General features: G+C 60.5%; 54 protein-coding genes and 7 pseudogenes (2 of these 61 running past the window's edge). 38 read left to right on the top strand and 23 right to left on the bottom strand.

The window, feature by feature from the left end:
- Both HX899_RS31760 and HX899_RS31765 read left to right on the top strand, forming a co-directional pair.
- Positions 1-681, top strand: partial view of a phosphotransferase gene (locus HX899_RS31760; protein ID WP_138390775.1) — the 3' portion only. 288 nt of this gene lie to the left of the window's left edge; 681 of the gene's 969 nt are visible here — the last part of the coding sequence; its start codon lies beyond the left edge, outside the window; its stop codon occupies positions 679-681.
- An 11-nt stretch (positions 682-692) separates the two neighbouring features.
- Positions 693-1,631: a choline/ethanolamine kinase family protein gene (locus HX899_RS31765; protein WP_181294285.1), complete on the top strand. Its 939-nt coding sequence runs from the start codon at positions 693-695 to the stop codon at positions 1,629-1,631.
- Positions 1,632-1,762: 131 nt separating this feature from the next.
- Here HX899_RS31765 and HX899_RS35350 read toward each other — a convergent pair.
- From HX899_RS35350 to HX899_RS31775, 3 genes and pseudogenes are all read right to left on the bottom strand, one after another.
- Positions 1,763-1,853: pseudogene (locus tag HX899_RS35350) on the bottom strand (hypothetical protein); the annotation flags it as partial.
- Positions 1,854-2,325: 472 nt separating this feature from the next.
- Positions 2,326-2,549, bottom strand: a pseudogene (locus HX899_RS31770) (chloride channel protein); the annotation flags it as partial.
- A 120-nt stretch (positions 2,550-2,669) separates the two neighbouring features.
- A complete protein-coding gene (locus HX899_RS31775) occupies positions 2,670-3,578 on the bottom strand; it encodes a LysR family transcriptional regulator (protein ID WP_180196011.1) in 909 nt (302 codons plus the stop codon).
- Positions 3,579-3,863: 285 nt separating this feature from the next.
- Here HX899_RS31775 and HX899_RS31780 point away from each other — a divergent pair, with 285 nt between their 5' ends.
- From HX899_RS31780 to HX899_RS31800, 5 genes are read left to right on the top strand one after another with little or no spacing between them, the layout of a single operon-like run.
- Positions 3,864-4,640: a 5-oxoprolinase subunit PxpA gene (locus HX899_RS31780; RefSeq protein WP_181294286.1), complete on the top strand. Its 777-nt coding sequence runs from the start codon at positions 3,864-3,866 to the stop codon at positions 4,638-4,640.
- A 20-nt stretch (positions 4,641-4,660) separates the two neighbouring features.
- Positions 4,661-4,903: an acetyl-CoA carboxylase gene (locus HX899_RS31785; RefSeq protein ID WP_180196009.1), complete on the top strand. Its 243-nt coding sequence runs from the start codon at positions 4,661-4,663 to the stop codon at positions 4,901-4,903.
- Entirely contained in the window at positions 4,900-6,285 is a 1,386-nt protein-coding gene (locus HX899_RS31790) for an acetyl-CoA carboxylase biotin carboxylase subunit (protein ID WP_180196008.1), read from the top strand. The genes HX899_RS31785 and HX899_RS31790 overlap by 4 nt, the downstream gene beginning before the upstream one ends.
- Positions 6,285-7,160 carry an allophanate hydrolase subunit 1 gene (locus HX899_RS31795; RefSeq protein ID WP_138390782.1) on the top strand — a complete coding sequence of 292 codons (876 nt, stop codon included), beginning with the start codon at positions 6,285-6,287 and terminating at the stop codon, positions 7,158-7,160. The genes HX899_RS31790 and HX899_RS31795 overlap by 1 nt, the downstream gene beginning before the upstream one ends.
- A complete protein-coding gene (locus HX899_RS31800) occupies positions 7,150-8,121 on the top strand; it encodes a biotin-dependent carboxyltransferase family protein (RefSeq protein WP_181294288.1) in 972 nt (323 codons plus the stop codon). The genes HX899_RS31795 and HX899_RS31800 overlap by 11 nt, the downstream gene beginning before the upstream one ends.
- A gap of 71 nt (positions 8,122-8,192) precedes the next feature.
- On the opposite strand, the gene HX899_RS31805 is transcribed toward HX899_RS31800, so the two are convergent.
- Entirely contained in the window at positions 8,193-9,203 is a 1,011-nt protein-coding gene (locus HX899_RS31805; protein ID WP_171598354.1) for a GntR family transcriptional regulator, read from the bottom strand.
- Between the two features lie 594 nt (positions 9,204-9,797).
- On the opposite strand from HX899_RS31805, the gene HX899_RS31810 reads away from it, so the two are divergent.
- The 19 genes and pseudogenes from HX899_RS31810 to HX899_RS31900 all read left to right on the top strand — a co-directional run.
- Complete coding sequence (locus HX899_RS31810; protein ID WP_181294289.1) at positions 9,798-10,871, top strand: ABC transporter ATP-binding protein; 1,074 nt, start codon at positions 9,798-9,800, stop codon at positions 10,869-10,871.
- Positions 10,872-10,930: 59 nt separating this feature from the next.
- Positions 10,931-11,830 (top strand): ABC transporter permease, encoded by a 900-nt coding sequence (locus tag HX899_RS31815; RefSeq protein WP_181294291.1) that lies wholly within the window; start codon positions 10,931-10,933, stop codon positions 11,828-11,830.
- 2 nt (positions 11,831-11,832) lie between these two features.
- On the top strand, positions 11,833-12,678 hold the full coding sequence (locus HX899_RS31820; RefSeq protein ID WP_181294293.1) for an ABC transporter permease: 846 nt from the start codon (positions 11,833-11,835) through the stop codon (positions 12,676-12,678).
- Positions 12,678-13,421 (top strand): SDR family NAD(P)-dependent oxidoreductase, encoded by a 744-nt coding sequence (locus HX899_RS31825; protein WP_181294295.1) that lies wholly within the window; start codon positions 12,678-12,680, stop codon positions 13,419-13,421. Before HX899_RS31820 ends, HX899_RS31825 begins: the two co-directional genes overlap by 1 nt.
- 13 nt (positions 13,422-13,434) lie before the next feature.
- Positions 13,435-14,202 carry an SDR family NAD(P)-dependent oxidoreductase gene (locus tag HX899_RS31830; protein WP_138390789.1) on the top strand — a complete coding sequence of 256 codons (768 nt, stop codon included), beginning with the start codon at positions 13,435-13,437 and terminating at the stop codon, positions 14,200-14,202.
- A 112-nt stretch (positions 14,203-14,314) separates the two neighbouring features.
- Positions 14,315-15,547 (top strand): PotD/PotF family extracellular solute-binding protein, encoded by a 1,233-nt coding sequence (locus HX899_RS31835; RefSeq protein ID WP_181294297.1) that lies wholly within the window; start codon positions 14,315-14,317, stop codon positions 15,545-15,547.
- A gap of 75 nt (positions 15,548-15,622) precedes the next feature.
- Positions 15,623-16,732 (top strand): ABC transporter ATP-binding protein, encoded by a 1,110-nt coding sequence (locus tag HX899_RS31840; protein WP_138390791.1) that lies wholly within the window; start codon positions 15,623-15,625, stop codon positions 16,730-16,732.
- Positions 16,733-16,773: 41 nt separating this feature from the next.
- Entirely contained in the window at positions 16,774-17,655 is an 882-nt protein-coding gene (locus tag HX899_RS31845; protein ID WP_181294299.1) for a polysaccharide deacetylase, read from the top strand.
- 56 nt (positions 17,656-17,711) lie between these two features.
- A complete protein-coding gene (locus HX899_RS31850) occupies positions 17,712-18,047 on the top strand; it encodes a hypothetical protein (protein WP_138390792.1) in 336 nt (111 codons plus the stop codon).
- Positions 18,037-19,107, top strand: coding sequence for a GTP-binding protein (locus HX899_RS31855; RefSeq protein ID WP_181294300.1), 1,071 nt, complete (start codon positions 18,037-18,039; stop codon positions 19,105-19,107). The genes HX899_RS31850 and HX899_RS31855 overlap by 11 nt, the downstream gene beginning before the upstream one ends.
- Complete coding sequence (locus tag HX899_RS31860; RefSeq protein WP_138390794.1) at positions 19,107-20,327, top strand: PotD/PotF family extracellular solute-binding protein; 1,221 nt, start codon at positions 19,107-19,109, stop codon at positions 20,325-20,327. The genes HX899_RS31855 and HX899_RS31860 overlap by 1 nt, the downstream gene beginning before the upstream one ends.
- An 11-nt stretch (positions 20,328-20,338) precedes the next feature.
- Positions 20,339-21,700, top strand: a complete 1,362-nt coding sequence (locus HX899_RS31865; RefSeq protein WP_181294302.1) for an amidase — start codon at positions 20,339-20,341, stop codon at positions 21,698-21,700.
- Positions 21,701-22,095: 395 nt separating this feature from the next.
- Positions 22,096-22,310 (top strand): annotated as a pseudogene (locus HX899_RS31870) (LysR substrate-binding domain-containing protein); the annotation flags it as partial.
- A gap of 58 nt (positions 22,311-22,368) precedes the next feature.
- Positions 22,369-22,527: pseudogene (locus HX899_RS31875) on the top strand (response regulator transcription factor); the annotation flags it as partial.
- A gap of 364 nt (positions 22,528-22,891) precedes the next feature.
- Positions 22,892-23,164: a BON domain-containing protein gene (locus HX899_RS31880; RefSeq protein ID WP_025393594.1), complete on the top strand. Its 273-nt coding sequence runs from the start codon at positions 22,892-22,894 to the stop codon at positions 23,162-23,164.
- A gap of 127 nt (positions 23,165-23,291) precedes the next feature.
- Positions 23,292-23,687 (top strand): DUF1236 domain-containing protein, encoded by a 396-nt coding sequence (locus tag HX899_RS31885; protein WP_181294304.1) that lies wholly within the window; start codon positions 23,292-23,294, stop codon positions 23,685-23,687.
- 100 nt (positions 23,688-23,787) lie between these two features.
- A complete protein-coding gene (locus tag HX899_RS31890) occupies positions 23,788-24,672 on the top strand; it encodes a DUF1236 domain-containing protein (protein WP_181294305.1) in 885 nt (294 codons plus the stop codon).
- A 239-nt stretch (positions 24,673-24,911) separates the two neighbouring features.
- Positions 24,912-27,206, top strand: coding sequence for a PBP1A family penicillin-binding protein (locus HX899_RS31895; protein ID WP_181294307.1), 2,295 nt, complete (start codon positions 24,912-24,914; stop codon positions 27,204-27,206).
- Positions 27,207-27,263: 57 nt separating this feature from the next.
- Positions 27,264-27,426, top strand: a pseudogene (locus tag HX899_RS31900) (IS66 family transposase zinc-finger binding domain-containing protein); the annotation flags it as partial.
- A 173-nt stretch (positions 27,427-27,599) separates the two neighbouring features.
- Here the strand turns inward: HX899_RS31900 and HX899_RS35355 are convergent.
- Genes HX899_RS35355 through HX899_RS31910 form a run of 3 tightly spaced genes read right to left on the bottom strand, consistent with a single transcriptional unit; the run spans position 27,600 to position 28,848 of the window.
- Positions 27,600-27,755, bottom strand: a complete 156-nt coding sequence (locus HX899_RS35355) for a hypothetical protein (RefSeq protein WP_246413238.1) — start codon at positions 27,753-27,755, stop codon at positions 27,600-27,602.
- The gene (locus tag HX899_RS31905; RefSeq protein WP_246697218.1) at positions 27,724-28,179 is read right to left on the bottom strand and encodes an ABC transporter permease subunit; all 456 of its coding nucleotides are present in this window, start codon (positions 28,177-28,179) and stop codon (positions 27,724-27,726) included. Before HX899_RS31905 ends, HX899_RS35355 begins: the two co-directional genes overlap by 32 nt.
- Before the next feature lie 60 nt (positions 28,180-28,239).
- Positions 28,240-28,848, bottom strand: coding sequence for a J domain-containing protein (locus HX899_RS31910; RefSeq protein ID WP_181294309.1), 609 nt, complete (start codon positions 28,846-28,848; stop codon positions 28,240-28,242).
- Between the two features lie 324 nt (positions 28,849-29,172).
- Between HX899_RS31910 and HX899_RS31915 the strand changes: the two genes are divergently transcribed.
- Together HX899_RS31915 and HX899_RS35360 are read left to right on the top strand one after the other, a co-directional pair.
- Positions 29,173-29,469 carry a hypothetical protein gene (locus HX899_RS31915; protein WP_138390816.1) on the top strand — a complete coding sequence of 99 codons (297 nt, stop codon included), beginning with the start codon at positions 29,173-29,175 and terminating at the stop codon, positions 29,467-29,469.
- A pseudogene (locus tag HX899_RS35360) lies at positions 29,459-30,047 on the top strand (type II toxin-antitoxin system VapC family toxin). The gene HX899_RS31915 and the pseudogene HX899_RS35360 overlap by 11 nt, the downstream one beginning before the upstream one ends.
- Before the next feature lie 446 nt (positions 30,048-30,493).
- On the opposite strand, the gene HX899_RS35715 reads toward HX899_RS35360, so the two are convergent.
- The 5 genes from HX899_RS35715 to HX899_RS31935 form a co-directional block, all read right to left on the bottom strand.
- Positions 30,494-30,826, bottom strand: coding sequence for a GNAT family N-acetyltransferase (locus HX899_RS35715; RefSeq protein WP_407073944.1), 333 nt, complete (start codon positions 30,824-30,826; stop codon positions 30,494-30,496).
- Positions 30,827-31,091: 265 nt separating this feature from the next.
- Entirely contained in the window at positions 31,092-31,331 is a 240-nt protein-coding gene (rpsU, locus tag HX899_RS31920) for a 30S ribosomal protein S21 (protein WP_181294310.1), read from the bottom strand.
- Between the two features lie 1,158 nt (positions 31,332-32,489).
- The gene (locus HX899_RS31925; protein ID WP_181294313.1) at positions 32,490-33,851 is read right to left on the bottom strand and encodes a metallophosphoesterase; all 1,362 of its coding nucleotides are present in this window, start codon (positions 33,849-33,851) and stop codon (positions 32,490-32,492) included.
- Complete coding sequence (locus tag HX899_RS31930) at positions 33,848-35,161, bottom strand: protein kinase domain-containing protein (protein WP_181294315.1); 1,314 nt, start codon at positions 35,159-35,161, stop codon at positions 33,848-33,850. Before HX899_RS31930 ends, HX899_RS31925 begins: the two co-directional genes overlap by 4 nt.
- A 19-nt stretch (positions 35,162-35,180) precedes the next feature.
- A complete protein-coding gene (locus HX899_RS31935; protein WP_181294317.1) occupies positions 35,181-36,077 on the bottom strand; it encodes a vWA domain-containing protein in 897 nt (298 codons plus the stop codon).
- A 449-nt stretch (positions 36,078-36,526) separates the two neighbouring features.
- Here HX899_RS31935 and HX899_RS31940 point away from each other — a divergent pair, with 449 nt between their 5' ends.
- Positions 36,527-36,799 carry a DUF982 domain-containing protein gene (locus HX899_RS31940; RefSeq protein WP_246697219.1) on the top strand — a complete coding sequence of 91 codons (273 nt, stop codon included), beginning with the start codon at positions 36,527-36,529 and terminating at the stop codon, positions 36,797-36,799.
- 193 nt (positions 36,800-36,992) lie between these two features.
- Here the strand turns inward: HX899_RS31940 and HX899_RS31945 are convergent, their stop codons facing one another.
- Positions 36,993-37,283, bottom strand: a complete 291-nt coding sequence (locus tag HX899_RS31945) for a hypothetical protein (RefSeq protein WP_181294385.1) — start codon at positions 37,281-37,283, stop codon at positions 36,993-36,995.
- Between the two features lie 222 nt (positions 37,284-37,505).
- Here HX899_RS31945 and HX899_RS31950 point away from each other — a divergent pair, with 222 nt between their 5' ends.
- The 7 genes and pseudogenes from HX899_RS31950 to HX899_RS31975 all read left to right on the top strand — a co-directional run bounded on the left by HX899_RS31950 (position 37,506) and on the right by HX899_RS31975 (position 43,730).
- Entirely contained in the window at positions 37,506-38,291 is a 786-nt protein-coding gene (locus tag HX899_RS31950; RefSeq protein WP_407073948.1) for a DUF72 domain-containing protein, read from the top strand.
- Between the two features lie 77 nt (positions 38,292-38,368).
- Positions 38,369-38,464: pseudogene (locus HX899_RS35365) on the top strand (LysR family transcriptional regulator); the annotation flags it as partial.
- Between the two features lie 536 nt (positions 38,465-39,000).
- A complete protein-coding gene (locus tag HX899_RS31955) occupies positions 39,001-39,156 on the top strand; it encodes a hypothetical protein (RefSeq protein ID WP_173863028.1) in 156 nt (51 codons plus the stop codon).
- Positions 39,157-39,447, top strand: a complete 291-nt coding sequence (locus HX899_RS31960; RefSeq protein WP_181294319.1) for a hypothetical protein — start codon at positions 39,157-39,159, stop codon at positions 39,445-39,447.
- A 164-nt stretch (positions 39,448-39,611) separates the two neighbouring features.
- Positions 39,612-40,271, top strand: a complete 660-nt coding sequence (locus HX899_RS31965; RefSeq protein ID WP_181294321.1) for an ABC transporter ATP-binding protein — start codon at positions 39,612-39,614, stop codon at positions 40,269-40,271.
- The gene (locus HX899_RS31970) at positions 40,268-42,670 is read left to right on the top strand and encodes an FtsX-like permease family protein (protein WP_181294322.1); all 2,403 of its coding nucleotides are present in this window, start codon (positions 40,268-40,270) and stop codon (positions 42,668-42,670) included. The genes HX899_RS31965 and HX899_RS31970 overlap by 4 nt, the downstream gene beginning before the upstream one ends.
- Positions 42,660-43,730, top strand: a complete 1,071-nt coding sequence (locus tag HX899_RS31975; RefSeq protein ID WP_181294325.1) for a lipocalin-like domain-containing protein — start codon at positions 42,660-42,662, stop codon at positions 43,728-43,730. The genes HX899_RS31970 and HX899_RS31975 overlap by 11 nt, the downstream gene beginning before the upstream one ends.
- On the opposite strand, the gene HX899_RS34875 is transcribed toward HX899_RS31975, so the two are convergent.
- The 10 genes from HX899_RS34875 to HX899_RS32025 form a co-directional block, all read right to left on the bottom strand.
- On the bottom strand, positions 43,727-44,032 hold the full coding sequence (locus tag HX899_RS34875; RefSeq protein WP_348647955.1) for a type II toxin-antitoxin system RelE/ParE family toxin: 306 nt from the start codon (positions 44,030-44,032) through the stop codon (positions 43,727-43,729). The two genes, HX899_RS31975 and HX899_RS34875, sit on opposite strands and share 4 nt — an antisense overlap.
- Positions 44,029-44,268: a type II toxin-antitoxin system ParD family antitoxin gene (locus tag HX899_RS31985; RefSeq protein WP_181294327.1), complete on the bottom strand. Its 240-nt coding sequence runs from the start codon at positions 44,266-44,268 to the stop codon at positions 44,029-44,031. The genes HX899_RS34875 and HX899_RS31985 overlap by 4 nt, the downstream gene beginning before the upstream one ends.
- A 297-nt stretch (positions 44,269-44,565) precedes the next feature.
- Positions 44,566-46,011 carry an aldehyde dehydrogenase gene (locus HX899_RS31990; protein WP_181294328.1) on the bottom strand — a complete coding sequence of 482 codons (1,446 nt, stop codon included), beginning with the start codon at positions 46,009-46,011 and terminating at the stop codon, positions 44,566-44,568.
- Between the two features lie 23 nt (positions 46,012-46,034).
- On the bottom strand, positions 46,035-46,820 hold the full coding sequence (locus HX899_RS31995) for a coniferyl-alcohol dehydrogenase (RefSeq protein WP_181294330.1): 786 nt from the start codon (positions 46,818-46,820) through the stop codon (positions 46,035-46,037).
- Positions 46,821-46,860: 40 nt separating this feature from the next.
- Positions 46,861-47,886, bottom strand: a complete 1,026-nt coding sequence (locus HX899_RS32000) for a branched-chain amino acid ABC transporter permease (RefSeq protein WP_181294332.1) — start codon at positions 47,884-47,886, stop codon at positions 46,861-46,863.
- The gene (locus tag HX899_RS32005) at positions 47,883-48,791 is read right to left on the bottom strand and encodes a branched-chain amino acid ABC transporter permease (RefSeq protein WP_181294333.1); all 909 of its coding nucleotides are present in this window, start codon (positions 48,789-48,791) and stop codon (positions 47,883-47,885) included. Before HX899_RS32005 ends, HX899_RS32000 begins: the two co-directional genes overlap by 4 nt.
- A complete protein-coding gene (locus HX899_RS32010) occupies positions 48,788-49,516 on the bottom strand; it encodes an ABC transporter ATP-binding protein (protein ID WP_181294335.1) in 729 nt (242 codons plus the stop codon). Before HX899_RS32010 ends, HX899_RS32005 begins: the two co-directional genes overlap by 4 nt.
- Complete coding sequence (locus tag HX899_RS32015; RefSeq protein ID WP_017996021.1) at positions 49,513-50,268, bottom strand: ABC transporter ATP-binding protein; 756 nt, start codon at positions 50,266-50,268, stop codon at positions 49,513-49,515. The genes HX899_RS32010 and HX899_RS32015 overlap by 4 nt, the downstream gene beginning before the upstream one ends.
- A 6-nt stretch (positions 50,269-50,274) precedes the next feature.
- Complete coding sequence (locus HX899_RS32020) at positions 50,275-51,594, bottom strand: ABC transporter substrate-binding protein (protein ID WP_181294336.1); 1,320 nt, start codon at positions 51,592-51,594, stop codon at positions 50,275-50,277.
- Positions 51,595-51,663: 69 nt separating this feature from the next.
- A complete protein-coding gene (locus HX899_RS32025; RefSeq protein WP_181294380.1) occupies positions 51,664-53,127 on the bottom strand; it encodes an aldehyde dehydrogenase in 1,464 nt (487 codons plus the stop codon).
- Positions 53,128-53,364: 237 nt separating this feature from the next.
- On the opposite strand from HX899_RS32025, the gene HX899_RS32030 reads away from it, so the two are divergent.
- Positions 53,365-54,264, top strand: coding sequence for an AraC family transcriptional regulator (locus HX899_RS32030; protein WP_181294338.1), 900 nt, complete (start codon positions 53,365-53,367; stop codon positions 54,262-54,264).
- A 353-nt stretch (positions 54,265-54,617) separates the two neighbouring features.
- Positions 54,618-55,501 carry the 5' portion of an ABC-three component system protein gene (locus HX899_RS32035; protein ID WP_181294340.1) on the top strand. It continues 289 nt past the right edge of the window, so 884 of the gene's 1,173 nt are visible here — the first part of the coding sequence; it begins with the start codon at positions 54,618-54,620; its stop codon lies beyond the right edge, outside the window.

Raw genomic sequence — 55,501 nt, forward strand, 5'->3', positions numbered from 1 at the left:
CCCCTTTGGCACAGCCCGGAAATGTCGGCGGTCGTTTTCGACCGCCTGTCGGAAGCCTGGCATACCGCCAGAATGGACGACCTGCGCAAGCGCGATGTTCTGGAAAGTGTCATCGCCGCCAAGAGCGCCCTGCATGGCAGCAGGCCGCTTGGCGAAACGTGGACAGTGTTCGACCGCATCCGCGTCGTCGAAAAAGCGCTTGCCGATGCAGGCATCGCAGAGGTTGCCGCAGACGGATGGTGGATGCGCGAATGCGTCGGAGATATCGAAGCGGCGATCATCGCTACCGGCTTCGATGAAAAACCAGCCCATGCCGACGGTCTTGCCTCCAACATCATGATCGCGCCGGATGGTAGAGTGCAACTGGTCGATTTCGACGAGGCCCGCAATGTCGATCCGTTCTACGACATCGGCATCCTGCTCAACGAGGCCTTCCAGTTCGACAGCGAAATGCAGCCGGCGCTCGAAATCTTCGAGGGACAATTTCGCCAGACGTCGCTCAACCGCTGCCGCCTTTACGGCATTGCTGACGATCTCTTCTGGGGCATGTGGGGCATGCTGATGGACAGGGTTTCGCCGCGCGGCGGTATCGAATTCCTGAAATATGCACAATGGCGCCTGTTGCGCTGCCGAATGGAGCTTCGCAATCCGCGTTTCGAATTCATGCTCCGCACACTCTGAGGGATCAAACCATGGAAAAACGATTGGGGGAAGCGACAAACGAGGCGGAAGGGGAAATCGAATCCCTGCTGCGCGAAATTGAGCCGTGGTCTGAACGTGAACTCCATTACCGTTCGGTGCACGGCGGTATCAGCAATTCGAACTGGCGGGTCAGGGTCGCTGGCGAACAGGGCCATTTCTTCGTCAAGGTGCCCGGCCGCGGCACCGAGATGTTCATCGACCGCAAGGCGGCGCTGGACGCCAGCCGCCGGGCGCAGGACCTCGGCATTGGCCCGAAGATTTATGAGTATCTCGCTGACAAGGGTGTCGAGATCGCCGACTATATCGAAGGTCGGCGTGCCTGCACCAACCGCGATTTCCAGGATCCGACAGTGCGCAAAGCCGTCGTCGGGCTCTACCGCACCTTCAACGATTCAGGCCGCTTGCCGCTGACCAAGACGGTCTTTGACATGATCGACGAGCATATCGAGCAGGTGCGCGAATTGGGCGGTGCCTTTCCGATCGATTTTGCCTGGCTTTACAAGCAATACCGGCTCGCGCGCGCAGCTCTCGAAGCTTCCGGCATTGATCTCGTTGCTTGCTTTAACGATCCTATGGCGGGTAATTTTATGGTCGCCGACGACAAGTCGCTGATGCTCATCGACTACGAATATGCCTCCAATAACGACCGTTGCTACGATATCGGCATTTGGTGCGGCGAGATGTTCTTCTCCGATGCCGTGGAGGCAGAGGTCATAGAGGAATATTTCGGCCGCTTCGATCCGCGAATGAAAGCCCGTCTTGCCGTGCATCGGGCGCTTGCCGATGTGAAATGGTCGACTTGGGCCATGGTCCAGAATGTCGTCTCGGCGCTCGATTTTGATTTCTACAAATATGGCGCCTGGAAACACATGCGCGCTCGCGTGGCCATGCAGGATCCGCGCTGGGTCGAGTATCTCAAGGCCGTTTGATCCGGTGGATTTTTCAGATGATCGGCGGAAAACCTGGCTCGAATTCCAGCGCATTTCTTAGTCGCGCGATAATCGCATGAGCATGCCACTCTGGCACAGTGTGGTGGCCGTCGTCCGCGCTTCGCGCCGGGTGACGTCCGAATATTTGATTTTGCCGGTCACCGTCTTGCCGCTGATGTCCTGCGTCTCGCAATAGCGCCAGACTTTCTCAGCAAGCGGCTTCTCGGCTCACAAGCGCGAGGGTGCGTGTTTCGGTAGACAAAGACCCGCGATGCGACGATGGCATCTTGGTAACGCGGCCGCAACGGCTGTGCAATTGCCTAATGTCGTACAATCGTGCCAAGGCGAACTACCAAATACCCCGGACCTCCAATTTGAACCAAAAGGTCTGCGCTCATCTCCCTGTCAGTGACGACCTTAATTTTGGTCCATTTGTCTATCTTTGTATCAAGGGGTACGGGTAAGCCCTCTCGCAGCAAGAGGGTAAGGTCAGGTGCTCTATCCGACTTATATATGCAAATCCTCATTCGCACGGCGCCCCTCACTGCACAGATGTGTGACAGTTATATTGCGCTGCATTATCAACTATTGCAATGCCGCAAACTTTACGCTCCTCATCTTCATTCCCGGCTGTCAATGTGGCAACGGCAGCACCATATGTGGTTTTATGGAGCCTCGAGTAACGCCGCGTGAAAAGGAAGGCCTGGTGGTCGCCGGTCATTTCCAGGATGATGACGAAGGCAGTCATCGGTGCCTGCACTACGCCCGCGAAATAACGCGCCATGCCAGGGATGGCCGCCAACGTGATGCTGGTACCAAGCAGCGAACCGACCGTGCTTCCGAATCCAGCACCGACAGGAAGCTGGCGGCGAGCTTCTCGACGAAGAACGGCAACCGCAGGGCCCTTCCTTCGAGCGCCACCGCCGACACCACGGGTCAGAACCAGGCCCCAGTCGCGACAGTTCGGTCGGCGCGCCGCAAATCGCGAGGCGTCACCGGTTCGACTGGCATCAAGGCGAGCAATACAAACCTATAGTCTTAGCGCGCATTCCCTGGCAGGTGGAATGCCTGCTGGAAATAGGATCGGAAGGCGAGCATCGGCGGTGAAAGTTCGATGTTCTTACGCCATGCAAGACCAACATCCATGGCCGGCACCGGATCGCGCACATTGATGGTTTCGATCCGCCGTCCTTCCAGTGACCAAGGCCGGTGCACCATGTCGGAGAGGATTGCCACGCCTTGGCCGTTGGCGACGAGGGATCGCACCGCCTCGACGGATGACGTGCGCAGGATCACCTGGGGCTGGTAGGGCGAGGCGCTCCAGTATTTCAGCGACGAATGGGCCGCCTCGTCGACGGTCAGCATGATGTAAGGTTCCTCGGCGATTTCCTCCAAACCCACTGAATCTGCCTGTAGCAGGTGATGCTGCGCCGGCACCCACAGGCGGCGGGTCGAACTCAACACCTTTTCCGTCACAAGCGATGGGTTGAGGATGTTGGAGGTGAGTAGCACCGACATATCATAGCGGTTGGTCAGAAGACCTTCCTCGATTGATTCCCGTGTCAATTCGAAGAGCTGGATATCGAGCTTGGGGAAGAGGCGCCGCAGCCGTTCGATGTGCAGGGGCAGAAAATAGCCGATGACGGTATAGGTTGCCGCCACCGTCAGGGTACCCTCGACTTCGTTGTTGACGACGTTCAGGTGCGTTGCCTCATCCACCTTTTTCAGGATGTCATAGGCATGCGACAGGAACTGGCGCCCCGCTGCCGTCAGGTCCATGCCGTGTGGGGCACGGATGAACAGGCTGGCGCCGACGGTCTGCTCCAGTTCCTTGATCGCCGTCGTCACGGCGGACTGCGAAATGGAAAGATCTACCGCAGCCTGCGAAATCTGGCCGAGTTCCGCGGTCGCGACAAAATAACGAAGCTGCCGGAGACTGAGCGCCATGACGATGCCTTCCTATTCAATAAACTAAAACGTGCCATCGGAAAATCAGAAGAGCCTACCCAAAAAGGAAGCATATATCCGCACGCTACGGCGCGCACTTGTCTCAACTGATTGAAATTACGTGTTTCGCGGGTGCACCGAATTTGAGCATTGTATTCTGATTTTCAGATAGTAAGCATATGAAAATTGAATTTTTCAAATGAATTAATTCGTCCTAGCCTGATTTTGTCAAAAAAGCGGCAGACGGAAACGTGGCCCCATTGCAGGCAGGCGAGGAACACTACGTTGATCGATGCAGTAGACATCAATTGCGACATGGGCGAAGCCTTCGGCCGGTGGCGCGTCGGCGATACCGATGACACAACGCTGATGGGGCTGATCAGCTCGGCTAATATCGCCGCCGGTTTTCACGCCGGCGATCCCAACCTCATGGACCAGACGGTTCGTCTCGCAACGGAACATGGCGTCGGTATCGGCGCGCATCCAGGCTATAACGATCTTCAGGGTTTCGGCCGCCGCAAGATTGCCGGAACGGCCAAGGAACTGGTCAACGACATGGTCTATCAGGTCGGCGCGCTGCGGGAGTTCGCCCGTCGCCACGGCGCCCGCCTGCAGCATGTGAAGCCGCACGGCGCTCTCTATATGGAAATGGCTGTCAATGCCGAACTCTCGCAGATCTTCGTGCAATACATGCGCACCGTCGAGCCCAATGCCTACATCTTCTGCATGGGCGGTTCGGCGACCTATCGTGTCGCAAAGGAAGCCGGCCAGCCGGTCGTGCGCGAGTTTTATGCGGACCGCGATTATGACGACACCGGTTCGATCGTATTTACCCGCGATGCCGGGCGTCCGGATCCCGCCGCGATCGCCCGAAAGGTCGTGCGCGCCTGCAGGGAAGGCAAGGTCCGGACGGTCACCGGCAACGATGTCGACATCGCCTTTGAATCCATCTGCTTCCATTCCGATACGCTCGGCGCGCTCGATATCGTGCGCCAGATGCGCGAGGCGCTGAATGCCAACGGCATCCGCATCGCGCCGATTTCGGAAATCGCAGGCCACTGAGACTTTAAGCGGAGAGAGACATGAGCAAGCTCGAAATCAGATCGCCCCTGCCGGGCACGTTCTACCGGACGCCGGCGCCGGACGCGGCCCCGTTCAAGGCGGACGGCGACGCGGTCGCAAGTGCCGACACCATCGGCATGATCGAGGTGATGAAGACATTCCAGGAAATCCCGGCAGGCATCGACGGCACGGCCATCCGCTTCCTCGTCGATAATGAAGAGCCGGTGATGGCAGGTCAGGTGATCGCAGAGGTGGAAGCATGACCATCCGCTCGCTCCTCGTTGCTAACCGCGGCGAGATCGCGGTGCGTATCATCAAGGCGGCAAAGGCGCTCGGCATCCGCACCGTACAGGTTCATAGCGTCGCGGACGCCGATATGTTGGCCGTGAAGCTTGCCGACGAGGCCGTCAACATCGGCCCGCCATCCGCCGCCAAATCCTACCTCAATATCAATGCCGTTGTTTCTGCCGCCACGGCGACGGGCGTCGATGCAGTGCATCCGGGCTATGGCTTCCTCTCCGAAAATGCCGATTTCGCCGACGCGGTCGAAGCTGCGGGCCTGATCTTCATCGGTCCCAAGGGTGATGCGATCCGCCTGCTTGGCGACAAGGTCGCCGCTCGCGCGGTGGCCGCCCGCGCCGGCGTGCCGACCGTTCCCGGCAGCGCCGGACGAATCGCCAGCCTCGATGAGGCCCGCGCTATCGCGGACAAGACCGGCTTCCCGATCATGATCAAGGCGGCTGCCGGTGGCGGCGGGCGCGGCATTCGCATCGCCGACAACATGGCGGACCTGGAAAGGCATTTCCCGCAGGCCTCGGCGGAGGCCGCTGCCGCCTTCGGCGATGGCGGGCTTTATCTCGAGAAGGTCATCACCAAGGCGCGTCATGTCGAAGTGCAGATCCTTGGTGACGGCGAGAATTTCGTTCATTGCTTCGAGCGCGAATGCTCGCTGCAGCGCCGCCGCCAGAAGGTCTGGGAAGAAGCGCCGTCCTTCCTGCTGCCAGCGGACGTGCGTGAAAAGCTGTGCGCCAGCGCGGTGGCGCTTGCCAGGGAGGTCGGCTATCGCGGCGCGGGCACTGTCGAATATCTCTACGACGAGATCGCCCGCGAATTCTACTTCATCGAGGTCAACACCCGTATCCAGGTGGAGCATCCGGTGACCGAGATGATCACCGGCATCGACCTCGTGCAGGAGATGATCAAGGTTTGCGGCGGCGCCAAGCTGTCGATCGCACAGAAGGATATCGTCGCGCGCGGCCACGCCATCGAATGCCGCATCAATGCCGAGGATCCGTCCCGCAATTTCATGCCGGCACCAGGGCGGATCGAGACGCTGAAAGTTCCTGAGGGCGAAGCCATCCGCTTCGACACTATGCTCTACGAAGGTTATTCCATCCCTCCGTTCTACGATTCGCTCGTCGGCAAGCTGATCGTCTGGGCCGAAAGCCGCGACGCATGCCTTGAGCGGCTGAAGAGCGCGCTCGAAGGCCTGACGATTACAGGCATTCCAACGACGGTGCCGCTGCATCTGGCGCTTGCCAGCGACGAGAGCGTCCGGCGCGGCGCGTTCCACACTCGCTTCCTCGAAACATGGCTTGAAACCGAATTCGCCGGTCTTTCCGGCAAGACCGCGGAGGTTGCCTGATGAGCATACGATATACGTTCGGGGGCGATGAGCATCTGTTCATCGAATGCAGTGAGGAGATGTCGCTCGAAGCATTCTTCACCAGCCTGTCGATGGCAACCGGGGTTCGCGAAAGTGGCATCAAGGGGGTGACCGAAATCTGCCCGGCCAACGCATCGTTCCAGATCAAGTTCAATCCCGACATCATCCACCCCGACGATATCCTGCGGGAGGTAAAGTCGATCGAAGGAGCCGCCAGCAAGGCCGAACCGGTGATCAGGACCCGCATCGTCGAAATTCCGGTGTTCTACAATGATCCCTGGACGCACGAAACGCTCATGCGCTTCCGCGAGCGCCACCAGGATCCTGCGGGTACCGATCTCGACTACGCCGCCCGCATCAACAATTTCGGTTCGGTCGATGATTTCGTCGCCGCCCATTCGGGTTCGCCCTGGTTCGTCTCCATGGTTGGTTTCGTCGCCGGGCTGCCGTTCATGTACCAGATGGTCGAGCGCCAAAGGCAGATCCAGGTTCCGAAATACCTTCGCCCGCGCACCGATACCCCGCGACTGACCGTCGGCCATGGCGGTTGCTTCGGATGCATCTACTCGGTACGCGGTGCCGGCGGCTACCAGATGTTCGGCATCACTCCGATGCCGATCTTCGATCCGACCCAGACCACCAGCTATCTCCGAGACTTCATGGTGTTCTTCCGCCCCGGCGACATCGTCAAGTTCAAGCCGATCGGCCGCGATGCCTACGACCAGGCGGTCGAGGATGTCGACAAGGGCCGGTTTGCTCCGCCGATCCGCGAGGTCAGCTTCGATCTCAGGGAGTTCCAGAAGGACATCGACGGCTACAACGCCACGCTGGAGGGCATGCTCAATGGCCATTAAGGTTCTCCACCATGGTCTCGCCACCACCGTCCAGGATCTCGGCCGGCCCGGCTATTTCCACCTCGGCATACCCGTCGGCGGTGCGATGGACCGTTATGCGATGCGGGCGGCAAACCTGCTCGTTGGCAATGACGAGAGTGCTGCCGGGCTTGAAGCCGTCTTCATCGGGCCGAAGCTTGAATTCACCGAGGATGCACTGGTTGCCGTCACCGGCGCCGAGATGCCGGCCAAGGTCGACGGCGTCGCGCAACCCGGCTGGACCGCCTTCAAGGTCAAGGCCGGGCAGACCCTGACCTTCGACTACCTTAAATCCGGCGCACGTATCTGCATCGCTGTCTCGGGCGGCATCGATGTGCCGGAAGCACTTGGCAGCCGCTCGACCTATCCGATCGGCGCGCTCGGCGGCTACAAGGGCCGGGCGATCGCAGCCGGCGACGAACTTCCGGTCAGCACTGCTAGTCTTGCGACCGAGGGTCGGACGGTCACCGAGGATTTGCGCCGTAAGCCGGGCATGCTGGCGGAGCTTCGCGTTTTGCCGGGCCTCTACTGGCACCGCGTCACGGAAGAATCGCAGCAAAACTTCTTCGCCGACGAATGGAAGGTCGCCAACGAGGCCGACCGCATGGGTTATCGCTTCAAGGGCGGACGCAAGCTCGATTTCGTTGAGCGCGAGCAACCTTTTGGCGCGGGTTCCGATCCGTCGAACATCGTCGACAGCTGCTATCCCTATGGCTCCATTCAGGTCCCGGGCGGCACCGAACCGATCATCCTGCACCGGGACGCCGTCTCGGGTGGCGGCTACTTCATGGTTGGAACGGTCATCTCCGCCGACATGGATCTTATCGGCCAGCTCCAGCCTCATACGCCCACCCGCTTCGTCAAGGTGACGATGGACGAGGCGCTTAAGGCGCGGGCGGACCGGCAAGCCCTGTTGACCAGCCTTCGCACGGCATTGGCCTAGGAAGGGGCGATCCGATGCGGGCTTTGCGACATGGCGACTGTGGCAGCGGGAAAGGCAAGTCGGCGCTGCCGCTATTCCATCACCCGCGTCAGATAATCGGCCGTGACGCTCGGGCCTGGAATGATCGCAACGATCTTCATCTGGGCGATCGTGCGGTTGACGGAGGCATCGAGGTGGCTCTCCATCATAGCGGCAGCGGCCGTCGCCGCGCCACGCATCAGCAGCTCGGCGATCAGCCGAAGCTCGGTGATGATCGCCGGATCGCCGGGAAGGCCAAGGCGGCGAAGCAGGCGCTCGGTCGCCGTCACCGGCAGAAGATTGTTGCGGATCAGATCCTTCAGCCGTTCGTTCGGAGTCGCCAGAACGCAGGTTTCGATGAAGCTGGACTGGATGGCCTCGACCGCACCGAGATAATCTTTCGGCTGTTGCTGCTCCAGCGTGGAGAGGCGGGTAAACAGATCGGTCAGGACGGCGTGGTCGATATGCCCTGCACCGACAACGATAGCCTGTGGCTCCAGCATGCGCCGCAGAACGAAGTGATCCTTGACGATCTGGGCCGTCAGCGGGCCGGCGATCCAATGCGAACTCTGGTTCTTGCGCACGAGCCCGCGCTCGCGCAGCCGGGTCAGCACGTCGCGCACGACGGTGCGGCTGACGTTGAAATGGTTTGCAAGCTCGATCTCGACGATGCGGTACTGGCCGAACACGACGCATCCGGCCACATCCGCCTCGACGGTATTGTAGATGCGCTCCCAGGACGATCGGCTCTGGAGTGCCTCGTCGGCATGGCTCGTAATGTGCAGTCCAAGCGCCTTGATATCGGTGCGGTTGGGCTCGATGCCTCGATTCGGCGCTCCGACGAGATAGCCCCGGCCGCTGAAGCGATGCAGAAGCCCCTCGGTTTCAAGAGTTTGCAGCGCACGTTGAACGGGCGCGCGGGAAATTTGCAGGATGTCCGCAATGGGACCTTCGAGCAGCACCAGACCCTCCGGCAGAACGCCGTCGATAATGTTACTGCGCAGAATATCCTCGGCGATTTCGTATCGCTTCTGTGCGGTCGATCTGGTTCGATCTTCGGTCATGAAATCCGGCGCTTTCCCTCTGGCCGATGTCCTAAATTCAGTTTTACGCATTTGCAGGGAGTAAGGACAGGGCAAAAATAAAATGATTATTGAATACAATGTCACGACAAAATTCATTTTGTCGAGAGAGTGAATGAATGGGTAGCGACCTCGGGCTGAGGTCGACCTGATAAGGCACCCGCATTCTGCTGCTTGATCAGCTGCTCCGGTTTATTGCCAGTTTTGTTGGGAATAGTTCTCTTATGAGGTGCAAAGTGTGTTTTGACTTGCGTAGATCGTCTGCGGCACGAAAAAGCTGTGCTGGCTTTCGAAGGGTGCCCCTGTGTCTTCGGGTGCGCCGAGCCGACATGTCTTGATTTTGTAAAAAGCCTATTGAATACAAAAATCATTCATGTCATAGTTTTTGCAATGCAGGCGCTCGCAAGAAGCGTAACAGGTGGAACTTTCTTAAAAACGCCAAGGAACATCTCTTGACGCGCGTGTAATGTTTGCGCGAACGGCTTTTGCTTGCCTGCCGGGACCGATCAGCGGTTCGGGTATGGGCGAAGCTTTGCCGGAAGAATGTTCCTTGCCTTTGAAACTGGCAGGATAGCGATGTCGGCAGCTCTTCAACTCATGAACGTCTCGAAATCCTACGGCGACCTCAAGGCGTTGGACAGGGTCGAACTGGCCTTGCCCGATGATGCCTATATCTCGCTTCTCGGCCCGAGCGGGTCCGGCAAGACCACGCTTCTGCGGGTGATTGCCGGTTTCGAGGAGCCGGAACAGGGCGCGATCCTGTTCGGCGGCAAGCGGATTGACGGCATCGCGCCGCACAATCGCGGTATCGGTTTCGTCTTCCAGAATTTCGCCCTGTTTCCGCATCTTTCGGTCTCGGAAAACATCGCCTTCGGCCTTGTCAACCGCGAGCTTAACCCGGTCACCGATGCCGCCAGCGTCAAGGCCAGGGTGCGCGACATCATTTCGCTGGTCGGACTGACGGGCCTTGAAGACCGGGCCGTGACGCAGATTTCCGGTGGCCAGCGCCAGCGCGTCGCTCTGGCCCGCACGCTGGTGACCGAGCCGAAGATGGTTCTGCTCGACGAGCCGCTCGGCGCGCTCGACGCCAATCTGCGCTCCCGGATGCGCACCGAACTGCGTGCTATCCGCGAGCGCTGCGGCGTCACCTTCCTGCATGTCACCGGTAGCGAAAGCGAGGCGCTCGCCATGGGCGATACGGTGCTGGTGCTCGACCGTGGGCACATCGCCCAGTCCGCTCACTCCGATCTCCTCTACAACCGCCCGGCATCGTCTGCCGTCGCGCGCTTTCTCAATTGCTACAATCTGTTTTCCGGCAGTGTTGCAGGTGATGTTTTCGTCAGTCCGACCGGACGATTTGCGCTGGGGGGCTTTCGCCAGCCGGCATCGCAGCCTGCCTATGCGATCCGCTACGACCGGATCGATATCCGCGAGCAGAATGCGCCGATCCTTCAGGGGGAGGTTCGTCTGGAGGGCAATTTCGTCGCCAGCGAATATTCCGGGGCGGCAATCAATTCTTTCTTCGCGCTCGATGACGGCCGAGTGTTCGAGGTGGAATCGCACCTCAGCCGCTCCGCACCGCAAACCTATGTCGAGAAAGGCCGCTACGCGCTGGTCTGGAAGCGGGAGGACGCTCTTGTCTTTGCCTGAAAACGCCCTGCCTGAAAAGTCCGGTCGCAAACGCCCTTGCCTATTCTGGAGAATGAGAGATGACGATGGTCGCGATTGGCGATGAAGCGCAGGTCGAAACGACCAGCAAACGGAAGCTCTCCGGCCCCGCGTTCTGGCTGCTGGCGCCCGGCGTGATCTGGATGGTGCTGTTTCTGGTGCTGCCGATCCTGATGATGGTCTATGTCTCGTTCTGGACGCAGACGACCTTCAAGATCGAACCGACCCTGACGCTGAAGAGCTGGATCACCTTCTTCAGCAGCGAGACCTATCTGGGTGCGCTCTGGACGACGGTGCGCATCTGGCTGATCGTGCTATTCTCGACGGTGCTGGTCGGCTATCCGGCCGCCCTTTTCGTCGGTCTGTTCGTCAGGAACAAGACGATCCAGACCGTTCTTCTGGTCCTCTGCGTCATTCCTTTCTGGACCTCGTTCCTTATCCGCGTCTTGGCTTGGCGGCCGATGCTCGGCAAGGAAGGTGCGATCAACCTGATCCTGATGAAGATCGGTGTCGTCCAGCAGCCGATCGAGATCCTGCTATTTTCCGAACTGTCGGTCATCATCGGCATGACGCAGATCTACTGCGTCTTCATGGTCGGTCCAATCGCTTTCATGCTCGGCCGTATCGATCCTTCGGTGATCGAGGCTGCACAGGATCTGGGAGCCAGCTTCGGCCGCATCTTCCGCACCATCATCCTGCCGCTGTCCATGCCGGGCGTGGTCGTCGGCGGCATCTTCGTCTCGGTTATGGTTCTTGGCGAATTCGCCACCTCGGCCGCACTTTCGGGCCGCAAGGTCAACCTGCTCGGCAACATCATCGTTACCCAGGTCGGGTCGCTCAAATGGGCCTTCGCGGCGGTGGCAGGCGTGGTGCTGACGATCCTCATGGGCGCCGTGGTCGCTGCCTTGCTCAGGATCGTCGATCTCAGGAAGGAGCTCTGATCATGAACGCAACCGGCATCAGATTCGGTCTCGGCACCTATACCGCGCTCTTCCTCGTCTTCCTGTACGGGCCGCTCGTGGTTCTGGCGATCCTGTCGTTCCAGACAGGGCCGGAAGGCGGACCGCAGTTTCCAATCATCGAATGGTCGACCTACTGGTACAAGCATCTCTTCGGTCTGACGCCGCCCTCGCGCATCGCACCGTTGCCGATCGAGCAGGCGCTCGTCCGGTCGATGGGGCTGGCGGTGATGACGATGATCGTCTCGACGGTTCTCGGTGTTTCGGCGGCGCAGGCGTTCCGTCGCAAGTTCAAGGGCTCGGGCTTTGTGTTCTATCTGATCGTGCTCGGCATGATGGTGCCCGGCGTGCTCGTCGGCCTCGGCATGGCGCTGGTTGCCAACTCGCTCGGCATCGACCGCCATTGGTGGGGCACGGCCTTCGTGCTGCACGTCGTCTATACTTTCCCCTTCGCCTTTCTGGTTATGCTGGCCATTTTCAACCGCTTCGATCCCAGCGTCGAAGAGGCGGCCTGGTCGCTCGGGGTCTCGCCGGCGCGGACCTTCCGCAAGATCACCTTTCCGCTGATCTTTCCGGGCGTGCTGTCGGCCATGCTGTTCGCCTTCACGCTGTCTTACGACGAGTTCTCGCGCACGCTGTTTGCCTCGGGCCGTGACCTGACGTTGCCGCTGGCCATCTACGGCACTTTCTCGGTGGAAGTGCATCCGAATGTCTTCGCCTTCGGGGTGCTGACCACACTGTTCTCCTTTGCGCTGCTGGGCACCTACGCCGTGCTGATGACGCTGTCCGTGCGCCGCGCCAAGCAGACGGCAATCCAGGAGGAGGCGTGATGGTGACGCAAAAGCGCTCCGCGATCGTCACGGGTGCCGGCTCCGGTATCGGCCGGGCCATCGCCCACAAGCTGGCAGCCGAGGGCTACGCGGTGATGGTCAACGATCTGTCGCTGGTCCGGGCCGATGCGGTCGCCGGTGAAATTCAGGCGGCAGGCGGAACGGCTGCCGCCATTGCCGGGGACGTGTCATCCGAAGACGACGTGGCTGCCATCCACGCCGCTGCGGTGACGGCGCATGGCGAGACGCATCTCCTCGTCAACAATGCCGGCATCGCCCATCAGGCGCTGTTCGAAAATCTCGAGGTCAAGGATTTCGACCGGATGTTCGCCGTGCATGTGCGCGGCACCTTCCTGATGACCAAGGCGGTGCTACCGGCGATGCTGGACCGCGGCGAGGGGGGCGTCGTCAATGTCGCCTCGCAACTCGGCCAGATCGGCGGCGTCGAGCTTGTGCATTATTCCAGCGCCAAGGCGGCCATCATCGGCATGACCAAGGCGCTGGCCCGCGAGGTTTCCAAGCGCGGCGTGCGGGTGAACGCCGTGGCGCCGGGGCCGATCAACACGCCGCTGGTGATGGCGCTGTCCGACGACTGGCGCACCGCCAAGAAGGCCGAACTGCCGCTTGGGCGTTTCGGCGAGCCTGAGGAAGTGGCCGAAACGGTCGCCTTCCTCGCATCGTCGGCAGCGAGCCTGTTCGTCGGCCAGACGCTCGGGCCGAATTCCGGCGATGTGATGCTGTGAGAGGGACAAAACCATGACTGGACCATCGAAACGTATTGCCATCGTCACCGGCGCCGGGATCGGCATCGGGCAGGCGACGGCCAAGGCGCTTGCCGCGCGTGGCGACCACGTCATCGTCACCGACATTCTGGAAAAGCAGGGAATGGAGACAGCGCAGGCCATTCTGTCGGCTGGCGGATCGGCGGAATTCCAGCTTTACGACGTGCGATCGACCGAGGCCACCGAGGCGCTGGTGGCAGACATAGAAACCCGCCACGGCGGTATCGATGTGGTCGTCGCCAATGCGGGAATCGCACACCGCACGCCGCTGGCAAATCTCACCGACGAAAAGTGGGACCTGACCTTCGACATCGATCTCAAGGGCATTTTCCGGCTGGCGCGGGCGGCGGCTCCCGGCATGCGTTCGCGCAAATCAGGCAGCATCGTCGCGCTTTCCTCGATCATGGGCATCGCCTATGGCTGGGACGAGCATGTGCATTATTCGGCGGCCAAGTCCGGCGTCATCGGCCTCGTGCGCGGTCTGGCCGTGGAATTGGCGCGAGACGGCGTGCGGGTCAACGGCATCGCGCCCGGATACATCCGAACGGCGCAGCTTCTGTCCGAAGAAAATTCTCTGGGTCCGGCTGGGGCTGAAAAGGCTGCCGAATTCATCCCGATGGGGCGGCTCGGCACGCCTGACGATATCGCGGACGTCATCGCATTTCTGGCGTCGAACGACGCGAGATACATGACCGGCCAGGTGCTGGTCGTGGATGGAGGCCTCCTCGTGGGGCGCTACTGAACCGTTGAGGCTTGAGCGGTGGCTGTTATCGCCGCCAGCGGCCTGCGGAGACTGAGGAAGGGGCCGCGATCAAACGGGGTTCCGGGGAACAACAATCAATTGGAGAAGAGACATGTCCAACATGGAAATCAATCGCCGCTCCCTTCTGAAGCGGTCCGCAGGCGTCATGGCGCTTGCCATGGGCGGCGGCACGCATCTGCTGTCGTCGCGCGCAGCCTATGCGCAGGCGGCCGACCTTGCCGGCCAGCAGCTGCGCACTATCGGCCTTTCGGTCACGGTTCAGGAACGCATTCTTGAAGAATTCAAGAAGGCGTCCGGCGTCGGCGGCACCTCTGGAACGGCAGCGACCTTCCCGGATGCGCAGACCAAGATCCTGTCCGGTTCGAAGGACTATGATTGCTGGGAAATCATCGCCGAGCGTCTGCCGTCGATCGTCATGACCGACAATGTCGAAGTGATCCCGGCCGCATCATTGAAGAACTGGGCGAACATTCGCGAGGTGTTCACCAAGCCGAGCGACAAGTGGGACGTGAAATCGCAGATCACCGGCCAGATCTGGGCCGACGAGGCGCAGACCACGCTCAACATGGTGCCTGCCGTCTATAACTACGATTCGATCGGCTACAATCCCGACGTCGTCAGCGCCGAGGAAGCCAACACCTGGGCGGCGATCTTCGATCCGAAGTGGAAGGGCAAGTCCGGCCTCAACACCGACCCGCTGATCGCTTTCGGCCAGGCCATCATGGCGATGAACACCCTCGGCCTTTCCGACGTAAAAAATCCCGGCAATGCCACGGCGGCTGAAATCGACGAGGCGGCTGCGTTCCTGATTTCGAAGAAGAAGGAAGGTCAGTTCCGCGCGCTGTGGGGTGATTTCGGCGAGCTCGTCAACTTGATGGCATCGGGCGAAATGGTCGTCTGCGACGCCTGGCAGCCGGCGGTCATGGCCGTCAAGGCGCAGGGCAAGCCCTGCAAGTACGCGGTGCCGAAGGAAGGTTATCGCGGCTGGGCGATCGGCCCAACGATGATCGCCGGTACGACCAACAAGGAAGCCGTTATCGCCTACGCCGACTACTGGCTTTCCGGGGAGCCCGGCATCGCGGTTTCCGAGCAGGGCTACTATTCGCCATCGACGAACATCAAGGATGTCATGGCACCGGAGAAATATGCCTTCTGGTATGAGGGCAAGCCCTGGGTCGGCGCGGAAGAGCGCGGCATCAAGGAAGGCGATCTTCGGGACGGTGGTTCGCTTGAGGAGCGCGCGGCCAATGTCGCCTATTGGCACCAGTGGCCGGATGAATACGACCACCTCATCCAGAAGTGGGATGAGTTCCTGAGCGCATAAGCTTCTTTCTACCCTCCCCCTCTCAAGGGGAGGGTACACAATCAGACGTATCCAAGACCGTCCGGAGCGACACCCATGATCTACGACCTCGAACTCAGAAATGTTGGCAAGGTCTACGACAACGGCACACCGGCCGTCATCGACTTCAACCTTTCGGTCACCAAGGGCGAGTTTATCGCGTTTCTCGGACCGTCCGGCTGCGGCAAGACGACGACGCTACGTATGATCGCCGGCTTCGAGGGGATTTCCTCCGGCGACATGATGATCAAGGGCGTGCGGATGAACGACGTGTCGCCGCAGGGGCGGCCGACCTCGATGATCTTCCAGAGTTATGCGTTGTTTCCGCACATGACCGTGCGCCGCAATGTCGGCTACGGTCTGGAGGTCAAGGGCCTGGCAAGGGCGGAGCGTGATGCCAAGGTCGATCGCATCCTTGCGACACTCGGCCTGGAGGATATCGCCGATCGCAAGCCGGACAAGTTGTCGGGTGGCCAGCGCCAGCGCATCGCGCTTGCACGCGGCCTCGTCGTGGAGCCGGATATACTGTTGCTCGATGAGCCGCTCGGCGCGCTCGACGCCAATCTGCGCAAGGCGATCCAGAACGAATTGAAATTGCTACAGAAGACACTGGGCATCACCTTCATCTTCGTCACTCACGCGCAGTCGGAAGCACTAGCGCTGTCCGACCGCATCGTCGTCATGAATCAGGGCCGCATCGAGCAGATCAGCCCGCCGCATCAGCTCTATACAAGGCCGAACACGCCGTTCGTGGCTCAGTTCATCGGCCGCAACACAATCTTTCAGGGCGAGGTGCAGGGCGCCGACGGGGAAAACACCGCCGTGTCCACGCCTGTCGGCATGCTGTCGGGGCGCGCCAATGGCACAGTGCCCGGCAAGACCAAGGTCAATCTGGTCATTCCCGCCGAGGCGATCGAAGTACATGCGGCCGATGCACAGTTGCGCGAGCGTCTTGTCGGCAAGATCGGCGGCAATGTCGTCGATGCGCGGATCGAGCGGTTCGACGTGGTCGGCCACGTCTCGCACCTGACGGCCAGTCTGCCGGACGGGCGCTCCGTCGCGCTCGAGGCGCACATCGACAAATATCAGCCCGAGGCCTTTCCGGTCGGCTCCGGCGTTCTTCTATCCTGGAACCCGGCGGAAGCCACCGTCATTCCGGTCCACTGAAACGACACTTTCTGACAAGAAACCACAAGGAGACATAACCCATGGCGAAGGAAATCTTTTGCAGCTTCGGCGTTGACGTTGATGCCGTTGCAGGCTGGCTCGGATCGTATGGCGGCGAGGATTCGCCGGACGATATTTCGCGCGGGCTTTTTGCCGGCGAGGTGGGCAGCCCACGCCTGCTGAAGCTGTTCGAGCGTTTCGGTATCAAGACGACCTGGTTCATCCCCGGTCACTCGATCGAGACCTTTCCGGAGCAGATGCAGGCGGTGGCTGATGCCGGCCACGAGATCGGCATTCATGGCTATACCCATGAAAACCCGATCGCGATGACCCGCGAGCAGGAAACCGAAATTCTCGACAAGTGCATCGATCTCGTCACCAAGCTTTCCGGCAAGCGGCCGACCGGCTATGTCGCGCCGTGGTGGGAGTTTTCCAACGTCACCAATGAATTGCTTCTTGCGCGCGGCATCAAGTACGACCACTCGCTGATGCACAACGACTTCACGCCCTACTACGTGCGTGTCGGCGACAGCTGGACCAAGATCGACTATTCGAAGAAGCCGTCCGACTGGATGGTCCCGCTGAAGCGCGGCCAGGAAACCGACCTGATCGAAATTCCCGCTTCCTGGTATCTCGACGACTTGCCGCCGATGATGTTCATCAAGAAGGCACCGAACAGCCACGGTTTCGTCAATCCGCACGATATCGAGCAGATGTGGCGCGACCAGTTCGACTGGGTCTATCGCGAAATGGATTATGCCGTCTTCCCGATCACCATCCATCCGGATGTCGCCGGCCGTCCGCAGGTGCTGATGATGCTGGAGCGGCTTTTTGCGCATATGAGCAAGCATCCGGGCGTCAAGTTCGTTACCATGAACGAGATCGCCGACGATTTCGCCAAGCGCTTTCCGCGCAAGAAGTAAACGGCAAGACGAGGAGCGGGCGATGTCGGCTCCTTTCACATATTCAAGGAAATACTATGTGCTCGCTGTGCGGGGTTCTCGGAGGAAATGAACACTGGGCCGATGCGGTGGCGCGGCCCGGCGTTTTCACGCGCAATGTCGAGCGGATCGACCGGCGGCGCGAGCGTGCCAACCGGGTGCGGGTGGCAAACCGGGTGCTGGCGGGTTTCGGCATGACGCTGTCGGACTGGCAGGGGGCGTCCTTTGTGTTGTCGACGCGTACCGGCAAAAGCGAGATCATCGAAGATCTCGGCCATCTCTGGCCGGCTGCCGAGCGGCTTTCAGGCCGGATCTGCGATCCCCTGAATATCGATATCATCGGGCGGATGGAGGCGGCGCGCGATGGCGAATAGCCCGGCCTTTACTCCTGTCAACCTGCTCACCGGCTTTCTCGGCTCGGGCAAGACGACGCTGCTGAAGCGGCTGCTGACCGACCCGGCGCTGGCAGAGACGGCCGTGCTCATCAACGAGTTCGGCGAAGTCGGCCTCGATCATTATCTGCTTGAGCGGATCGACGAGACGATGGTGTTGCTGCAATCGGGATGCCTCTGCTGCACCGTTCGCGGTGAACTGGCCGATGCGCTGCGCGACCTGCATTCCAGGCGCGAGCGTGGGCTCATTCCGAATTTCAAGCGCGTGGTGATCGAAAGCACCGGCCTTGCCGATCCCTTTCCCGTGCTGTCGACGTTGAAGGCCGACCCGGTGCTGCGGCATCACTTCCGGCTGGGCAACGTCATCGCGACGGTCGATGCCGTGAACGGCATGCGCCAGCTCGATACCTATATCGAATCCAACCGGCAAGCGGCGATCGCCGACCGGCTGGTGTTGACGAAGACGGACATTGCCGATGAAGACGGTCTGGACCTTCTTCGGGAGCGGCTGCGGCGGATCAACCCCGATGCCGCTCTGCTATCAACGGCGGATAAGGAGCTGGATGTCGCGGGGCTGTTTGACGAGGCTGTTGCCACACGTGGCAGCATCGCTCAATCGCCGAGCGGCTTTTATTGCGAAACGCCGGCCATGCTGGAGACGGCCGACGGCGGCTCCCATCAGGCGGCCGTCACCTCCTTCGTCATGAGCGTCGAGGGGGCCATAGACTGGACTGCGTTCGGCGTCTGGCTGACCATGTTACTCCACCGGCACGGCGAACGGGTGTTGCGGGTGAAGGGCTTCCTCAATCTTGAGGGCGAGGCCCGGCCCGTGGCCATCCATGGCGTGCAGCATCTTGTTCACCCGCCCACGCATATGGCTGCCTGGCCCTCGGACGATCGCCGCTCGCATATCGTCTTTATTGTTGACGGACTCGATGCCAGTCTGCTGAAACGGTCCTTCGAGGCCTTCACCCTCGCAGGACCGGAGCCCTCCCTGGCGGGGGGAGCACCGTCAGCACGACAGGACGTCCAGACCTCTTGATGAACAAGCATCATCCAAACCCGCAACCACCTGCCACGCCTGCGCTTCATCTTCAGGGCCGGCCGAAGCTGCGCGTGCTCGGCACGGCAATCTCCCTGCTGGAGGAACTACGTCTGCAGGCCGAGCAGGATCTCGGCATCGACGTCACCTTCGATAACAACGACTTCCTGACGACGCAGCACAAGGCGGCGCAGGAGCCTGGAAGCTACGACATTTACGACCAGTGTTTCCACAATCTGGATATCGTCTGGTACTGGCGCGCCGTGCAGCCGATCGATACCAGCCGGATCAAGCTGTGGTCCGAGATCAACGATCTCACCAAGACCGGGCATATCGGGCCTAACGCGCGGCTGGGACAGGGCGATGTACCGGCCAAGAAGCTGTTCGTACAGCCGAACCTCGCGCTTGGCGATACGCCATCGCCGCGCATTTCGATGTTGCCGACGACGCACAATTTCGACAGTTTCGCCTACCGTACTGACGTGGTGAAGCATACCGTCGAGATGAATTCCTGGGCGTCGCTGCTGAACGAGAAATGGGCGGGCCGCGTCTCCTTGGTCGATGAGCCGGCCATCGGCATTTTCGATGCTGCGCTGGCCGCGCAGGCGGCAGGACTGATGTCGTTCAACAATATCGGCAATATGACGGTGGCCGAAATCGACCGGCTGATCGATCTACTGGAAGCACGCAAGAAGGACGGTTTCTTCCGGGAGTTCTGGCGAACGGCAGAGGATGCCGCTCGGTTGATGGTCGATGGTGAAACCGATGTACAGAGCATGTGGTCGACGGGGATTAACATTCTGAATGGGCAGGGCATTCCCGTCGAGCAGGCGGTCCCCGTCGAGGGCTACCGAGCCTGGCATGGCGGTCTGTGCCTGTCAAAAGATCTGAGTGGCCGGATGCTCGATGTCGCCTACGAATATCTAAACTGGTGGATATCAGGCTGGCCCGGTGCCGTCGTCGCGCGTCAGGGTTATTACATCTCGACGCCGCAACGTTCCCGGCAGTTCATGATGCCGGCAGAGTGGGATTACTGGTACGGGGGGCTCCCCGCCGCCACCGATCTTCCCGGCCCGGATGGATCGGTGCGAATTCGCAAGGGCAGCATAAGGGCCGGCGGGTCATACTGGCAAAGGGCAAACTGCATCGCCGTTTGGAACACGACGATGGATGAACACAATTATCTCGTCCGCCGGTGGATGCAGCTTGTCGGGCGGTAGAAGGGGAATGCATGATGCCGTCTCACGGTGGAAAAACAGTCGCCCAGCTTTCCGTGCTGATCCAGAACGGCGCGCTTGATCCGGTGGCGCTCGCGGAGGAAACATTTGTCGCCATTAACAGCTGCAAGGACCAGTCGATCTTCGTCAACCTGCTGGAACAGCGGGCGAGGGCTGAAGCCGCAGCTTCGTCCAAGCGCATCAGGGATGGTCGTTCGCTTGGCCTGCTCGACGGCATTCCGGTTGCCTGGAAGGATCTTTTCGATATCGAGGGGCTTGCAACAACGGCCGGCTCCACCGTGCTCAAGACATCGGTACCCGCAACTCGGGACGCCGATGTCGTTGCGGCGCTTGCCGGGGCCGGCATGGTCAGCATCGGCCGTGTCAATATGAGCGAGTTTGCCTTTTCAGGGCTCGGCATAAATCCTCACTACGGAACGCCGCAGAACCCGGCCTCGACCGATGGTGCACGGTTGCCCGGCGGTTCTTCGTCCGGCTCCGGCGTTGCGGTGGCATCCGGACTGGTCCCGGTTTCGATCGGGACGGACACGGGCGGATCGGTTCGCATCCCGGCAGCCTTCAACGGCATTGTCGGCTACAAGGCAACCCGCGGCCGCTATTCCATGCGAGGTGTTTTCCCGCTGTCGAAAAGCCTCGATTCGCTCGGGCCGCTCTGCCATACCGTGCAGGATGCGGTGTGGATCGATGCGGCGATGCGCGGCCTCGGCGCACCCGATGTTCGCCGTAGCTCGGTCGAGGGTCTTTCGCTCGTCGTTCCCGAAACCATCGTTTTCGATGATGCGGAAGCGGGCGTGGTGTCGGCCTTCGAGGCGGCCTTGAAGCTGCTGGAAAAGTCCGGGGCAAAAATTCGGCGGCAGGCGTTTCCGGCCTATGCCGCAATCTTTGAGCTGATGGCGAAATACGGCCCGCTGGTGACGGCGGAAGCCTTCGTGCTGCACCGGGAGCGTTTGGCGGGACCGGAGGCCGAGGGAATGGACCCTCGCGTGGTTGCTCGCACGCGGCTGGGCGAGAAGATCACTACGACAGGCTATATCGAGACATTGGCCACGCGTGAGCATCTGATGGCGGAATTTGCGTCAAGCATCGGACCGGGCGAACTGGTCGTGTCGCCGACCTTGCCGCATGTCGCGCCCCTGACCGCACCGCTTTTGACCAACGACGAGCTTTTCGTGAAAACCAATGCCAAGACGTTGCGCAACACGCTGATCGGCAACTTCCTCGACGGCTGCAGTGTCTCGATCCCCTGTGGCGTGGGCGATGCCGGCATGCCTGTAGGTCTGCTGCTTTCCGGCTTGCCGAATGGCGACGAGCATTTGCTTTCGGTCGCGCTGGCCACAGAAGAAGCCATACGATAGCTCCAATCTGACTGTGCTATTCTTGCTGATTGCTGAAGCACTCGGTCTCGACTGACTTCGCGAGGACTACCTTCTAGCGTGATGCTCCGCGCTTGCGTGTATGCGGTTGGCACCTCAGAAAGATCGCCATAGCGGACGAGCACCCTCTAGTTTCTGTGGTCTTCGCTGGGCTGCTAAGTGCCTTCGGGTATAAGAGGCGATGTCGTCTCGGACGTATTTGAGGCGTAGCGCTGCACGTGAATGACCGGATCGCCAGTTCGAATCCTACAAGGCGTTCACATCTGGCCCCAAAGCGGCACTGCGGCGATCGTTGGTTTAAGGAGCGGACCGGCGCGCCGGGGGCTGTCGATCCCGGTTTCCGGCTTTTTGCCGCATAAGGCAGATCAGGATCGACGACCACCGGTGTGCTGCCAGCGTTTCTGGCAAAGATCGCCCGAAAGTACCCGGATATCCGCATCCATACCGCACACGGCAATACCGGCGAAATCATCCGCGGCCTGGAAAGCGGCCAGATCAATCTCGGCTTCATAGGCCGGTGGAAAACATCGGCTCCTTGCGCTTCTCCTCGATCGCCCATAAGCGATATCTGTTGGCCATCGCCCGTACCAACCGGGGCAAGTTCTGGAAGGGACGGACCGCACAGGAAAGGAAGGGAAGCGGACACCCCAGTATGGGGGCTGGTAGCCGAAGGACTTTCCAACAAGCATATCGGGCGGCGGCTGAACCTGCAGGAGAAAACGATCAAGCATCACATGACCGAAATACTGTCCAAACTTGGCGCCAGCAATCGGACGGAAGCGGCAATCAGATGGCGCCAGGGCGCCTAGCCTTTGCCGCTTGTCACAAGCATCAGAGGAGCGAAGTCCTCGCTTTCGCGCACTCCCCTATTACCGGCCGCCTGCATTCCTATCCATCACCTCTAACCGTACGCGAAGCATTCCGCATCCGTTGCGGAGATCGGACGCTCGACACTGGTCGATAAATTGAAGCGTCATCAGGGAGGTTCTGACTGGAGTCGGCAACGTTGCTGGAACCTCCCTGACGTCCTTTCAACAAGGATCAGGAGAATCTAAGCCGGATCGTGCCGAGGGAAAGCCGGACTTAAGTCCGGCTGGCGACGTCAGGACACGCTGCTCATAGGTTATGCGAGGTAATGTGAAGGTCCGTGGAGGGGCGGGACAGGAGGAGAATATGAAGTTCGGCCCCGATAACTACAATCACGAAGAGCGCTGCTCGCAAGGCCATAGTTCGGCATCCACGATCGCCACAATCGAAGCAGCCCTTTCCGCCGATCCGGATATCGACAGCAGTGCCATCGAGATCAGGATGCTCGGCCCTGTCGTCCTGCTCGAAGGCTTTATAACCAAGGCCGCAGACCGCGACAAAGCTATCTCCCTTGCTGCGATGATCGTTGGCTGGGAGAACGTCCAGGACCGGATGCTCAGCCGTTTTCCCACTCAGTAGGCAGGCAGATCCTACGCTAGGACCAAGGTCGGACCGGCCCCGGCCTGAAGTCCGACGTCCGGAACACTTCCTCGATCTTTCGGTTTGGCTCCCCAGCGGAACCATCCGCATCCAAAGAGGAAAACAGATGAATATCAAAGTAGTAGGAATCGCCGCAAGCATCCTGTTGGCATCGACTTCTGCCTATGCGCAGTCTTCGACGGTAACAGGAGCTATAGGCGGTGCTGCAACGGGTGCGATTGTCGGCGGCCCGGTCGGTGCTGCTGTCGGCGGCATCGTCGGCGGCGTGGCAGGTAGCGTTATCGATCCGCCGCCGCCGAAGGTGGTGACCTACGTTCAGCAGGCTCCCGCCCCGACTACGCGCGTCGTGGTGAAGGAGAAGGTCGTCGTCGGGCAGCCCCTGCCGGAGACCGTGGTCGTCACACCAATTCCCGACGATCCGAAATATGCATACGCGATCGTCAACGATCAGCGTGTGATCGTCGAACCTTCCTCCCGGAAGGTGATCCAGGTCATTCAGTGACCATCGGCGGCTTCATCCGCCCTTTACAACAGTCAGGGCACGCATCCGACGCATGAAAATGCGTGGCGGCATCGCGTGCCCGAAACCTCGGAGATTGATCATGAAAAGCAACCATCTCACCATGCTGGTAGCAGCGCTGTCACTAAGCGTCTCGCCGCTTGCAACACTGCCCGCGGCGGCCCAGCAGGACACCAAGAGCGGCGGCCAGGCCCAACCCGGTTCGCAGACGGGCACTGACGCCGGCTCGAAGGCCGGCTCCAGCGCCACCGGAACCGGCACCGACTGCACGCCAGACGCTTCGGGAGCCTGTCCGCAAGGCAAGGGCCAGTCATCGCAGCAGAAACCCGGTCAGGGTTCGGACATGAAAAAGAGCGCCGAACAGCCTTCGAACGATAATTCTTCGACAAAGGGAAGTGCATCCGGCAAGTCTTCGACGGAAACCAAGCCCGGATCGCAAGACGCCGGCGGCGTCACCATGACCGAACAGAAGCCCGCCGCCAAGTCCGGCAGCACCGATACAAGCGGCTCGGCCACCTCAGGCACGAAGAGCAGCACGCAAAATGCCAAGCCTGCAGAGGGCTCGGGCAACGCCGCCACCACGCAAAGCGGCGATGCGTCGAAACAGTCGACCGATCAGAACTCTTCGACGACGAACAAAAGCTCTTCCCAAACCAACGTCAACAACAACACCACGACGAACAATCAGACGTCCAACACCAAGACCAACGTCAACATTTCCGTCGAGCAGCAGACCGAAATTCGCACAGTGGTGAAGGAGGTCCATGTTGCGCCGGTGAAGGAAGTGAATTTCACGGTCTCCGTCGGAACGACGATCCCGAAGAAGGTTCGTCTCGAACCGCTGCCGCCACGCATCGTGAAGATCGTTCCGCAGTATGAAGGCTACCGCTTCTTCATCCTTGCTGATGGCCGGATCGTCATCGTCGATCCCGATGCGCTAACGATCGTCTACATCATCCAGGTTTAACAGGCATGTCCCGGCGGCGTCTTGCGCCGCCGGCGTCCTAGATGGCAATCAGACGGTGCACTGCTGCAGTCGCTCGTCCTTGTTGTCGCCGACCTGAATGGCGGTGACGTTTTTCGAGTCGATCTCCACGCCATCTTACATCCGCTCAAGGACTTCTGCCTTGGGCGCCTTTTGCGGTGGAACACACCGCATCGCCCGGCTATAAAGGTCATGCTGCGTTTGCATTTTAGCGGTAACCGATGCCTAGTCCTCCCGAAGCCTCAGGTGAAAGCGTCAGCGACTCGAGCTCGGGTCGCGTCCAGAAAACAGATTTGGCAAGCCAAATCGCCGCGACGGATTCCACGGGGACCACCCAAGCCGACAACCCGCAGGCCCACGGATCCTTCGGCCAAACTCGGCAGGCCGCGAGCAATCTGTTGCATGCGCTGCGCCAAGATTTACAGGCAAATTGTGCATTGGCGAAGACCAAGACGGCCGCTTCGTTTTTGAGGCGGGAGCTAAGGCGGTCGATGCGGTTGGGAGCCACATCAGCTCCAACCAAATGGCTGACCACTGCTCTCGCCAAAGCCGGACGTGGTATTCGCAATCGGCTTGTCGAGCCACGTGAAAGTCGCCTTCGACGGTCGCTTCTGGCGGGCTGGTGGAAATTCGCTATGGGATCGGCCTTTCTTGTCTGCTTCCTCGTAGGAAGCGTTCTGGTGTGGGCGCTAAAAGACGTGCCCTGGGGCGAGATCCGTGAGGGAACGTTAAAGCCTATCGTGGTGCTGGAAACCGCTGACGGCGGGCCGCTGGTAAGGCAAGGGCCTTATCAAGAGTCATATGCGCGATACGACCAGTTCCAGCCCCATCTAATCGATGCCGTCCTTTCGATTGAGGACAGGCGGTTCATGGATCATTTCGGCGTCGATCTCAGAGGGATAGGGAGGGCGCTTCTCCGGAACTTGGAGGCTGGTTCGGTGGTGGAGGGTGGCAGCACGATCACCCAGCAACTCATCAAGCTGCAGTACCTCGACAGCGATCGAACAATAAAACGAAAGATACAGGAGGTGGTCATTGCCGTCTGGCTGGAGTGGAAGCTCGGCAAGCGGGAAATCCTGACGCGCTATCTCAATAGTGTCTATCTTGGTGCGGGCGCTACCGGCATGCCTGCCGCCGCGCGGATTTATTTCAACAAGGATATCGGCGACCTTAACCTGCCGGAGTCCGCTATGCTGGCGGGGTTGCTGCGGGCACCGAGCCAATGGAATCCCATCGACAATTTCGAAGGCGCCCGGCAGCGCACCATGGTCGTTCTCGACGCAATGGCGACGAACGACAAGATCACCGCGCCAGAGGCGGCGGAGGCCAAGGGGAGCTTTGCCAAGCTACATCCAACGACGCCGACGCCGCGCTCGGGAAGTTGGTTTGCCGACTGGATTTCGCCGCAAGCGAGCGAAATCGCCGGCTCCTCGCCAGGTTCGACGACGGTGCGCACCACGCTGGTACCGCAGTTGCAGCAGATCGCCGAAAGAGTCGTGAAAAGAGCCCTGGACGGTGAAGGAAAGACAGTCGGAGCATCGCAGGCCGCGTTGGTGGCGATGACGCCGGACGGCGCGGTCGTGGCCATGGTTGGCGGGCGCGACTACAAGGCAAGCCAGTTCAACCGCGCCGTCACTGCGATGCGCCAGCCGGGGTCAACATTTAAGCTGTTCGTCTATTACGCAGCATTGAAGGCCGGGCTAACTTTGTCTGACCGCGTTCTGGATGCGCCAATTGACGTCGACGGTTGGTCGCCAGAAAATTCCAGTGGCAACTATAGTGGTTGGGTAACGCTTGCCGAGGCGTTCGCGCGATCGCTCAATGCCGCTTCAGTGGCGCTAGCCGAAGAAGTTGGCCTAGACAATGTGATCGCCGCAGCGCGCGAACTCGGCATCGATGCGCCACTTGCCAATACGCCGTCTTTGGCGCTCGGGACATCCGAAGTAAATCTGCTTAACCTCACCAGCGCCTATGCGTCCGTTCAACTCGGCAGGGCACCTGTTAAACCCTGGGGCATCGCCGACTTTCAAGCGGCAGGGCAGACGAAGACGTTTCGGGTTGGCTCACAATCAAAGCCAAGTGTCGATCTTTCTCCCTACCAGTCCGATCTCCTCGGGCTCCTGCAGTTGGTGGTCGAGCGCGGTACGGGGCGTGGAGCAGACCCGGGCACGTTTGCAGCCGGCAAGACGGGTACCAGCCAGAACAATCGTGATGCCTGGTTCGTCGGTTTCACGGAATCGCTCGTCGTCGGTGTCTGGGTTGGCAATGACGATGACGCGCCGATGAAGGGGGTGACGGGCGGCGCCCTGCCAGCCCATATTTGGCGTGACTTCATCCGCCAGGCGACGGCCGAACCAACGCTGAATGGTGTGCGATCGACAGAAGCAGCAATCGATGGCCAAGGCGCACCGCAATCCTGTAACATTGCCGCCTGCTCGCGCACTTACCGCTCCTTCCGGCCGTCCGACTGCACCTATCAGCCATATTCCGGCGGACGACGGCTCTGCGAAAAATGATATGGGCGCGGCTAGATCAAGCCGGGCGAGCCCGGAAGCCTGATCTGCGCTCGCGGCGGATGCTTGCATTGCATCGGCGAGGATGTGCCTGAGCGGCTGGATGTGGTTCCGGCTCCGTTCCGCGTGATCGTCACCCGCCGCCTCAAAATATGCCTGGCGGGCCTATACCGACGGCGTTGTTCAGGCTCCGGCGCCTGAACAACTGATCCAGGCCGGGTTGCAGCGCCATCCCCATCACAAGTCTGCGCGTTCGCCCGGCTGGAATAGTATGAGCTGCGTTGCGACGAAACCCACAAAAGACCGTGCCGATATCGCAGTGCCTTTGCCGAAACCGCTGAGATCACCCATGGCCGCGCGCGGCCATCACTTCTAGCGGCACAGTGCCGGGGAGACTCATCGCTCTCCGCGAACGTAGCTTGCGCCGAGCGCCAGCGGCAGATTGGCTCGGCGGCCGGCGACGATCAGCACCAGCATGACCATGGCAAACGGGGTCATCTGGATGATGTTGGTGGGGATGTCAACGCCCGCCACCTGCAGGGCCGTGGTCATCGACAGGCAGGCGCCGAACAGCAGCGCACCGAACAGAACCCAGACCGGTCGCTCGGGGCCAGCATGGCCAGCACGATGCCGATGAAACCGTTACCATGGGTCTTGAACGGCACGAAGATGCCGGCGCCGACAATGGCGATGAAAGCGCCGCCGAGGCCGGCGAACAGGCCGTGCACAGCACGGCGACCGAGCGGGTCCGCACCACGTCGACACCGGCGGCATCCAGCGCCGCCGGCTTGTCGCCGGCCGCCTGCAATGCCGATCCGAGATGGGTGGAACGGTAGATATAGACCATCACCCCGACCAGGATGATGGCGAGATAGGTGATGACGGGGCTGTTGAACAGCGCTTCGCCGATGACCGGGATTTTGGCGAGCAGCGGGATCGGCAGCGTCGGCACGGCAGCTGCCGAGTTGCTTTGCATCGATCTGTCAAAAACCTCCAGCTCACACTCATCATAGACAGCAGAGAGCGTGTCTCAGATCTAGCAGAACCCGTTCAACTTAAGGATCTTATGGGCGTCGATTGCCGCCCGGAGTTCATCTTCGGAGTTTCGATCTCCTCGGTTAGCGTCCGGATGGTGCATCTTGAGCATCAGTTTGTAGCGTTGTCTAATTTCCTCAGGCGTCGCGTCCTGCGAAAGACCGAGCGTTTCGAAGGCTTTTGCTTCCAATACCTTGAGCTTACGCCGCTGGAGATCAGCTTTCGTAGCTTGATGTCGTGCAGCAATCTTGCGTGCGTTAAGGGCTTTTGCCGTACCGGAGCGAACGGTCGAAGGAAGCGGCATCTCTGTCGCCTGATCAAGGCGGGTCCCCCACGTCTTACGGCTGCCGTTTGCTGCTTCCCTCTGATAGCGGGCGGTCACCGGATCAGACAGATTGCTCGCGAAATTATATCCCTTGTTGTATTCCCTCGCATGTTGCGGGCAGAACACCAGGTACAAACCCTCCGCATCTCGCCCAACGGGCGCGCGATTGGCGCCGCCGCTTTCGCAACCGTCCCACTGGCATTTCGACTGGTAAGGCTCGCGGAGCGGAGCTGATTTTTTGCTCGTTGGCCTCAGGCCGACGAAAATCTTCGAATCATACGTCATCGCGCGTTATATGGCGGTCTTCATCGAGCCGGCAAGCAAACCGTGCAGTAGGCACGCCGATAGTCGGGACAGGGGGGTCCTGCTCCGGCATCTTTACTCCTTGCTCGTCACCGGCGCTCAGTACCCATGGCTGTGTTTTCGGTCGAGCCCTTCATTCTAGGATCTGCGCCGCCCAGCCGACGGCCCCAGAGAATCCATCAATCTCCCCGTCGTCATTCCCATGATGATTTGCCGCGAACGCCTGGATCGCAACCTGCCCACCGCTATGGAACCTAGCCCTCTCGTTCAACGCAATCTATATTCTGTTCAACACAGAAGAATCTTATGGGTACCCAACCACGAACTGCTGCGGAACGCGAAGCGAAAATCGCGTTGGCCCGCAATAAGCTCGTACTCGAGCAAGCGAAGGCCGTCGGTCTCCTTGGCACGGCGAAGAATACCCGCTTGTCGGGGCGAGTGCCGTCGGAGTTGATCGAGGCAGCCAAAAAGCGTGCCCATGTTACCTCCGACACCGAGCTGCTGGAATTGGCCCTTTCACGGCTGGCTCTCGAAGACGACTTTGGCGCGCGTCTGGTGGGCCGCAAGGGCCGCATCCCGACGGATATCGATCTTGGGATTTGATCTCTCTGAAGCCCTCCGATCACTAAAGCCCCAGAAGCACGTCGGGTCGCTCGAGCGCAGGCCCGACGAAGATCTTCCTTGGGTTGCCGACGAACCGGCAATCGGAGGGCCTCTGTTCCTGGATACCAGCGTCTATCTGGATGTGCTTCAGGGGCGCTCGCCGGTGGAGGTCGATAGGCTGATTACGTATCGCCTATGCCACCATTAGGCGGTCTGCCTGTCTGAGCTGACCCATGCCTTCGGCCGACTGGACCCCAAGCACGCCTCTACAAAGGCGGTGCTCGAAACGATCGCGGCGACGGTCGAAGACATTCCGGAACACCGACTTCACGCTCCAGATGCAGCCATCTGGGGACATGCCGGCGTGTTGGCGGGTCTGCTCTTTCGCTTGAGCAACCTGCAAGGGGGAAGGACATGAGCGCCGCTTCGTCAATGACGCCATGGTTTTCTTGCAGGCACGGCAGTTGGGTGCGAGCGTGCTGACTGGTAATGTTCGCGACTTTGATTTCCTCTCACAGATCGTACCGACCGGTCGGGTCATCCTCTATCGAACCCCAGTGGAGGCGCGATCATCATGAACGCCGAACCCTCACCCTCGGCCGCATTCTGCACGAACTGGAACAGCTGGGTCGGACGCCGGCAACAGATGTCAACTGCCTGCAGCATACGCAGGCATTTCTACGTTTCGTGGAGGCCGGCTTGATCCGGTAGAGAGCGGGAGCCGTCCCGATTGCCGCCGGCGCGATCAAACTAGCCGGAGAGTATGAACGGCTCAAACTGCTTGCAGAAAGGCTCACAGATGGTCAACCTTGTTGACGGACGGATTTTGTCAGGTACTGCGTACGTGCGCGGCAGGGCTTCGGGCAATGTTGTTGCAAGCGATATTGTCGGAGCTGGACAGAGCTTATCTGGCTCGTGAGGCCCAGGGCACTAATGTCGCAAGCTCCGCTGGTTCAACCGTCGAACTCACTCCACTCTTCGCGTAGCAGTGACATCAGGACCAAATCTTCACGGCTTCCATCCTTCAGCCGAAGCGCATTGTGCCTTCCTGGATGAAGCCAATTCTTCTATAGACATCTTTCGCATGCACATTAGAGGGCAGCAGGTCGAGCCAAAACCGTCCGACATGGTGGAGAGCGAAGACCATGTGGCAAATCTGACGCAAGAATGTTGATCCATGGCCCAAGCCCGTCCGGGCCATCGCTATGCGGTGAAGCTGCGCGTTCCCCATGCCGTCATCGTCCAGACGAACCACGGCGAAGCCGACGCGTTCCGCTCCGAGGCGCCACCGGTACAGCAGCGCAGAAGCCCGACCAGGCGCGGCATTAAGAGCCACTGCCCCACGTCGGGCCGCCACCCCGCCGATCAGCTAACCTGTTCGACCATCATGACAGCGGGCGGATCAGCGACTGAGCCGGAACGGAGGAGTTCAGCCAGCCGGCCCACGCATCACGCTCCAGCTGAAACTGATCGAAGACGCCCCTGACACCTTTATCAAGGCGCGGTGAGCAACTTCCCATTGGACACTGTACTTATTACCGGCACGGCCTGCAGGAAAGGAACATCTCAGACACGAGAAAGTCCTTTCCTCGACAGACGAAACATGCGTCATTCGATCACTACTAGCGACCAGAAGCTCTCGACTTCTTGGGAGCCGAAATACCACTTTCCCGCTCAAGCTTTTTGCGAGCGAGTTTACGGACGCGCCTGATACCCTCGGCCTTTTCACGCGCACGTTTTTCGGAGGGCTTTTCAAAACGCTCCCGAAGTCGGGCCTCCCGGAAAACGCCCTCGCGCTGCAACTTCTTTTTCAAAAAACGGAGCGCTTGCTCAACGTTGTTGTCACGTACCAGAACTTGCATTTTAAACTCCTAGGACCACTGACGCAGCTCATTAGATCCATGTGCATTGATGATCAAGGCTTGGAAGACGATATTGGCGCGAATGCCGCCTCCGGATGCGCGCGCCTCATGCGAGAGCTGAAGCATTTGGACATATTTCGTCGCGAATGAATGGTCCGTAACGTCGCTGCAGCTCCAATACGTCGATATGCCGCTGGACTTGTTCGGCAAGGTCGTCAGGCAGGTCAGGGTCAGACTGCAAAACAAAAATCGTCGGCGCGCTGAACGGGCGTCCGATCACCAGATGCAGGACACGCGCAACAAGAAACTCGTCGCAAGTGTCCTTCCGCATTAGCTGAGGCGATGGTTAGTGTTGCTTCCGGCACGGGGCGAATTCGAGCCTTCGTTGGTATCGCATCTATGACGCTCAGCTCCTGCTCCCCTGGCGGCCTGGAGCAGGATTGGCGAGATCGTATTAGCCATCCGCACGGCTGCGGCATGCTAGTTTGTGGAGCGGCACGTATAAGGTACAAAAAATAGATCGGATGGCGCGGACGTCCGGCCTCAGCCGCTTGGAGCGTGGCGTGGTCGTCGATCCTCAGAAGTAATAGCCGTCGAGTACGCCAAGTAGAGAGCCTCCTATCAGGGAAAATATCAGCGGCAAGATGATGAACAGGAACATCACGAGGAGCATAAAGCGCATCAGGCACCCCGCCGCTGCTGCCCTTGCAGGTGGCGCTTCCGGAACAGGATAGGTTGACCTTCGAGTGATACGACCGGCGCGGGAGAGGGCTCGAAGCATCTCAAGCATTTTTGCCGTGCGGATGTCGCCCGCTGAGGCGCCGTCGGTCTCCCCCTCAGGGCGGGCAGACCTCCGTCGCTCTTTCCGGCCCCATGGCCCGGGACTTGCATCCAGCGGTGGTGGTGGTTCCGCGCGGGGCGCTGCTTTGGGAAAAGGGACCGGCGGACGTGGGCGAACGGGAGGGGGGACCGACGGTGTCGCCGGACGTAGCGGATCGCCAAACTTTGCGCCACATTGCGGACATGCGGGTGCATCTAACCAATGCCCCGGGTTATGGTTCGTACAGTAGAAGCGGACTTGTGCCTCGTGGCAGGCCTCGCACTCACCGGAAGTCGCAGTGGAGGTGCCGCAGTTTGGACAACGCAGGATGACGCCTGTCATGGTTGAGGCTCCTGGCTCGGGTGATAGTCGATGCTGTCGGCGGCCGGCTGAGGATAACAGGCACGGATCATTTCCGCGGGAATGTGCAACCGATACACGTTCGGCAGGGCTCCTTCGACATATCGCGCCATGGTGGGAACCCGCTCGTAGGGGCCGAATGCCTCGCGGCTCAACCGACGCGAAAGTGCGACGGTCGTGAGCAGTGGATTAGCCCGATAGGCGGGGAAGCTCGCATACCTCTCGTCCACGTGATCGTGGCCGCGTACCATATGTGTGACGGGCCGTCCGAGACCAGCACTCAAAGAGCAAAAAGCAGCGAAGTCCTCGTAGCCGAACTGGCTCCCGCGGGAGAAACGGTTTGGCAGCTTCCTGCGGGCTTTCGGATGGGCCCTTGTCCATACAAAATCAGACAGGCACATCGGGTTGTTCCATTCCCCCGATTCAGCGAGGGCGGGATGCAAGTCAACCAGCGGAAAGCCTCCGTGGGCGGCAAGCAATCCGTCGGGAAAGAAGAGTGCGCGCGGAGCGTTCGTAAACAGGCGCACGGCAAGCTTACCGGCCCGCTCGATCCATTCGTGGGTTAGGTTAGCGTTGAGGAAGTCGGCAAAGTCCGATGGCGTCACGCTCGAGGCAAATCGTACGCCATCGTAAGACAGTGCTTCGTCGTGATTGCCGGCGATGACGCACACGCGGTCGGGCGCGTCTACGATCAGTTCAAATACGCGGAGAAGGATTTCGAGGCCAAAACCCTCGTCATCGAAAAGATCGCCAAGAAACAGGATCCGAGGTGGGCCTTCTCCGGGCTGCAGGTCCGGCTGTCGCGTTGCCCCAAGTGCAGCCTCGAGCGCCAGAAGGTCACCGTGCAAGTCGCCGATGATCCACAACGGGATTTCGGTATCGAAGTCAGAAATCTTGATGACTTTGTCGGTGGGATCGGCGCGGAATTTGTCGAACAACATGCCTGGCCCGTCGGCCCGGTCAAGCAGACCCTCCATACTTTCAACCGTCGACCGAATTTCGGAGCGGATGGAAGACGGGCTGGCCCGGTTGAGGACAGCTTTCCAATCGAGGTCATTCACATCCACGATTTCTAATGGAGCAAAGGCCGTCACCTTCGAAAGAGCCTGGTCAGACGGTAGGCTTTCCGTCCTGGACGCAGGCTCTTCGTCCAATGGCGCAGCAACCGCAGGTGTAGGTTCGGAGCCTACAGCTGGAACATCTGCGGCGGGCCTGGAAAGACCCGGCGCCCCCAGTTCGTCCTTGGGCACATCTGTGATCACCGGATGCGCCTCCGTTATCGCCGGCTGCTCGCAGGGAGGATCGGGCTCGGGCACTTCACGTCCGCCGGCCGAGTTCATTTGTTGAGCGCCCGCACCGTAAGGGGCATCTTGGCGATGCCTTTGGCCTGGCGGCCGACCGCAATTCGATCACCTTGCCTGAGCGGACGAGGAGCTGTGAGGGTCAGGCCGTTCACGAGTGTTTCGTTGGTCGCACCAGCCACGGGAGATATCACCCATTGCCGTGTGGGATTTCGTTCCAGGACACATTGGCGATTATCCCAGAACTCGCTTTCCGGCCCGAACTGCCGCAACAGGGGTTTTCCAAGTTCCGTCATCACCCCGATCTGGAGCGAACGTCCGTCCGCACCAAGCAGCTCGATCCTCTCGGAAATGATCAACTCTGCGGAAGCTGGAGGAGCGATGCCTTCTGTTGTCGATGCAGCAGCTTTCTGTTCGGAGACGGCAGAGCCTGCGCCGCGTCCACTCAAAATTGCCCGAACTTCCGCAGCCGTCGGTCTCGCAGCGGGATCTGGAGACAGGCATCGGTGGAGGACGGTACTAACCTCGGCATTGTTCGCCGGTGCCGGCATCAACCCTGCAAGTGCCGGAGGTTTGGCGGCATAGCTCTGCACAAGCTTTGCATAATCAGCCGGGTCCTCGGTCCAGTATGGATGATGGCCGGCGAGAAGTTCGTAGAGCATTAGGCCGCAGGTGAAAATATCCGAAGCCAGTCCCGGAATAGCGCCGCGCGTCATATGTTCGGGAGATCGATAGTTGTCAGTGCCAACATATCCCTGATGCCCGTGCCAGGGCGCGCGGCGGTCAGCCAACAGGGAGAAGTCCATATCGATCAGCTTAAGCTGGTAGCCGGAGCTGATCGACGGGTCAGTGATCAAATATGCGTTCGCCGGCTTGAGATCTGCGTGAACGACCTTGGATTCGTGCAGTGCCGCGATACCGGTCATGAACACCTTTGACCACGTGAGGTGACGTGCCCAAACCGTGGCATCACGAGTCGCGGCCAGCTTGGTGCGACGATGCTGCTCCCGCTCCTCATCGAGCATTTGCTGCAAATCGGCACCATTCTCGACGAACTCGAATGCCTGAAAGTAGCAAGGCCCCCCCCAGATCTCTTCGAATGCATCGACCTGGCGCACCGCAAATTGAGCAGCGCGGCCATTCCGGACGCGTGCTCCGAGCTCGTTCTGATAAGCAACGAAAGCCCCATACCAGACAACCGTCGGAGCAGGGGACTTGTATTGCTTGAGAAAAACCTTCTCACCGGTGGAAGTCTCAGCTCCATAGGAAATAGCCATCATTCCCGGTCCGAAGACTTTCGTGACGCGATACTGCCGGATCCGGTCGCCGATTTTCAGCTTCTTGGCCATGGCTTTCGGGTCAGCCGGGCTAAAGCGCTACGGTCGCTGCCGACCGGGATACACTGGCGGCCAGCTGCTTCAGGGTGTTACGGAAGTTAACCGGGTCGGAGGTAAATTTCTGGAGCGCCTCCTGCGGGTTCAGCCCTTCGTATTCCACCACTTCCCATTCCGACTTGTCGATCTGGCTCAGCCGATCGTAGCCCTCGAAATTCGGGGCAAAGAGGCTGAGAATAATTCGGTTGGCCATGATAAGGTTAGCTACGTCCTGCAACGAGCCGCCCTTTGCCTCCGCAATGCTCATGGTCTCCTTGAATGAAGCATCGGTGAAGACGATGACAACACGCGCCGCATCGCTTCTATAGCGCCATTTCGCCGGATCCTCTGTCTGCGAACCCTTCGGCACAGCCTCCATAGAGGCAAGCTTATAAAGAGCATCGAGAAGCGACTCCGGCTCGTCCCCACCGCCGTTTGCCTGTAGCGTGCCAAGCTGCGCCTTGAGCGCGCTGGCATCGCGCACGAAGTCATTGTCGACGATCCATGGCAGGCCTTCGACTTGGGCGGCCTCAATGTCACGGTAGCCGACAACCTTCCCGCGCCAATCTTTGACAGGGGCGGCGTTGTTCGGGTCACCGTGGCTTAAGGAGTCAATAAAGGCTTCGATATTTCTCCGCAGCGCGTCGATGCAGGGGTGCATGCTGCCGCTAACGTCGACGAGGAAGACAATATCGGCCACGCCTTTGGTTTTTGGACGCTCCTGCAGGGTCTGGCTGTCGGCTGATAGCGCTGGCGCGCTGTCTGCCGACGCTTCTACCGCCGGCTCATCCGGTGTGGACGAGATCGGCCCGGTTGAGGTTGGTGTCGCGGCGGGAGCCGGGCTCCCCGGGGTAGGAGGCGTCTGCTGGTCCGGTTGCTCCGTATCACTCATCGGTCAGCTCCCATGGTTTGGTATCGTTACGCGGCAGATCTGCCAGCGCCGTTACGACAACACGGCGGCGACATGAAAGTTCCTACTGTCGTCGGATCCGAGAACAATCGGTCTCGGCGGTGTTATCTAAGGTCGAATTTTTTCAAAGATCGAAAGGAGGTCTCGCTGCAGTTATCTGGGATAGGGAACCGATCTCTCGCTTCGCTATGCGACCTGAATGGTCGCAGCGGATATTTCCGCCCCTCCTTCATCCGGTGTTGTTGCAAAAGTTCGGCACCGGTGGGCGTGGTCGGCATATCCGCTATCGAGGGGATGCGCGCTTCATCTTGATAATCCCGCTCGATCATGACCCGCATTGATCAACTGCACCTATCAGACCAAGGTCCTAGCGTTGGAACGCCGTTCGCACTGGGGCATTTGTACATCAGATTCATGGGCAGGAGGCATCGATGCCGACGGAAATGTGGCAAACACCTATCGAGATCGCCGTCGCGGGCGGCGATCACTTCAAAAGCGTCCAAAACAGCCGCGAGGCCCTTGAGACCCTCATGACCTGCTGGCCCGAAAAAGGCGGGAGGTCGTTCGCCATTGCAAAACGCGCCTGCATGAAGTCGCTCAGCGGAGAAGCGGAGAAGCGGAGAAGCGGAGCATGCCGCGGCAGCGCGTGCCTTTCAGGAAGCGGCGATCGAAGCTGGTATCCTCCGCGCTTAGAAATCGCGTAACAATTGCACTCACGAGTTGGCTAAGCACTCGATTTTGATCTCGAAGTCCCACAAGAGCGCTGAACTTGAACAAGAGCTTTGTCTTGCGATAACGCGTGGCCCTGTCGGAACGAAGGAGGAGCTTAAACCCAGATACCCACTGTTATAGTACGAAAGCGGGGGGTGCCGATCGTAGAACTCCATCGCCTCGCCCTTACGCAGTTGCGCCCAAATGAAAAGCCTGCGCCGGTGCGCGGGCCAGCCCAGAATGATGTTTAGCCTCAGTGGCTATTTTTATGGCTTTGCTGCCAGCCTTCACGTGCTGGTCATGCGAACCGCCTTGGGTGCCACGTGAATTGTCCTCGCGGCCCGTCGACGTCGATGACAAAGATTTCGCGCCCTGGTTATTATGGCTTTGCTGACCGCTGCTATGGTGGAACAAACAGCAGCCCTGACAGTTTGCAGCCGAACTGAAGGGAGAGATTTCGCAGGTCGGCTTCGCCATAGGAGACACTTCCGAGCCTCGAGACCCACCTTGGCCATGTCAACATGGTGATCGCCGAACAGTAAACCAGGGCAACATGTGTGACGTTGCAGGTAAAGTTGACGGCGGGACGGAGGGAACCGATTGGCGGAGCGCAATGCCGAAGAAATCGCAGCCCGCCGGGCACGCCGCGCTGAACGCCGGCAAAGGCAGCGCGATGCCAATGTCGATCGGTCCGCCAAAATGCATCAGGTCCGGATTGGCGACTCGCAGGCCAACAACCCGACCGAGGATCGACTGGCTGGCCGCATCCATATCGGGTGTTCGGGTTGGTACTATTGGCATTGGAAGGGGCAGTTCTATCCTGCGGATATCCCGTCGAACCAATATTTCCGAATCTATCAGGATCACTTCGAAACGGTAGAGCTCAACGCTCCATTTTATTCGTGGCCGACAATCGGAGCGGTGAAGACCTGGATCCGCCAGGCAGACCCAGGCTTCGTCTATACGATCAAGGTCTGCGAGCTGATAACCCATATCAAGCGGTTCGAGGACACGAAAAGTCTGATCGAGGATTTCGGCTATATCGCCGGCCTTCTCGGCCCGCAGATGGGCTGCTTTCTCTTCCAGCTGCCGCCGAGCGTGCACTACACTTCGGAAATGCTGCAATCCATTTTATCGCAGCTCGACCCGCGCCACAGGAACGTTGTCGAATTTCGCCACAAGAGTTGGTGGACTGACGAGGTCTTCGAAGCCTTTACAGCCGCTGGGGCGATCTTCTGCTCTTGCAGCGGCCCCCGGTTGCCGGATGAGCTTGTTCGGACTGCCGATGACATTTACGTTCGGTTCCACGGGACTAGGCAATGGTATCGCCACGATTACAGCGATGCGGAACTGCTCGTGTGGGTCGAGCGCATTCGGCAAAGCTCGGCGAAGACCGTGTGGGTCTACTTCAACAACGATCGCGACGGACATTCGATCAAGAATGCCAGCCGGTTGTCGGAGCTAATGAAGATACCAGCCACGTAGGGCGCAGCCGCCAGGATCAGGCGGTCTGCTTGGCCGCACCGGCTTCTAATCGACCATAGACAAGGGAACAGACCCTGAGGATCGGGCTGGTCACCTGGAACAAGGAGCATACGACCGCCTCGCGCGACGACATGATCGATATCGCACGGTCATTGGCGCGAACAGGCAGGTGAGGCGAGGAGGGGGACCGCGGCCGGGCAGGGTGAGGTGAGGGGCAGCGCGGGCGCCGCCTCATGCGGAACAGCTTGCCGGGGGCAGTCGGTCCCGGGTTCCGCTCGTTCCGAGCGGCGCTTTGCTAACCCTCCTGCGGCTGCCCTTTTAACCGGTCAAGCTGTGCGCGAACTGGCGCCGGCGCGGACGCGCCTTCGCCTGGTATGCTCATTGTTTGAAGAGGCTTGCCCTCGGCCCGAAGGAAGAATCTGCGCGGTTCATGAAGGGACTCTTCTAATTGAACTTGGCGTTCGAAAAAGCCGATCTCAAGTTCCTCGCCGCCATCATCCTCAGCCTTATCTTCAATCGGGACGCGCGGAGCGGTTGAGCCGGTGGCGCGGAGCGCGCAAGCTCCTTCTCTCATGCGGCCGGCCGATGGAACACGAAGGACTGTCTCCGCGCGTACCCAGAACAGCCTAAAGAGGCAACGTCTGCGACCGTACGCAACGATTCCGGAAGCTCGAACGTTTCACCTTTCCAATCAAAGGAGACAACTTCGTTGAAACGAAATTCTATCGATACCCGTAGCGGCAAACGCTACCTGCGCCACACCACGAAGAGCCGCATCGAGAGGTCGCCCGGTGCCGGGCGGTCTCTGTGCGCGGCGGAGGCGACTGCGGCGACCATCATGCAAAGCGCTGAGGAGGGGTGGTAGATGTCAGTCGTTGGCCCATTTTTTTATGAACTCCTCGCGGCGGAGCGACAAGCGATCCTCGAGCGGCTCGCTGTCACGCTTGAGCGGAATGCCAGGTGGGCCGCCGAGCAAGGTGACGATGCCCTCGAAATGGTGATGAGATCGGTGGGCACCGCTTTGCTGTCGGTAGCAGGCGATCTTGCGACGACCGACATCACGCTCACGCAGGATGTGGCAGCCCGCGCAGTCAACCTCATCACGACGTTCCATTGCCGTTACCCCGAATACCCGGTCGGGCCGACGCTACACTGATATGGCGGATCCGACGCCGGCGATGAAAGGGCCGCACCGTTTGTTGTTAGGACCGCTTAAGAGATTTGTCTGCGCTGTTGCACGGATCTTGCGATCCCTCTCGAAAGTTCCTAGGTCACCAAAGGGTCCTTGCATTTTGCAAGGCCCGTGCTCGAGGGACCGACATGATCCTTGCCCTCTCAGATGTCAGAAAATCTTATTCCACCGCCGAGGGACCAATCGAGATCCTGAAGGGCATCGACCTGGAAGTCGCTGGGGGCGAAAGTGTTGCGCTAACCGGAGAATCCGGTAGCGGCAAAAGCACATTGCTGCATCTGGCAGGCGGGCTCGACCGTGCCGATAGCGGCTCGGTCGTGATGGATGGCAGCGATCTGGCGCTATTTGCAGAAAACGAACGAGCCCGATACCGGAGAACGAGGGTCGGCCTGATCTTTCAACAGTTTAACCTCATCCCATCACTGAGCGTCGCAGCCAACATCTCGTTCCACGCCAAGCTTGCAAACCGGTACGATCACGCTTGGGAAAAGCAGTTGATCGAGAAGTTGGGGCTGCGCGAACACACTGCCCGATATCCCGAGCAGCTTTCCGGAGGGCAACAGCAGCGCGTTGCAATCGGGCGAACCTTGGCGGCCCGACCTCCTCTCATCCTTGCGGACGAGCCAACGGGCAACCTGGATGAGCAGACAGGCGATGCGGTCCTCAATCTGATGCTCAGCCTGGCCCGAACAGTGGGATCAGCTCTGCTTCTTGTCACTCACTCGATGAGGCTTGCAGGTCGTCTGGACCGAACGGTGGTCCTCCGCGGTGGGAAGATTGCCGAATGAATTTCGTTGCATTTGCAGCCCTGCTGTCACACTGGCGTCGGAGACCTCTCCAGCTTCTGACGCTGGTCATGGGGATTGCGCTTGCGACGGCTCTCTGGTCCGGCGTTCAGGCTATTAACGCCGAGGCGAGGGCGAACTATGCCCGGGCGGCTTCGGTTCTGGAGCAAGGCAACCTCCGGCAGATCGTCGCCAAGGACGGTGACGGCATAGCGACTGAGGTCTATGGCAGCCTGCGTCGAGCGGGTCTGAATGTTTCGCCCGTGATCGAGGGCAACTACCGCTTCGGAAGCACAAGGGTCAGATTGGTTGGTATCGAACCTCTGACGATGCCAAGGGACACCCTGAACGAGACCGTCGCCAGCAGTCCAGACCTATCCGGCTTCTTTTCAGCCCGCGGACAGTTGCTCGTGTCGAGCGCGACTGCCGAGCGTCTACGCGGCAGCACGGATATGACCGTCAAGATAGCTGGCAATGTACCCGACGGTGCTGCCTTCGTCGACATATCGGTCGCTGATCGATTGCTCGACAGGCACGGGAAGATTGACCGCCTGGTGGTCGCAGCCGATCAAAAGATTTCCGCCGAAGCAATCGATCAGGCGGGATTGACGATCCGCGAACCGGCTGAACAACCGGACGTCGCTCGCCTCACAGATAGCTTCCACCTCAACTTGACCGCCTTCGGCTTCCTTTCGTTCATCGTCGGGCTCTTCATCGTGTATTCGGCCACGGGCCTGACCTTCGAACAGCGTCGAGGCACTTTTCGTACACTCAGATCGCTTGGTATCTCGCTTCGAGCATTGACCACTATGCTCCTGATCGAGCTTTCGATGCTGGCGCTGATATCCGGCTTGATCGGCGTCATACTCGGCTACGTCATTGCATGGCTCCTGATGCCGGGTGTCGCCGCGACCCTCAGGGGCCTCTACGGCGCCAATGTGTCAGGCTCGCTATCCATTCGGCCGGAGTGGTGGCTGGCTGGACTGGCGATTGCTCTTGGAGGAACCGCTGTCTCGTCAGCTCAGAGCCTGTGGCGGGTCTGGAAGCTGCCGATTTTGGACGCCGCCCAGCCGCGAGCGTGGGCAAGAGAGTCGGCCAGATCGCTTGCCTTTCAAGCCGGAACGGGTGGAATTCTGCTGATCTTGGCGGCTATCCTGGCGACTACTGCGTCCGGGCTGGCGGCGGGTTTTGCGGTACTTGGCTGCCTGCTTCTTGGAACAGTTCTGATGCTGCCTGGACTTCTTGCCGTCATCCTGACCAAAGCGCAGCAATTGGCACGGAGCGCCCTCATGGAATGGTTCTGGGCCGACACCCGCATACAGCTTCCCGGCCTGTCGCTGGCTTTGATGGCGCTGCTCCTGGCATTGTCGGCGAACATCGGCGTTGGCACGATGGTATCCAGTTTCCGGCTGACGTTCATCGGATGGCTCGATCAACGCCTGGCCGCCGAGCTTTACGTTACTGCCAAGGATGAGGCGGAAGCTGCGCGGCTTAGGGTCTGGCTTCCGCAACGCTCGAGAGCGCTCTTGCCCATCTGGAGCGTCGACGGCGAGGTGCTTGGCGAACAGATCCAGATCTTTGGTGTCGCGGACGATTCGACCTACCGGGAGCACTGGCCCTTGATCGCTTCCGACAATGACGTTTGGGATAAGATCGCCGCCGGGCCGGGTGCTCTCATCAATGAACAGATGTGGCGTCGCGGCGAAGCAAAGATCGGTCAGCCGTTGTTCATGCCTGGAGGCTGGAGCGCAACCGTGGTCGGCGTGTACTCGGACTATGGGAACCCGAATGGACAAGTGATCGTCGGGATCAATACCCTGGTCGACCACTACCCCGATGTCTCGAAACTTCGCTACGGTGTCCGAGTGACTCCCGAGCGAGCCCAGGATCTCAAGCGCCAGTTGGTCGAGGAGTTTGGTCTGCCAGATAGCGCGATCGTTGACCAGGCTTCGCTTAAGCGGCAATCGAGAGCCATATTCGATCAGACATTCAAGGTGACGGGCGCGTTGAACGTCCTCACCCTTGCGGTGGCAGGATTTGCGATGTTCTCAAGTCTCCTGACGCTGTCTGGAATTCGGCTTCCTCAGCTCGCTCCGGTGTGGGCAATGGGTGTGCGGCGACGGGATCTGGCGCTCTATGAAGTTGCCCGGACACTTGCACTCTGGCTGGCAACATTTGTGGCTGCGATCCCCGTCGGTCTTGCCCTGGCATGGGTCCTCCTTGCGATCGTGAACGTGGAGGCCTTTGGTTGGCGATTGCCAATGATGGTGTTTCCAACGGATTGGCTTTGGCTGGGTGCAATTGCTCTCGTCGCTGCATTGCTGTCGGTGCTGGTGCCGGTTCGGCGTTTGGCCTCGATCAATCCTGCGGACCTGCTGAGGGTTTTCGCCAATGAACGGTAGAAAGTCGGTCTCTGTCCTGATAGCGGCGGCTATGATCTGCGTAAGCGGTCAGACATTTGCGCAAGGCTTCGCCGGATTGGGATCGGATGCGCAAGGTTTTGCGATCCCTGCGCGGGGCTCTGTTCTTTCTTTCCCCGCCGATCACGGCGCTCATCCTGATTATCGCATTGAGTGGTGGTATGTGACCGCCAATCTTAAAGATGGGGATGGCAAGCAATATGGAGCGCAGTGGACGCTCTTTCGCTCTGCGCTGGCTCCGGGAGACAAGGCAGGTTTCGCGGATCCGCAGATCTGGATCGGGCACGCAGCGATCACCACTCAGGACCATCAGTATGTCGCAGAGCGCTTGGGGCGGGGAGGCGTCGGGCAGGCGGGCGTTGCCGCGGCACCATTTCGGGCTTGGATAGACGACTGGCGGATGGAGGGTAGCGAGCGAACCGGCTCGGACTCCTTTGGCAATCTTTCAGTCTCCGCCGGCGGGCCGGACTTCAGCTACACCCTGGACCTCAAGGCCGACGGCCCGCTCGTTCTTCAGGGAGACAACGGTTTCTCCGTGAAGTCGGCGAACGGACAGGCGAGCCACTATTATTCACAGCCTTTCTTTGAGGTGGCGGGAACGATCACGACGTTCGGAGCGCCGATCAAGGTCACCGGCAAAGCCTGGCTGGATCGGGAGTGGTCGTCGCAGCCGCTTGCGTCCAATCAGACGGGCTGGGACTGGTTCTCACTGCATCTGAATTCCGGCGATAAGCTGATGGCTTTTCGGCTTCGTGATGACGAGGACGGGTTCATCTCCGCGAACTGGATATCCGCGGACGGACGGACGACGCCTTTGTCGAAAGACGACGTTCACCTGGAGCCGACGCGGGAGGCAACGGTCGATGGGCGCCGGATGCCGGTAGAGTGGCGTATACGCGTGCCGGGTAAGTCACTTGATATTACGACGAAGCCGCTGAACGAGCAGTCCTGGATGGCGACCTCTATGCCTTATTGGGAGGGGCCGATTAACTTCACAGGCTCGGCGTCAGGTGTCGGATATCTTGAAATGACCGGCTATTAGCTGCTACGTCTCACATGTAGGTAACAGCTCCTCCGTCGAACGGTGCGAACCAGCCAGGCCGTATGGCAACATCGAAGAAGTCCGAACGGCAATGGCGGCCTCCACGGGGTGGTTGCAGACGTCCTGCATTCGTAGCGCAATGAACCCGATGCAGGATGCCTTGCGATCAAACCAAATGTCGACTGCAGCGCATCAACGAAGCTAATCGCGACTTGAGCGCCGGCCTCGCGAGCATAATAGTCCACGGCATTCTCGACATCCCCGCGGGCCGACTCGCGGGGAACTATAGACTTTGCGGTCACCTAGAGCTTTGCCGCGAGGCACGGGTTCGCAGGTTATCGAAATAGGCGGCATCAACCGGCTCGGTCGTCTCGGATGAAGCACCCTCAAGCAGGAGAGTACGCAAATGCTGCCGATCTTTGTCGTGACGGATCAACTCGCGGACGTATTCGCTGCCGGTACCATAACCTCGCCCGGCGACCTGCTGGTCGACGAACTGCTTCAGGTTATCCGGCAGGGAAATATTCATAGTGCTCATTGGGCTAAAATAGCCAGCATGGCAAAATTTGGCAAGGCGGGAAATCCGGGTGGAGATTACCGCCCGAGGCAGGCGCTACTCTCGCGAAGCTAAACGCGCAGGTTCAGATACCTACTGCGTCATCGCGAAGCCTGCCTTTGCTTTTGGAAATTCACAATCTCTTCCGTCCCCAGATGTTTGAAAACGCGTACCCAAAAGGTGAAATCACCTGAGCGGCCGTCGTAGCGCACGCATAGTGCGCACCAGGCAGCCGCTGTTTTCGCATCTTGTCCGTAAAGCAATCGCTGTAAAACCTGCTCAGAAGGGATAGTGCTGGGCGGAATCCTCGACCGTGATCCAGCGCAGATCGGTGAATTCGGCGATTGCCGCCTTGCCGCCGAAGCGGCCATAGCCGCTGCCCTTGACGCCGCCGAAGGGCATTTGCGCCTCGTCGTGCACGGTCGGGCCATTGATATGGCAGATGCCGGATTCGATCCGCGCCGCAACCGCCATTGCCCGTTGAACATTCCGGCTGAAGACGGCGGAGGACAGGCCGTATTCGGTGTCGTTGGCGATGCGGATGGCTTCTTCCTCGCCGGAGACGCGAATGATCGGCTTCACCGGACCGAAGGATTCTTCTGCATAGACGCGCATCTCGGGCGTGACATGATCGAGCAGCGTCGCCTCGACCACAGTGCCGGAGCGCTTGCCGCCGGCCACGAGTTTTGCACCCTTGGCCGTCGCATCAGCGATCAGCTCTTCCATTTTCTTCGCTGCGTCGAGGCTGATCAGCGAGCCGAGAACGACGTGCCCACGCGGGTCGCCGGCCGGCAGCTGGCTGGCGCGGGCGGCCAGTTTGGCGACGAACTGATCGGCGATCGCCGCGTCGACGATGATGCGTTCCGTCGACATGCAGATCTGGCCCTGGTTCATGAAGGCGCCAAAAATGGCGGCGTTGACGGCACCGTCGATATCGGCGTCGTCGAGGATGACGAGCGGCGCCTTGCCGCCGAGTTCGAGGAGGGCGGGTTTGAGATGCCTGCCGCAGGTCTCGGCGATGATCTTGCCGACCTTGGTCGATCCGGTGAAGTTCACGCGCTTGACGGCCGGATGGGCAATCAGCGCCGCGACGATCTCAGGCGCATCCTCCGGCGCGTTGGTGAGGACGTTGATGACGCCAGCCGGCAGGCCCGCTTCGGTCAGCACTGTGGCAATCAGCCGGTGGGTGCCGGGGCATTGTTCGGATGCCTTGAGGACGACGGTATTGCCGCAAGCAATCGGCATGGCGATGGCGCGGGTGGCGAGGATGACGGGCGCGTTCCAGGGAGCGATCGCCAGGCAGACGCCCGCGGCCTGGCGAACACCCATGGCGAGTGTGCCGGGTTTGTCGGAAGGGATGATTTCGCCTGATATCTGCGTCGTCATGGCGCCGGCCTCGCGCAGGATGTTGGCGGCGAGCATGACATTGAAGCCGGCCCAGGGCGCGGTTGAGCCGGTCTCCTCGATCATCAGCCGGGTAAACTCGGCGACTTTGGAATCCATGATATCGGCAGCCTTCATCAGGACCGCGCGGCGCTGGCCGGGGCCGGTCTTCGACCAGGCGCCGAAGGCAGCGGAGGCGGCACTAACGGCTGCGGCAACGTCGTCCAGGCCTGCCGCGGCGGCGCGGCTTGCGAGCTTTTCGGTGAAGGGATCGATGCGATCATAGGTCCGGCCGCCGGAGGCCGCGCGGTCGGCGCCGTTTATGAGGAGGGAAATATTCATCGGAGGTCTCCTTGGGACAAGAACTAGAAGCCGAGGACTTCGGCGTTTATGGAAGCTTCGAGGCCGCCGTCAACGGCAAGATTGGCGCCGTTGATCCAGCGTGCGCCATCCGAGCAGAGGAAGAGCACGGCAGGCGCGATATCGGCGGAGGTGCCGGCCCGGCCGACGCGGGTGATGTCGCTGTCGACCCTGGCGTCGCCGAGCACGGCGCGGAACTGCTTGAGGATCGGCGTTTCCACCGGCCCGGGGCTGACCGCATTGACCCGGATGCCGCGGTTTTTGAACAATGCCTGATGGGCGGCGCGCATGGTCCAGAGCAGCAGCAGTTCCTTGGAGAGCGGATAGCCTTCTTCGTCCTTGAGGCCGTGCTCGGCCACAACCGCCGCCACCTCGGGAAAGCCTTCAATGGCGACTAAGGACTTTGCCCGCTCGAGATTGGCGCGCCAGCCGTAGCCGGCGATCGAGGCGACATTGACGACGGCGCCGCCTTCACGCAGGCGGGGTGCAACGGCTTCGGACAGGGCGCGAAGGCCGTAGAAATTGACGGCGAGCGTCGAGACGACACCGGTGTTGCCGGAAAGGCCGGCGACATTGGCGAGCGCGTCGAGGCGCACCGGAAGCTGCGCGACGATCTCGGCAACGCCGGATGCAGTAGACAGATCGCCCTTGATGAAGGCGGCACTTCCACTCACCGGCTCGCGCACATCGACGCCGATGACCTCGGCGCCCATCTGGCCGGCCAGTTCCGCCGTGCGGGCGCCGATGCCGGAAGCCACGCCGGTCACCAGGATTGTTTTACCAAAAAGCATGAACGTCACCTTTCGCAACAGAATCCGGATGTAAGCCGGCTCATTCTTCCCATTTGATTTTATGCGGACCGGGCAATTTCAGCCGGTAGCCGACCGGCAGAAGTTGAAAATCGAAGCGGCGCTCGATTTCGCCCCAAAGGCCGCGCGGCAGGTAGAGCGAGAAGATCGCGGCGGTGGCGCCGAGGCCGATCAGGTACCAGACGCCGGCTCCGCCGAAGACGGTCTCGATCACGAAGAACAGGATGGCGCCGAGGATCGCCCCTTCGAACTTGCCGATCCCGCCGACCAGCACCATGAAGATCATGTAGGCCGTCCATTGGACGCTGAAATAGGTCTTCGGCTGGAAGGTCGTGGCGGTCGCCAGCCACAGGCCTCCGGCGACGGCGATGCCGAAGGCGGCGAGCACGAAGAGCAGCCTTTTGGTTGCTATCACCCGCACGCCGACCGAGGTCGCCGCCTCCTCATTGTCGCGGATTGCCTGCATGGCAGCGCCTGCGCGGCTGCGCATCAGGATGAAGAGAGCGCCGAGCAGGGCGGCCATGGCCGTCAAGGCGAGCCAGTAGATCGTCGCCCGCCGCGTGCCGCTGTCATAGACATTGAGCGAGATCAACGAGGTTCCCGTTTCCCCCTGGATCAGGCCGTCGAGGTTGACGAGCAGGTGGGCGAGTGTGGCGACGACCCACATGCCGATCGCGAACTCGCCGCCCTTCAGGCGCAGCATGAACAGCGAAAGCGGGATCGACAGGACGCCAGTGACGATCGCGGCGGCAAAGAGCGCGACGAAGGGATTGAGCCCCGCATCGGCAAGCCGGATAGTGAAATAGGCGCCGAGGCCGAAGAACACCTGCTGGCCGACCGAGACGAGCCCGCCGAAACCGGCAAGCGCATTCCACATGGCGGCAAGGATCACGTAGATGAACAGGGCCGTCATCCGGTCGATCGCGCCGGCGCCGAGCACGGCTGGGGCAAACATCAGCAGGGCAAGCACCGCGGCCATGCAGCCAAGCGCCACCCGCGACGATTTCGTCCAGCGCTCTATCGATATTCCGTTGGAGAGAACGGTCATGTCGGGCTCCGGAGACGGGTGCGCAGGGAGGCGCCAAGTTTGTCGAGAACCGGCATGCCGAACCGGGACAGCCGAATGAAAAGCACCAGCAGGAACACGGCATGGCCGCCGATCAGGAAGCCTTGCGGATGCAATTGCGCGCCGAGCGATTGGGCAAGACCGAGAACGATGCCGCCGGCAAGCGTACCCCATAACGATCCTGCACCGCCGATGACGGCCGCCTCGAAGGCGAAGAGAAGCTGCGGGCCGCCAGAATAGGCGCTGAAGGTTGCCCGCATCCCGAGAAAGGCGCCGGCGATGCCGACCGTGACCATGGTGATTGCGGTAGCGACGGCGTTGACCCTGCGGGCATCGATGCCGACCAATCCTGCCGTATCGGGATCTTCGGCCGTGGCGCGGATCGCGCGACCAAGCGCAAAGCGGCTCAGGAAGAACTGCAGCCCGCCGAGAATAAGGACTGCCGTCACCATCATCAGGACGGCCAGCTTGCCGACGAAGATGTGGCCCGGCAATTGCCAGGAGGCATAGGACAGGTTGCCGATGAAGGGCGCGAGCGACCGGGTGTCGGCGCCGAACTGCTCGAACAGCAGGTTGTCGATGACGATCGACAGGCCGAAAGTCGTCAGGATCGGCAGGAGCGTGCCGCCGCGGGCGCTGCGTTCCAGAATGAAGCGCTGCAGCAGCCAGCCGACGGCCGCCATGACTGGCAGCACGATCAGCAGGCCGGCGAAAGGCGGAATGCCAGCTTTGGCGGCGAGCAGCCACAGGCCGTAGGCGGCCGCGACCGCCAGGCTGCCATGCGCGAGGTTGATGATCCGCATGACCGAGAACATGAAGGACAGGCCGCAGGCGATGACGGCGTAGTAACCGCCCAGCAGAATGCCCTGGAGCAGGGTGTTGATCACGATGCGCTCCTTTCGCCGGCCGCCCGGTGCAATCCGAAATAGGCTTGGGTGACATGTTCGCGCGTGGCGGCCGCCGCCGGCCTGTCGAGGACGATGCGTCCCTCGAGCATGCAGATGACACGGCTTGCCACGCTCATGGCGCGGCCGAGGTCCTGTTCGACGAGCACGATGGTCGTTCCCGATGTAAGCAGCGCCTGCAGCTGGGCGTAGACGCGATCGACGACCAGAGGCGAAAGCCCGAGCGAGACCTCGTCCAGGAGAAGGATTTCGGGATTGCTCATCAACGCCCGGCCGATGGCGGTCGCCTGCTGTTCCCCGCCCGAGAGGTGTCCTGTCTTGGCATGACGGCGGGGTTTCAGGTTGGGAAAGGCGTCGAGGACGCGGTCGATGCTCCACTCGCCTTTGCGGCCGGAGCTCTTTCCGAGAAGCAGGTTTTCCTCCACCGTCATCTGCGAAAACAGGCGCCGGCCTTCCGGCACCAGGGCGATGCCCTTGGCGATCCGTTTGTGGGAGGGCACGGCGGCCAGATCTTCATCGTTGAGGAGGACGTGGCCGGAGGACGGCAGATGGGCGCCGGCGATCGATCGCAGCAGCGTCGTCTTGCCGGCGCCATTTGCGCCGACCAGCGCCAGCACCTCGCCCTTGGCAAGATCGAAACTGACCCCGCGCACCGCCTGCAGCAGACCGTGGCGGACGTCGAGGTCGCGGATGGAAAGAAGGCTCATGCGGGTGTCCCTCCGAGATAGGCTTTGACCACCTCCGCATTGCTCATGACCATTTTAGGTTCGCCATCGGCGATGATCCTGCCGGCGTCCATGCAGATCAGCCGTTCCGCCACCTGCAGGAGGATATGAACGATATGCTCGATCCAGACGATGCCGATGCCGCGGCGGCGCAATTCGAGGATGGTTTCGACGAGCTCGCTCGCCTCGCCATCGGTCAGGCCGCCGCCGATCTCGTCGAGCAGCATCAGCCTCGGCTGCGTGGCAAGCGCACGGGCAAGCTCCAGCCGTTTGCGGTCCAGCAGGCCAAGCGTGTCGGCAGGGCGGTTGGCGACGCCAAGCATGCCGCAGAGCGAAAGCGAATCCACCACGCGCTCATAGGCCTCGTCGCGGCTTGCGGCATTGCCGTGCGATGCGGCGACGAAAACATTTTCGAAGGTCGTCATGCCGCCGAAGGGCTTGGGAATCTGATGGGTCCGGACGAGCCCGGAGCGGCAGCGTTCCGCCGCCGTCCGGCGCGTGACGTCGACGCCATCGAAGGTGATGCTTCCCTCATTCGGCGGGAAGGCGCCGGCGAGCACGCTGAGCAGGGTCGTCTTGCCGGCGCCGTTCGGCCCGACAATGCCGATCGCCTCGCCATCCCCCATGGAAAAGTCCAGATTCTCCAGCACCACCAGCGCGCCGAACCGCTTGTGGATTCCCTTGGCCGAGAGAAAGGCTCCCCCCGGCCGTCTTTGAGCTTCCCGCTGCAGCACTGTTCGTTATCCGTTATAGGCGGTGAGCTTGGCGCCGACCGGGACATTGGGGTCGGTGGCGTTTTCGGTGACGACATAGTCGAGCGCGAATTTCGAGCCCTCCGGCGCTTTCACCCATTGCGTGCCGATGATCGGTCCGGGAGAAACGTTGGCGACGGGGCCGCTGGTGAAGTCGACCTTGCCGGCGATCGTGGTGGTCTTCAGTGTGCTGATTGCCTTGGCGACGGCCTCTTTGCTCTTGACGTCGGTGCTGGCCTTCAGCGCATCGAAGCCGGCGTCGAGAAGCGCAAGGCTGGCGCCGAGCTGCTGCGTCCACTGCTTGCCGCTGGCGGTTTCATAGCCGTCGGCGAGTTCGGTTCCCGAAACGCCTGTCAGCGTGGATTTGTAGGGGAAGGCCTTGTGCCAGTAGGCGGCGCTGCCGATGTTCAGACCGAGGTCGCCGAGCGCCTCGATGTCGGAGGGAAACAGGCCCGTCTTGGCAATCTGGCAGATCTTGATCTGCTGGGTGAGGCCCTGCTGTGCAGCCTGACGCCAGAAGGCGGCGAAGTCGGGCGGTATCGGGAACGAATTGAAGATCTCCACGCCCTCCTGCCGGAAGAGAGCGATCTGCGCGGTAAAATCGGTGGTGCCGGTTTCATAAGCGCCGGGATTGACGATGGTGAAGCCCTCCTTGGCGAGCGCCGGCGCCAGATGGGCGCGGATCGCATTGCCGTCGGCGTCGTTGGGATACATGACGCCGACCTTCTTGTTGGTCTCGATCAGGTTCCACTGCGAAACATAGGCCTTGTGGAACTCTTCGACGCCGAAGCCGAAATGATAGGTCCACTTGAACGGCGAGGGCGCGCCCGGCTTGGCGCCGCGGCCGAAATACCAGGCTTCCCAGGGCATGACCGTCGAGAGGCAGGGAATGCCGGCCGCTTCGCAGGCGTCGGCCACCGGATTGATGGTTTCGGGCGTCGAGACGGCGAGCATCAGGTCGATCGCCTGGTTGTTGATCAGGTCCTTCGCCAGCTGGCCGGCGCGCGAGGGATCGGACTGGGTGTCCTGGTCGAGGATCTCCACCTTCCAGGTCTTGCCGCCCGCCTGCAGGCCGCCCTCCAGCGCCTTGCGCGCCAGGTCGAGCACGTAGCCGTCCGTCTCGCCGAAGCCGCCGAGAGGGCCGGTGCGCGGGCTGATGAAGCCGACCTTCAACGTGTCGGTGCTTTGAGCAAAGGCCGTGCGGCCGGAAAGCGCCAGCGCCGCGCTTCCCGCCACCGTCGATGCGATGAAAGAGCGGCGGCTCAGCGATGCCGCGTTGAATTTGCCGTTGCGGAAAATGCCGTTCATGAAATCATTCCTCCCTCTTGATGAGGCCTCCCAGCCCCGTTCCCTTTGTTCATTCGGCCGATCTGGAATTCAGATCGGATAGTGCCGTTTTCCCGAGGCCATGGTGATCCATCGGAGCTCGGTGAATTCATCGATCGCCGCCTTGCCGCCGAAGCGGCCATAGCCGCTTGATTTGACGCCGCCGAACGGCATTTGCGGCTCGTCGGAAACTGTCGCCTCGTTGATGTGGCAGATGCCGGATTCAAGCCGCATGGCAACGGCAAGTGCTGCGTTGACGTCGGCGCTGAAAACGGCGGCCGACAGCCCGTATTCGTTGTCGTTGGCAACCGTCACGGCCTCGTCGACGCTGCCGACGCGGATGATCGCCGCGACCGGCCCAAAGCTCTCTTCGCGGTAGATGCGCATGGCAGGCGTCACGTGATCGATGACGGTCGCATCCATCAGCGTGCCGTTGGCCTGGCCGCCGCAGACGAGCACCGCGCCCTTCTGCAGGGCATCATCGACGAGCGACCGGACGCGCCGGACGGCCTCAGTGTTGATCAGCGTGCCGAGCGGCGTGTTGCCGTCCTTGGGATTGCCGGCGACGAGGGTTGCGGCTTTCGCCCGGAATTTGCCGACGAAGCCATCGGCGATCTCGTCCATGAGGATGATCCGTTCTGTCGACATGCAGATCTGGCCCTGATTCATGAAGGCGCCGAAGGCGGCCGCACGCACGGCCTCGTCGATATCGGCGTCGGCAAGGACGATGAAAGGCGCCTTGCCGCCGAGTTCGAGCAGGCAGCGCTTGAGATGTCTTGCCGCGGATTCGGCGATGATCCTGCCGACACGGGTGGAGCCGGTGAAATTGATGCGGCGGACGGCGGGATGGGCGATTAGGGCGTCGACGACGGCGGCGGCATCGCTCGGCGCATTGGAGACGACGTTGACGACGCCGCGCGGAAAACCGGCGTCGCGCAGGACGTCGCCGATCAGACCATGGGTCTTCGGGCAGAGTTCTGACGCCTTTAGGATGACCGTATTGCCGCAGGCAAGCGGCATGGCAACGGCGCGGGTGCCGAGGATAATAGGCGCATTCCAGGGCGCAATGCCGACGCAGACGCCTGCCGGCTGACGGACCGCCATGGCGAGGCTTCCCGGAATGCCTGACGGAATGAGTTCGCCTGATATCTGCGTGGTCATCGCCGCCGCTTCCCGAAGAATATCCGCCCCGAGCCCGCAATTGATCGCCGCCCATTGTGCGGTGGCGCCGGTTTCCCCGGTCATGGCGGCAATGAGTTCGGGTGTGCGCGCATTCAGGATATCGGCGGCGGCATTCAGGAGCCTGCGCCGTTCGCCCGGGCCGGTTTGCGACCAATCCGGAAAGGCGGCCGCGGCCGCATTGGCCGCCCTTGCCATGTCGGCAACCGATCCTGCCGAGGCGATCGTCGCGACATCGCCGGTCAGCGGATCGATGCGTTCGAAGGTGGCCCCTTCGGAAGCATCCATCGCCTCGTTGTTGATCATCAGCTTTGCCGCGAACACCGTTTCACCCAATTCGTCACGTGTTGGCGCCAAGTGCCGGCGCCTGCATTGTTGCCATGGGAGAAAACGAGCGGACGCCGCGCCACAAGGGTCGCCTGACGATTCCTGCATCTGCTGAAGAGCCTCCTCCCAAAGGCTGATGAGAAAAGGTTACGCCGATCTGGCGTGGATGGAATGCGATTTATTGGGTTAATATTGTAATTATCCGGTGATATCAGCATTGTTTGACGCGGGAATGGAGGAGAGACCTTGGCAACGGACGGGGGGATTCATCACTATGCCAGGGGCGAGTGGCACGGGCCGTCGCTGTCGCACCGGCGTATCCGTTTTCAAAAAGGGCTCTATGCCGATTTCCACCATTTCCTCCTGCTCGGGGAGGGGAGTGGGGAGCTCCATTTCGACAATGGCGACCATCGGCCGCTGCACGGGCCGCTGCTTGCCTTCCTGCCGCCGCAGGCGCGATGTGACCTGTCGATATCAGCCGGAACCGCTGCCCATCTGGTCGGGGCTTCGCCGCAGATCATGGTCGATGCGATCGGCGACAAGGTGGAATCCTATTCGCTGCGCATCTTCACCGAGCAGCGCAAGCTGGTCGAGGCATTGGATCCCTTGACGGTCACTGAAATCAGCCCGCTGATTTCGGGCTTCGTACGGGAATTGGGCGATCCCACCCGCTCCTCCTGGATGGTCGCATCCGCCTATATCAGGCTCATTCTGATGGCGCTGTGGCGCGGCTCCGATGGCGAGAGAAGTGAGCAGCGCGGCCAGGGTGAAGTGGGATCGATCCTGCAGAGATATCGCCAACTCGTCGAAGCCGGGTTCCGCCAGCATCGGCCGATCAGCGATTACGCCGCGGAGCTGGGCGTCACGGCCGACCGGCTGCATTCGACCTGCCATAGGGCGCTCGGCCGCTCGCCGATCCAGCTCCTGCACGAGCGCGTGGTGCAGGAGGCAAAGCTGAGATTGGAGCGATCGGCCCGCAATATCCAGGAAATCTCCGACAGCCTCGGCTTCCGCGACCCGACCTATTTCAGCCATTTCTTCAAGCGCAAAACCGGCCTTTCACCCGCCGGCTACCGCGAGATCGCCCGCGCTTCCGCCGGCTCGGAAAACAGCATGCTGTCTTCGGGGTATGCCGATTGGCCTTAGGCTATTGATCAACGCTAGAATCTTCCAGTTTTGGATCGCAAATCATGCTGACAGGTAATCCTAAGTCGGCGTAGGACTGCAATGCGCCTCCATTTCGGTCATTCAACCCCGAACTGGGAACTCCCAAAAGCATGGCGCGATTAGACTGACCTTGGGACGAACCTCGGATCTGCGTTGACTTTCGGTCTTTGGGCTAGCGTCGCTGGGGTCTAATGGTAGCAGGCAACAACACTGCCTCAACGCGGACTAGAGTAAAACCGCAATATTTGTGGACCGGTGGACGGAACGCTACAACTTTCTCGGAAAGTATAGATAATCGACACACGTGTTCGGAAGGGGAGATATCGATCATCGTGGCAAAGCAATCCGCTCATTCTGCAGAACCGATGATCCAGGGCGTGTTCCTGCAATTGGAACGCGCCCTCTTCCATTTGAGCCATTGCGGTCATGGAGAGGCCGTGGCCGTGGAACTGGTCGATGACGTTTCGCGACACAAAAATGGCAAGGCCACTACGCGTGAGCAAGACAAGAACACGCTCGATGGCGAGAAAGGGATGTTCGCCGATCGTAGCCTTGACCTATGGCGGACGCTTCAGATTTGGACGAACGATTTCCGGGCTTCAGGTGCCTTTTGTTCCCACTATCTGCTCGTGACGAACACCCAAGCAACCGGCACGATCGCGGACGCGCTGCGTGCAGCTGTTGGCTTAACCGATCGTGCAACGGCGATCGTAACCGCGATGAACGATGCTGCGCAGGCTGGGCGCGAGAGTCGCAAGCCAAAGGAGCCGTCCAAGATTCAGGCAATCATCGACGATGTAATGGCGTTGCCGAGCCATAACTTGCACGATCTCGCTTCTAGGATCGAGATGGTAGAAGACTTCGACTACCATGGCATGCGGCAAGAACTTGCCACACGACTAGGAATTAGCCCGGATGTCGAGCGTGACGCCGTTCTGACCGAACTCATGGGCTGGGTGGTCGAAACGCTGAAAACCGCCTGGGGTGTTGGCGCTCCAGGGATAATCACAAAGGAAGCGTGCCTTCGCCAGATCGACGCAGTCGAGAGGAGAATGGTTCGCCGCAGATTCTTGCCTAGGCCCTCGTCTGAGGTCTTGGTCGGGGACGCGCAGGTCGTACATGCCAGGGGGCGGCAATTCGTCGACCATCTAGGCCGCATCGAAGTTCACGACGATGAGGTGCTACAAGCAATCGAGCATTTCGTTCAGTTCAACGC

Source organism: Rhizobium sp. WYCCWR 11146 (genome assembly GCF_013591995.1).
Lineage (GTDB): Bacteria > Pseudomonadota > Alphaproteobacteria > Rhizobiales > Rhizobiaceae > Rhizobium > Rhizobium indicum.

What these genes read in the sequence shown, in the direction of transcription:
- HX899_RS31990 (WP_181294328.1), bottom strand. Translation starts at nt 46,011, where the DNA reads ATGAATATTTCCCTCCTCATAAACGGCGCCGACCGCGCGGCCTCCGGC.
- rpsU (WP_181294310.1), bottom strand. Translation starts at nt 31,331, where the DNA reads ATGCAAGTTCTGGTACGTGACAACAACGTTGAGCAAGCGCTCCGTTTT.
- HX899_RS31840 (WP_138390791.1), top strand. Translation starts at nt 15,623, where the DNA reads ATGATCTACGACCTCGAACTCAGAAATGTTGGCAAGGTCTACGACAAC.
- HX899_RS31945 (WP_181294385.1), bottom strand. Translation starts at nt 37,283, where the DNA reads ATGGCGAAGCCGACCTGCGAAATCTCTCCCTTCAGTTCGGCTGCAAAC.
- HX899_RS31850 (WP_138390792.1), top strand. Translation starts at nt 17,712, where the DNA reads ATGTGCTCGCTGTGCGGGGTTCTCGGAGGAAATGAACACTGGGCCGAT.
- HX899_RS31880 (WP_025393594.1), top strand. Translation starts at nt 22,892, where the DNA reads ATGAAGTTCGGCCCCGATAACTACAATCACGAAGAGCGCTGCTCGCAA.
- HX899_RS31775 (WP_180196011.1), bottom strand. Translation starts at nt 3,578, where the DNA reads ATGGCGCTCAGTCTCCGGCAGCTTCGTTATTTTGTCGCGACCGCGGAA.
- HX899_RS31930 (WP_181294315.1), bottom strand. Translation starts at nt 35,161, where the DNA reads ATGGCCAAGAAGCTGAAAATCGGCGACCGGATCCGGCAGTATCGCGTC.
- HX899_RS32000 (WP_181294332.1), bottom strand. Translation starts at nt 47,886, where the DNA reads ATGACCGTTCTCTCCAACGGAATATCGATAGAGCGCTGGACGAAATCG.
- HX899_RS31940 (WP_246697219.1), top strand. Translation starts at nt 36,527, where the DNA reads ATGCCGACGGAAATGTGGCAAACACCTATCGAGATCGCCGTCGCGGGC.
- HX899_RS31805 (WP_171598354.1), bottom strand. Translation starts at nt 9,203, where the DNA reads ATGACCGAAGATCGAACCAGATCGACCGCACAGAAGCGATACGAAATC.
- HX899_RS31995 (WP_181294330.1), bottom strand. Translation starts at nt 46,820, where the DNA reads ATGCTTTTTGGTAAAACAATCCTGGTGACCGGCGTGGCTTCCGGCATC.
- HX899_RS31925 (WP_181294313.1), bottom strand. Translation starts at nt 33,851, where the DNA reads ATGAACTCGGCCGGCGGACGTGAAGTGCCCGAGCCCGATCCTCCCTGC.
- HX899_RS35355 (WP_246413238.1), bottom strand. Translation starts at nt 27,755, where the DNA reads ATGACCACGGCCCTGCAGGTGGCGGGCGTTGACATCCCCACCAACATC.
- HX899_RS31960 (WP_181294319.1), top strand. Translation starts at nt 39,157, where the DNA reads ATGTCAGTCGTTGGCCCATTTTTTTATGAACTCCTCGCGGCGGAGCGA.
- HX899_RS31935 (WP_181294317.1), bottom strand. Translation starts at nt 36,077, where the DNA reads ATGAGTGATACGGAGCAACCGGACCAGCAGACGCCTCCTACCCCGGGG.
- HX899_RS31865 (WP_181294302.1), top strand. Translation starts at nt 20,339, where the DNA reads ATGATGCCGTCTCACGGTGGAAAAACAGTCGCCCAGCTTTCCGTGCTG.
- HX899_RS31985 (WP_181294327.1), bottom strand. Translation starts at nt 44,268, where the DNA reads ATGAGCACTATGAATATTTCCCTGCCGGATAACCTGAAGCAGTTCGTC.
- HX899_RS31905 (WP_246697218.1), bottom strand. Translation starts at nt 28,179, where the DNA reads ATGCAAAGCAACTCGGCAGCTGCCGTGCCGACGCTGCCGATCCCGCTG.
- HX899_RS31970 (WP_181294322.1), top strand. Translation starts at nt 40,268, where the DNA reads ATGAATTTCGTTGCATTTGCAGCCCTGCTGTCACACTGGCGTCGGAGA.
- HX899_RS32020 (WP_181294336.1), bottom strand. Translation starts at nt 51,594, where the DNA reads ATGAACGGCATTTTCCGCAACGGCAAATTCAACGCGGCATCGCTGAGC.
- HX899_RS31890 (WP_181294305.1), top strand. Translation starts at nt 23,788, where the DNA reads ATGAAAAGCAACCATCTCACCATGCTGGTAGCAGCGCTGTCACTAAGC.
- HX899_RS31975 (WP_181294325.1), top strand. Translation starts at nt 42,660, where the DNA reads ATGAACGGTAGAAAGTCGGTCTCTGTCCTGATAGCGGCGGCTATGATC.
- HX899_RS31800 (WP_181294288.1), top strand. Translation starts at nt 7,150, where the DNA reads ATGGCCATTAAGGTTCTCCACCATGGTCTCGCCACCACCGTCCAGGAT.
- HX899_RS31820 (WP_181294293.1), top strand. Translation starts at nt 11,833, where the DNA reads ATGAACGCAACCGGCATCAGATTCGGTCTCGGCACCTATACCGCGCTC.
- HX899_RS31855 (WP_181294300.1), top strand. Translation starts at nt 18,037, where the DNA reads ATGGCGAATAGCCCGGCCTTTACTCCTGTCAACCTGCTCACCGGCTTT.
- HX899_RS31795 (WP_138390782.1), top strand. Translation starts at nt 6,285, where the DNA reads ATGAGCATACGATATACGTTCGGGGGCGATGAGCATCTGTTCATCGAA.
- HX899_RS31845 (WP_181294299.1), top strand. Translation starts at nt 16,774, where the DNA reads ATGGCGAAGGAAATCTTTTGCAGCTTCGGCGTTGACGTTGATGCCGTT.
- HX899_RS31785 (WP_180196009.1), top strand. Translation starts at nt 4,661, where the DNA reads ATGAGCAAGCTCGAAATCAGATCGCCCCTGCCGGGCACGTTCTACCGG.
- HX899_RS31950 (WP_407073948.1), top strand. Translation starts at nt 37,506, where the DNA reads ATGCATCAGGTCCGGATTGGCGACTCGCAGGCCAACAACCCGACCGAG.
- HX899_RS31910 (WP_181294309.1), bottom strand. Translation starts at nt 28,848, where the DNA reads ATGACGTATGATTCGAAGATTTTCGTCGGCCTGAGGCCAACGAGCAAA.
- HX899_RS31895 (WP_181294307.1), top strand. Translation starts at nt 24,912, where the DNA reads ATGCCTAGTCCTCCCGAAGCCTCAGGTGAAAGCGTCAGCGACTCGAGC.
- HX899_RS31815 (WP_181294291.1), top strand. Translation starts at nt 10,931, where the DNA reads ATGACGATGGTCGCGATTGGCGATGAAGCGCAGGTCGAAACGACCAGC.
- HX899_RS31915 (WP_138390816.1), top strand. Translation starts at nt 29,173, where the DNA reads ATGGGTACCCAACCACGAACTGCTGCGGAACGCGAAGCGAAAATCGCG.
- HX899_RS31765 (WP_181294285.1), top strand. Translation starts at nt 693, where the DNA reads ATGGAAAAACGATTGGGGGAAGCGACAAACGAGGCGGAAGGGGAAATC.
- HX899_RS31790 (WP_180196008.1), top strand. Translation starts at nt 4,900, where the DNA reads ATGACCATCCGCTCGCTCCTCGTTGCTAACCGCGGCGAGATCGCGGTG.
- HX899_RS31965 (WP_181294321.1), top strand. Translation starts at nt 39,612, where the DNA reads ATGATCCTTGCCCTCTCAGATGTCAGAAAATCTTATTCCACCGCCGAG.
- HX899_RS31860 (WP_138390794.1), top strand. Translation starts at nt 19,107, where the DNA reads ATGAACAAGCATCATCCAAACCCGCAACCACCTGCCACGCCTGCGCTT.
- HX899_RS31885 (WP_181294304.1), top strand. Translation starts at nt 23,292, where the DNA reads ATGAATATCAAAGTAGTAGGAATCGCCGCAAGCATCCTGTTGGCATCG.
- HX899_RS31830 (WP_138390789.1), top strand. Translation starts at nt 13,435, where the DNA reads ATGACTGGACCATCGAAACGTATTGCCATCGTCACCGGCGCCGGGATC.
- HX899_RS31825 (WP_181294295.1), top strand. Translation starts at nt 12,678, where the DNA reads ATGGTGACGCAAAAGCGCTCCGCGATCGTCACGGGTGCCGGCTCCGGT.
- HX899_RS32010 (WP_181294335.1), bottom strand. Translation starts at nt 49,516, where the DNA reads ATGAGCCTTCTTTCCATCCGCGACCTCGACGTCCGCCACGGTCTGCTG.
- HX899_RS31835 (WP_181294297.1), top strand. Translation starts at nt 14,315, where the DNA reads ATGTCCAACATGGAAATCAATCGCCGCTCCCTTCTGAAGCGGTCCGCA.
- HX899_RS31810 (WP_181294289.1), top strand. Translation starts at nt 9,798, where the DNA reads ATGTCGGCAGCTCTTCAACTCATGAACGTCTCGAAATCCTACGGCGAC.